This window comes from Rothia sp. P100 (genome assembly GCF_023712425.1).
Taxonomy (GTDB): Bacteria; Actinomycetota; Actinomycetes; order Actinomycetales; family Micrococcaceae; genus Rothia; species Rothia endophytica.
This window is the reverse complement of sequence record NZ_JAMAYG010000001.1, coordinates 114,164-171,834: the sequence shown is the minus strand read 5'-3', so window position 1 is coordinate 171,834 and position 57,671 is coordinate 114,164. Positions and strand designations below refer to the sequence as shown.

Sequence of the window (57,671 nt, the reverse complement as noted above, 5' to 3'; positions counted from 1 at the left end):
CCGCACCATGGCTTCCCGGCGCGGCTCCATCACCGAAATCACCATCACCGACCACCTTGGCGGCGACGAAATCGAGCCTACCCAAGAACCTTCCGTTAGCTTTGCCGTCCAGTATGGGCGCGCCAATACGGACATCCCTAACCCCAACGCCTACCGTGGAGCTGCCGCACCCGCGACGGTAACCGGGCCCTACAGCAACCCCCGCATTACCGGCTCAGCTGGCTACGCAGCTGGTGCCGCCGGCTATGCAGATACTTACGGTGCATCTGCCAGTTACAACCCCGGTGCCGTCTTTGGGGGTTATGCAACTGACAGCTACGCCATGGTGGGCAATCAGCGCACCATGACGCTCTCATTCTTTAATGCCTGGACGGCTGCCCGTGAGATTCATGAAGGCGACCAGGTGATGTTCTCGGGCAAGGTAGGCACCTATCGGGGCGAGCTAACCCTGACGAACCCTCACTATGCGGTGCTCACCGACCGTAGCGCTCCTGAACCGGTGGGGGAGCAGGCCATTGAGCGTGCCCGAGCTAAAGCCGGCGCACCCATCCCCGTCTACCGGGCCAGCCCCAAATGTCCGACTGACCGTGTTGCTGCGGCGGTCGAAACCCTGCTAGATGCAGCGCCGCTTAACGAACTCGAAGACTCAGTGCCCTATACCGTGCGTCGAGCCCGCAAAATACCCTCCCTGCAGTGGACCTACCGCGCTGTCCATACTCCCGATACGGAGGAAACCTGGCGAGCTGCCCAGCACTCCCTGCGCTATCGCGAAGCCTTTGTGCTCCAAAGCGCTCTAGCCCGCATTCGGGCAGCCAGGGCAGCACACCAGACGCTTGCCCGCCCCTTTGTGCCCGGCGCTCACGCTGACCGCCTGCTCACCCTGTTACCCTATAAACTCACCGAAGGGCAGCAGAAGGTCGGCGATGAAATCAAAGCTGATCTGGCATCAACCGTGCCGATGAACCGTTTGCTCCAAGGCGATGTGGGATCAGGCAAAACTGTGGTTGCCCTGCGTGCCATGCTGCAGGTTGCTGATAACTCTGCACAATCCGCACTGCTAGCACCCACCGAAGTGCTGGCAGAACAGCACTATCGCTCGGTCTGCGAGATTCTGGGCGACCTTCTCGATACTTCACCCTTGGACGCGGCGCCCCTCGATACCGTACAGGACAAGTTGGCCCCCGCAGCGGCGTCCTCATCAAAAGCTAGCGGCAAAGTGCGGGTGCTACTTCTGACTGCATCTCTGAAGACTAAAGCCAAGCGAGAGACCCTTCTAGCTATCGCCTCTGGTGCTGCGGATGTCGTCATTGGCACCCACGCCCTGTTAGCCGAGGCTGTGCGGTTCGCTAACCTGGGCCTGGTGGTGGTCGATGAGCAGCACCGTTTTGGTGTGGAACAGCGCGATGCCCTGCGCGGCCCGGGCGGCGAGCTGCCCCACCGACTGGTGATGACGGCAACCCCCATTCCCCGCACCGTTGCCATGACGGTCTTTGGTGACCTCGACACGTCCGTGCTGGATCAGCTCCCGGCTGGCCGCCAGAAAATATCGACCTACGTGGTGCCACTGGCCGAAAAACCCTCCTGGGGCGAGCGTCTGTGGCAACGGGCTCGGGAAGAGATTGACGCGGGCCATCAGGTCTATGTGGTGGTCCCCAAAATTGGGGGGACCGATGCCCCCAAAGACCTTGAAGCGGGGGAGACCCTTTTCGGTTCAGGCGCGCAGGAGAGCGCCCGTGACGCTCTGGCCTCCGTAGAATCTGTACTCGAACAGCTAGAAGATACCCCCGTTCTGGCAGGCACCCGCATCGCTGGCTTGCACGGGCGGATGGACACGGCCGAGAAAAACCGGGTCATGACCGAGTTCAGCGATGGTCAACTTGACCTGCTGGTCTCAACCACCGTGATTGAAGTGGGTGTTAACGTCCCCAACGCCACGCTCATGATTATCATGGACGCCGACCGCTTTGGCATCTCGGGGCTGCACCAGTTGCGTGGGCGTATTGGCCGAGGTTCACTCCCCGGTACCTGCCTGCTGGTGACTAAGCAACCGGCGGAGGGGGTCTCACGTGAGCGTCTCACCGCCGTTGCCAGCACGACCGATGGCTTTGAGCTCTCCCGCATCGACCTGGAGCAGCGGCGCGAAGGCGACATTCTGGGGGCTGCGCAGTCGGGTAAGAAATCCACTCTCAAACTGCTGCGCGCCCTGACCGATGCCAAGCTGATTGAAAGGGCCCGGGAGGACGCCTTTGCCCTCATTGAGACTGACCCCACCCTGGCCGCGCACCCCGACTTGGCGCGCACCATCGACCGGGCGTTGGACGCAGACCGCGAAGCATTTTTGGGCAGGGGCTAGGAGCTCTGCCTAGCCGCTGTCTTCCTAGCTCCTTCTGTCAGTGTGCGGTGTTGCCCGGCTTTGGACTAGGCTAGAGGCACCACCCTTCCCTCACCTTTTGGAGTCATTGTGAGCCGTATTGTCTCAGGTCTTGCCGGCGGTTTGCGCCTGGCCAGTGTGCCCGGTGATAACACCCGCCCCACCACTGACCGGGTGAAAGAAGCCCTTTTTTCTCGACTTGAGGGCTACGGGCTCACCCAGGGGGTGCGAGTACTGGACCTCTTTGGCGGCTCAGGTGCACTGGGGTGCGAGGCTCTCTCTCGCGGAGCCGTGCACGCTGATTTCGTGGATCACCACCCCAAAGCCATTACTGCTATTGAAAAGAACAGCGCAGCCGTGGCAAAAGCTGGTGGCGGTAGCTCCCGCGTGCACAAGATGACCGCCCGCAGCTACCTGAACACCTACCGGGGAGAGCCCTGGGACGTTATCTTTGTAGACCCGCCCTACTCAGTGGATAACGAGGAGCTGGTCGAGCTCCTTACCACTCTTGCCCAACACCTGGCTGATGGTGCGGTGATAGTGGTTGAACGGGCTGCCCGCACTGGCGAGCCCGTTTGGCCCAGCACCCTCGAAAAGTTTGCTGACAAAAAATACGGCGAAACAGTGCTCTACTATGTGGAGTCAGCCACCTAGCCTCTTGCTAGGCTAAGGGCATGAGCAAGAACGATGACACTCCCCAGCTTTTGACCAGTAACACCCTGGTTTTTCAGCAGACCAGTAGCATGCTGAGCAACGACTTCAGAATTGAGGACGCTGCCGGCAACCTGGTCGGTCAGGTGCTTACCACCGGCGGGGTCGGGGCACGCCTGTTTAGAGGAAGTCGAACCTTCGACCTGCTCGATGAACGCGGTAACCTTCTACTCCACATCAAGGACCCCTTCGACATGGGCTTTGACCGCTACGAACTCATCACCCCCGATGGCTCCTTGCTGGCCAACGTGCGGAAACAATTCTCTATGATGCGCAAGCGTTTGAGCATCGAAATGCCTGGTCTGACTCTGGAACTAGCCGGTAGCATCCTCGAATACGACTTCTCCATTCGCACCGGCGAAAGGGTAGCTGCCCAGGTGAGCCGTCAGTGGGGCGGGGTTGTGGCCGGTTTACGCGGGCGTAGCCGCTACTCGACGTCCTTCGATCCCGACGCACCAGAGCCCGTTCGCCTCGCCATGGTGGGTGCACTAATTGCACTTGACCTGATGCGAGCTAAGGACGCCCGTAACTAGTGAGCGGTAAACGCCAGCAGTCTGCTCACCGCTTCACGTAAGACCTCCGGCTTTTTGCAGAAGGCAAAGCGCACGTAGGAAGCAACCTGCGGGCGGAAGCCTTCGGTCACGAAAGCGGTCAGAGGAATGAGTGCTACCCCCGCCAACTGGGGCAGGGCCGCGCAGAGCTCTTGCGCATCAGCAAAGCCCTTGGCCTCTAGAACCTGAGAGACATCGGCTATGGCGAAGAAGGTGCCAGAAGGCTCCATCATCTGCCAGGGTGAACCTGCTAAGCCAGTGACCAGCAGGTCACGCTGAGCAGTGTAGTTATCCCTAAAATCTCGGTAGAAATCGTCACCCAACGCCACACCGGTTGCCGCAGCTACCTGTAGCGGCGCCGCGGCACTGTGGGAGAAATAGCCCTTGACCGGACGTACTGCTTCCAGCAGATGAGCCGGACCGGTGACCCAGCCCACCCGCCAACCGGTCAGGGAATGAGTCTTAGAAATAGCCGATACCGCCAGGGTTCGCTCGGCGGCGCCGGGCACAGTCTGGATGGGAGTAAAGTCCACACCGGGGTAGTAGAGATGCTCATAGACCTGATCAGCCAAAATGAGCGCGTCATACTGCTGCGCCAGGGCCACAATTTTCTCAAGAACCGACCGCGAAAAAACTGTTCCAGTGGGGTTATGCGGGTCATTGACCACAATCAAGCGGGTGCGCTCGCTGAACGCAGCCTCAAGAGCTTCCAGATTTGGCGTAAAAGTGGGAGGCAAAAGCGGTACCGTTGTGACGTGTGCCCCAGTTAGAGCCACTGCCGCAGGGTAGAGGTCGTAGTAAGGCTCAAAGAGGATGACTTCTTCACCCGGTTCCACGAGCGCGCCAATAGAAGACGCCAGAGCCTCTGAGGCGCCAGCCGTCACCAGCACCTGTGTCTCGGGGTTTAGCTCAAGATCGTAAAAGCGCTGCTGGTGCTGGGCGATAGCCTCTCGCAGGGCAGGCAGCCCGGCAATCGTGGCGTACTGGTTGGCCCCTGCGCGCATAGCCTCAGCTGCGGCGTCCAACATCACCGCTGGCCCGTCGGTATCAGGGAAGCCCTGCCCCAGGTTAAGGGCTCCCTGCTGGTTAGCCAGAGCAGAGATTTCCTCAAAAATGGTAGACCGCCAAGAGCCATCAGCGCCCATCAGGCCCGCTGCCTGACCCACCCGTTCATACGCTCGCTGAACCATCAAGAACCTCGCAAAACTCGGTAACAAACTCACTCCACTGTACCCAACACCTAAGCTCCAGCGTCCCCACCCTGTCACATAATGATCAGCCATCTCTCAGACTGCTAGGCTGGGAGGCATGCAATTGGTAGTCTGCCCCGGATCATTTGACCCTATCCATAACGGTCACGTAGAAGTCATCACTCGCGCCGCAAAGCTCTACGGCAGCGTTATTGTGGCGGTCGCGCACAACGCCAAAAAGACTTACCGCTTCACCCTTGAAGAACGCATCGCGATGGCAGAAGAAACCTTCGCCCTTTTCGACGATGTCACCGTAGAAGCCCTGCCAACTGACATGCTCCTGGCCGACTTCGTGCGCTCACGCGGATCAATCCTTATGGTTAAAGGGGTGCGCAACGCCCAAGACTTTGAATATGAAGCACCCATGGCCAGCATGAACCGGCACGTTTCCGGTGTCGAAACAGTATTCTTTGCCGGGGACCCCAAACATAACCACCTTTCCTCCACCATCGTCAAAGAAGTTGCAGGGTACGGCGGGGACGTGCGCGCCTTCGTTCCGCGGGTCGTGCAGCGAGCCTTCGCCGAAGCGCAGTAGATCGATCATAAACACGTTGAGCCAGGAGATAAGGACGAGGGAGTCACTCAAAGCTAGCTGACCCTCTTGCAGGGCATAGGCATACCACCCCACTGTGTCAGGGGAAACAGCGTTAAAACCAAAGCAGGCTTGAATAGTCGCCGCTAGCCACCTAGAATTGGTTCTTGGTTTAAAACATTCTTGAGGGAGTTCGTCATTTCACGAAAAGATTCATCGCCCCTGAAGATCTCCGTGCGAGATCTCAGCAAACGACCGGGCAGCATGGAAACCCTTGAAGAAGTTGTGCCAGCACCAATTGACTTTGGTAACGCTCTAATTGGAGCGGAAGAGGGTGACGACATTGATATCAATGTGCGCCTGGAATCCGTTTCAGATGGTATCTTGGTAACTGGTACTGCATTTGTCACCATGAACGGTGAATGCAGCCTCTGCCTAGACCCGGTTGAATTTGATATAACAGCCGATGTCCAAGAGCTTTTTGTCTTTGAGAAGGCACCTTCAGGTGGCCCCGAAGATGAAGTAGATGAGCAGTACGCCGTAGAGAACGATGAAATTGATCTCGAACCGGCACTGCGGGACGCCGTAATTCTACAATTGCCGTTCCAGCCTGTTTGCAGGGACTCCTGCCAGGGTTTGTGTTCCGAATGTGGAATCCGCCTGGAGGAAGACCCCGAGCATCACCACGAGGTACTAGACCCGCGGTGGAATTCGCTTTCTGCGTTGCTCGATGCAGACGACAAATAAAACTTAAGATAATTCAAGAGAAAAGAGATAGCTGTGGCTGTTCCCAAGCGGAAAATGTCCCGTGCTAACACCCGCGCACGTCGTTCCCAGTGGAAGGCGTCCGCTCCTCAGCTGGTCAAGACCGTTGAAAACGGTCGCGTAACCTACTCCCTGCCTCACCAGGCAAAGCTGGTTACTGACTCTGCAGGCACCGAACTCTTCTACGAGTACAAGGGCCGCAAGGTAGCTGACGCGTAAGTTTAGCGCTAATGAACAACTCTCAATCACAAGAGTTTATGAAACGCCTCGGTGTCGGTCTCGACTCCGAGGCGTTTCGTCTAGCAATGACTCACCGTTCTTACTCCTTTGAGAACGGAAACGTGCCCAACAACGAGCGTCTAGAGTTTCTAGGTGACTCGGTGCTCTCACTGGCGGTCGCCTCCGAACTCTATAAAAGGTTCCCGGACCTAGCTGAAGGTGAGCTGGTGAAGCGCCACCACGTGGTGGTCTCCACCCGAACCCTCGCCGCTCTAGCTCGCAAGCTGGGTCTTGGTCCCTGCATCCTTCTGGGGAAGGGCGAAACCAAGACCGGTGGTGCCGATAAAGATTCAATTCTTGCCGACACCATGGAGGCTGTCTTCGGCGCGGTTTACATGAGCCACGGCCCCGAACGCGCTCACCAGCTGGTGCTGGAACACGTGGGGCAGCTGCTGGATGACCAGAAAACTCTGAATATTGGCCGCGACTGGAAAACCGAGATTCAAGAGTACGCCGCTGCCGCTGGCACCGGTGAGCCTGTTTACCGCGTTGAGGGTACCGGCCCTGACCACGCCCGCCGTTATACCGCAACGGTGCTCCTGGCAGACAGGAAACTGGGGACCGGGCAGGGGACGAGCAAAAAGGAAGCCGAGCGCCTAGCGGCTGAGGCCGCCTACTACGCTATTCACGGCAGCTGATAATGGCTCCGCCATAAAATTTCATCGAAAGAACGTGCCTGGTACGTTCGAATGTACCGCCTCAGTGGTGTATTCGGGCCTAGCAGGCACGTTCTTTCTGTGCTGGCAGTACCTGCCGAGGCACAATAGGGGTGAGCTAAAGAAGGGGAGAGGTATGCCTGAATTACCCGAAGTTGAAGTGGTGCGCCGCGGTCTTGCGGGGCACACCTTGGGTGCCGCCATAGAGCGGGTCACCGTGGTGGACGGACGTTCGGTGCGTCGTCACTTGGCCGGTCCAGTTGATTTTATTCAGCAGCTTGAAGGCGCTATTATCGCTGATATTTGCCGGCGGGGTAAGTACCTTTGGGTCTTGCTCGCCCGTGATACTGAAGCTGCACTCAAGAGTCAGGTGGAGCCGCTTGCCCTGGTCATACACCTGGGGATGAGCGGACAGGTGCTCCTCAAAGAACCCGCGATGACTGCTGAAAAACACCAAAAAATCGTGCTCAATTTGGCTGGCGGGACCGATGAAGCGGGGCAGAGCGGTGACCTCGACATGCGTTTTGTAGACCAGCGTATCTTCGGCGGAATGTTCCTCGATTCTCTGGTTGAAACAACTAACCTCGAGGGAGAGCCGATTCCGGCGGCGTCCTCTAGTGCACTGAATCTGCCGTTGATTCCGGCATCGGTGGCTCACATAGCTCGTGACCCGCTAGACCCTCATTTTGACCTGGCTGAGGTGCGCAGCAAAATGCTGAAAACCTCGACCGGCATTAAAAAACTTCTACTAGATCAGTCCGTTATCTCAGGGGTGGGCAACATTTATGCAGATGAGGCGCTCTGGCGGGCCCGTCTACACTATGCCAAGCCTGCTAAAACGCTTAGCCCCGCCCAAACCCGAGAACTCATCGACGGCGCCACTCGGGTGATGCAGGACGCCCTTGCCCAGGGTGGCACCAGCTTCGACGCTCTCTACGTCAACGTCAACGGAGAGTCAGGTTACTTCGACCGATCCCTCTTCGCTTACGGGCAGGCTGGCAAGCCGTGCGCACGCTGCCTTGAAGCGGGGCGCACCAGCATCATGGTACGCGAACCCTTCGGAGGGCGGAGCTCCTACCGGAGCCCTCACTGTCAGCGTAGACCACGAGGCAGTAAAGTTTAGGAAACAGCGGTTCTTTACCCATGGTTTTGTGCTCTCAGCCAGGTGACCCTCTCGCCCGGTTCGCTAGCGCACACGAGGAGATTCACGCCAGCCGGCGGCTTAAGATCCGCTGCTACTCACCTTGTGCGAGGTGCAGGTTTAGCGGCTGAACCGGTCTCCGTAGAAGATGCCCAGCTGAGTGTAGCCCTCTTCCAGGCTCACTGCGGGCGTCCAGTCCAGCAGTTGCTGGGTGAGGCTCTGATCAAACCAATGGGAGGTCGAGAGCTGCTCGGCTAGAAAACTTGTCATGGGCGGAATCTCATCCGTACCTCGGAGCGACCAGATTCTTTCCAGCGCCAGCCCGAGACCCACCGCCAGGCGGGCAGGGAGCGAACGGGAGGGCGCAGGCACACCGCAGGCGGTGCACATTCCAGCCAGAATCTCCGCTACCGTGCGTGGTTGCCCATTGGTGACCACCAGCGGGGTGCCGTGAATCTGCTCGAGACGCTGGTAGCCGCGCACAAAAGCGTCCGCAGCGTTATCAATATAGAGCGTGTCAATCAGGGCGGTGCCATTATTGAGCAGGGGCAGACGCCCGGCGGCGGCGCGTTCAAGGACACGCTCGACCAGCTGGGTATCACCGGGGCCCCAGACTAGGTGAGGGCGCAAGACGCCCACCCAGAAATCGGCTGAATCGTAGCTCAGCGCTAGTTGCTCAGCTGCTGCCTTAGAACGGGCGTAGTTACCCCGGGCATGCTCGGGGGATGCCGGTGGGTTACCCTCACCTTCAATGGCGCTGCCGGTATGGGCAACCGAGGGTGAGGACGTATTGAGGAACTTACGGATACCGGCTCCCCGCGCGGCGTCCAGCACCGCACGGGTTCCTTCAATATTGACTCGCTCGTAGTCAGCCCAGTCACCGACCACCGATACCTTAGCGGCCATGTGAATGACCCCATCCACACCATCTAAGGCTTGGCTGAGCACAGCTGCGTCATTGACCGAGCCGCGTACCTGCGAAAAACGATCGGTGACTGACTCCGGCAGTAACTCAGCGATGCCAGCATCCCCTCGCTGGAAAGCTCGAACATCGTAGCCAGCTCGCAGCAGAGCAAAGACGGTTTCTCTGCCCAACATGCCTGAAGCGCCAGTGAGTAGTACGCGTTCACCGAGGCGCGGCGCGACATCGGATGCGGTGATGGGGCGCAATGAGACTACCATGCGATTACTCCCTTGCCCACGCGAGCCTTCTTGCCAGCCAATACCTTGCGAGACCAGGTGGCTAGTACCGGGCGATCAATCTTGGAGTTATGGCGCACATCGGTGGGGTGCTCAGCGACCATCAGCACAGCAGAAACTTCGACACCGGTCTGTTCAAGTACTGCCTGGCGCACCCGCCGGGTCAGTTCGACAGGTGCCCGGCCGGCTCGGGTTTTCTTACCCTCAAAGCGAGGGCCAACCTCGGCAACAATCACCGGGGACGCCGCGCCGGTCTGCCCCACGGCAACGGCGGCAGCCCGGCGGACACCGGGTACCAGCTCTGCTGCCTGTTCCAGGGCAACGGGGGTCAGCACTCCCTGGCTGGTGACCAACACGTGAGCTAGACGCCCTTCAACCCAGAGGCGACCAACGGCATCAAAGTGCCCCACATCGCCGGTGCGATGCCACCCGGGGGTTGAGGTAGAGACACCTTCAGTTACCCAGAGGGTGTCGTAACGATCCTTTACGTGGGGTGCAGAGACCAAGATTTCGCCTGTCACACCGGGTTCTTCCGTGACCTCAGCACTGGCAGAGCCATCGGCGAGCAAAGGAGCAATCTGCACTCGTGCACCGAAGACAGGACTGCCCACGCAGACACCCCCGCCAGCGCCCAGCATGCCGTCTGCGGCATCCGCTTCTGCCTGCTGAATCGTCTCAAAGGAGACATCGGTGGTCGGCAGAGCCTCGGTCATGCCATAGGGGGTATGCAGGGCAGCTGCTGGCACAATGTCCTGCAGCTGAGCCAAGAGGGCGGAGGTAATGGGAGCACCAGCTGAGAGCACCGTGCCTACCTTGCCCAGGGCCTCCCGTTGTTGGGTGTTTAGGTCACCTGCGGTAGCAATGACGTTCATAATGGCCGCAGGGGAGACAAAAACAGTAGTGGCGTCGATAGCTGCCGCAGCCGATGCCAGGGCTGAAGCGGTGAGAGTTTTAGGCTTGGTGACATCCATGGTGGGGGTGACGCTGGTGGCACCCAGTGCAGGTCCCAGCAGAGCAAAAGGCGCGAAGCCAGCTACTAGACCGTTACCCGCCGCTAAATCGTAGGTGCCAGCAATGGCATCACGCATGGCAGCCAACTGACGGTGGGTGTAGACCACACCCTTAGCCGGACCAGTAGAGCCCGAGGTGTAAAGAATCGCGGCGTCCGCATCAGGCTGCGGGTAGGTGAGCTCGAAGGTAGAGGGGGTTTCAAAGTCGGCCACTGACCCCACAACTCCCAGAGCACGGGCTACAGCCGGCTTGAGCGCTGTAGCGGCGATACGAGTCCCGGGCCAACCCAGGGAACGGGCCGCAGCGAGGGCAGTGGGGATACCGATGAGCCAGGTGGGGCGGGCTCCCTTAAGCGCGCGCGTCATACCCTTAAGCCCCAGACCGGTATCAGCCACCACAATCACAGCTCCCAGCTTGAGGCAGGCGTACATGAGCGCGGTCAAATCAATACCGGGGGTAACCAGAAGATTTACTCGGTCGCCGCGTTGCACGCCCAGCTTATGCAGACCTGCGGCTATTCGGGTGACCTCGGCGTCCAACTGCTGCCAGGTGAGCTGCCGGGCAACGGAAGTGCCGTCACCGGCGGCGTCCATATCTACTACAGCGAGACTAGTATCTTTTGCACGTGCTTCAACCTCGGCAATCATCGGGCGGTAATCATCGCCTGCTGGGTTCAACTGTTCACGAGCTTGTACATGAAGAGAACGTGCCGTTTGCTGTCTGATGAAGTGCTGGCCCAGCCACTCAAGAATGGGGGTAGCAATATCTTCGTCTTCTGCCACCAAGTGGCTGGCATTCTCAAAACGGTGAATATCAGCTTGAGGCAGACGGGTGGCCACATCAGCCATGTAGCGGCGCTGGAAGACCGGGTCTTTAGTACCCCAAAGCATGAGAGCAGGAACGTCCAGCTCCTTAATACCTTCAGCCACTCGCAACATGGGCCGGTAGGAGGGTGCGGCTTCAGTAGCGGGAATATCCGCCACGAAATTGCGCACACCGGTGCGGTGCTCAGCGGTGGTGTAGGGCAGCTTATAGGTTTTCTTGACCTGTGCTGGCAGGCCGCCAGGTGCCTGGGCTAGCCCCAGCGTCACATCAATGAAGGCGGTGGAACCTCGGGTTGCCCAGGAGTGGAGGGTAGGGGAGAGAGCCGCCTGCAGGGCTACCGGGATTCTCTCGGCTGAATCGTGGAAGACTGCGGTGTTGGTGAGCATGATGCCCGAAAGAATATCGCGGTGACCCAGCGCCCAGCCTAGAGAGATGAGACCGCCCCAGTCATGAGCCAAGGTAACCAGCGGTAAATCGGTAGAGTCAAGGCCCAGCGCGGCGGTGAAGTCGCCCAGGTCGGTAATGCGGTCAGCCAGTGAGCGTGCCAAGCCCGTGCGCTCTGAAAAGCCCATCTCTAACTGATCGACAGCAACTACTCGCCAGGGCTGCTCGCCTTCGCTGGCAGCAGCCACTACAGACCGCCACAGGTAAGACCAGGTCGGGTTGCCGTGAACACAGAGCACGGTGCCCACTGGCTCTTTACCCGCGGATTTTAACGCGGCAAGGTTATCGAGGTAGTGCCAGGTACGCACGCTACCTTCAGCCTCAACCGAAGCAGTTGAGGGAATAGCCAGCGTGTGCGACCACTGTGGGTTAACGCCGGGCCAGTCAGAGGGGTGGGGGGTTAGCTTTTTAATCATTTTCAACCTCTATAGGTAACCAGCCCCGACTTTTCGCCAGGTGCCTTGTTCCAGGTGCCTTGCGCCATGCCAGGGTAGGCGTCCTCACACAATATCTACCAGGTGATTTCCATCAGGGCGGTATTCAAACCAGAACCAACACCCAGGCAGAGAATACGGTCACCCTTGCTGTACTTGACCGAATCTTCAGCCAGCGTCATGGGAAGAGCGGCCGCAGCCACGTTGCCCCATATTGGGAAGGTAAGGGGGAGGCGCTCGCGGTCCAAATCAACAGCCTCAATAATGGCATTGGTATGGGCGTTAGAGATCTGGTGGGTGACGTAAGAGGTCATGTTGGACCAGTCCCAGCCGTTCTGGGAGGCCTCTTCCCAAGCCTCTGCCACCAGCGCTAAACCGTGCTTGAGCAGGCCCGCCGCATCGGTGTTCATTCCGGTATCCGCTTCGCCGCCAACACACAGATCACGGTGTTCAGTGCCAGCACGGGTCACTGACCCCACAATCTTATGGGCATTAGGGTGCTGGTCTGAGCGTCCCAGTACTGCAGCCGCAGCACCAGAACCCAGGGTCAAGGTGGCAAATTGCGCCAGCACATCATCACGGGTGGAATCGGGGCGGCTTAGCTGACGCAGGGCAGTGGCGTGCCACGGTGAAGGATCCTCCCCAGCAACAATCAGGGCGTAGTCAATGGCGCCCGCATCGATCATAGTTGATGCCACCGTCATAGCGTTCACAAAGCCCAAGCAGGCGTTGGTGATATCAAAAGTCAGAGCATGGCGGGGCAACCCCAAGCGGTCGTGAACACCCACAGCAACAGCCGGTTCAAAGTTATCGCGGGTTACCGAAGCATTAATGAGCAGACCCACCTGCTCCTTATCGATACCGGCAGCTGCGAGTGCCTGCTCACCGGCGGCCACCGCGCCGTCCTCAAAGGTCATGCCCTCGCCCCAGGAACGTCGTTCAGTAATACCTGCCAGTCGTTCCAGCAACCCCTTAGGCATTTTGAGACGCTGATAGGTCTGAGCCAACTGCTCATCAAAGTAGGAACTACTCACCGTGTGAGGGGGTAGCACTCGCGTGATGGAAATCAGCGACGCATTGCGGTGACGGATATCTGAGTTGGCAGTCATCTACTCTTCTAGCATGTCAGGTGGGCGAAAATGCACGCCCACCACACGGGCAGGCGCTTAACCAATTTACATTTTACGCCCCAAAATTTTAATATGCTTAATTGAGCTGACGGGTGATTCTCACATCGATGTAGGGCAAATAGAGCTGGGGTACTGTTGATAGCGCAGAAAAACCTGCTACCTGTCACCAACCCGAAAGCTCCTGATGCACCTTAAATCTTTATCCGTGCGCGGCTTCAAATCTTTTGCTTCAGTAACGATGTTTGAGTTCGAACCTGGGCTTAACGCTATTGTTGGGCCCAATGGGTCGGGTAAGTCCAACGTGGTGGACGCCCTGGCCTGGGTGCTGGGCGCGCAAGGCGCATCTGCTCTCAGAGGTGGCTCAATGAAAGATGTCATCTTTGCCGGTGGTTCTGGGCGTCCAGCCCTAGGCCGCGCGCGGGTAGAGTTAGTAATCGATAATACGGATGGCTCGCTCGCTCTGCCCTATACTGAAATCTCTCTTGCCCGCACCATGTTTTCTGCTGGAGGGTCTGACTATGAAATCAACGGCAACCCCGCCCGCTTATCTGATGTGCAAGAGCTTCTTTCGGACGCCGGTTTAGGCAGAGAGCTCCATTCACTGGTAGGTCAGGGGCAGCTCGATAAAATTTTGCACGGTTCAGCCGCTGATCGCCGTGAACTCATCGAGGAGGCTGCTGGCCTCGTAAAATACCGCAAGCGCCAGAGTAAAACTGCTACAAGGTTAGAAGCCATGAAAGGCAACCTAGACCGCCTTGAAGATGTGGCTAGTGAGCTAAGCCAGCAGCTAGAAGGACGACGGGAGCAGGCTAAGGCTGCCCGCTCGGCATCTGCTGTGGCTACCCGCGTCCGCTCGGCTAAAAAAGAATTGCTGGTACTTGATGGTCAGCAACTGGAAAGCAAGCGTGAGGAAGAGACTGTTGCCAGTGAACGAACTGGCGTGCTACAAGAGGAAGCTCATCTCAAACGTGAGTTGCTGACTCAACGTCTGGAAACCTTAGCTGCTCGAGAGAAAGCTAAAACCGCTGAGCGTGACATTTTAAGGGAGCTGCTCATACGTGCTGAATCGGTGCAGCATCGTGCCCAAACGGTTGAGCTGATTGCTAGCGAACGCTTGAAAGCAGAAAAGAGTAGCTCTGCTGCCGACGATGGGGAACGGTTGGAGAAGGCCCAGGCTACGTGGGCGAGTGAAAAGCGGGAAGCTCAGCGTATTGAACAGGAGCTGAATAATGCCCAGGGGGTGGTAGAAGCTGCTCGTGATAATGCGGAGGGTGCTGAACGTACCCTCATCGAAGCTACCGAGAATCTGGAACATACCGAACAGTCTCATACTATCTACCGGGAGGAAGCCGCCCGACTCACCGGTGAATTGGCTTTGGCCCGTGCAGCACATGACCGAGCTGAGGCGGAGTGCGCAAGCCGCCGCGGTGAGCTAGAAGATTTCGCGGATAACGCGGCTGGCTCTGAGAAAGAAATAGCTGCTGCCTGGGACACTGTTACCGAACTTAAGCAAAGGGTCAAAGCCGGCGTAGAGGCTGAAGCCTCAGCACGGACTGAAAGAGTGCGTGCGGCTTCAGCTGAGCAGAACAGCTTACAGCAGTTCCATCAAGCTGAAGTAGAAGTTGAATCACTGTCAGCGAGATGCGAAGCCCTCAAAGCCGCGATGAGTTATGATCTCACCCAGCCCGCTCTGCGCGACGCGATCGCTGCTGCTACATCAGATGGAGCAGAAGAAGTCGCCTCTCTCCTTACCGTCAAGAAGGGGTGGGAAAAGGCAGTGGGGGTTGCCCTGGGGCAACTGGCCTCTGCGCTGGTCGGTAAGGATGGTAAAGAGCCTGAGCAGGCAGTATCTGCACTTTTCAACCCCCACCATGATGGTGAAGCAAAACTTGATGTTCAAGCTGAACTTTATGCTGAGCCGGGGGTATATCGCTTTACTGACCTGGTAGAAGCCCCTGAATCACTCCAACAGCTTTTGCTGATCTCACTGGGCAATCTGGCTTTTTGTGATAGTGATGCTCAAGCTCGCAGGCTCATAATTCGCTACCCTCAGGCAAGGCTGGTGAGCCAAGAGGCTACTGCGCGAACCTCTAGCTCGGTGTTCTACCCGGCAGATGGTGCGGGGGCAGTTGAACTATATAGCCAGCTTGCGGCAGCCACCCAAGAACTCCACGAAGCTCAGATTGCCTATCGAACAGCCCAGCAATCAAATGCTGACGCTCAGAGAGCCCATCAGGAAGCTGCGGCAGAAGAACAGAGCATTGCCCGCACCCTAGGTGCTGACCGAAAGGCCCTTGCTAAAGCCAGCTCTGAATTAGCCGCGCTCCAGGCCAGGGCTGAAACGACCGGCGCCGAAACCTCACGCTTATCAGAGAGAGCGCAACGGGCGATCGATCTTCTTGAGGAAACTGGTACTAAACTGCAGGCTGCAATCGACGCCCTGGATTCTTGCTTTGCCCAGAAACCGCTCGACCAGCGCGAAAAGCTCACCCGGGTTCTGACGCAGGCACGAGCAGATGCCACCGAAACGAGCCGTCGTCTGATCTTGGCTCAGTCTGAGCATGCTCACCTCGTAGAACTTCAAGAGAGTGCCGAAGCTAGAGTAGCCCAGGCGAAAACAGCCCTTGAGGCTGTTCAACGTGCCCAAGAGCGCGCACAGAAAAGAGAAGAAGAAGGGCATCTGAAACGCGCGCGGGCTGTTAGAGCTCAAAAATCAGCAAAAGCACTGTTAGCGGCACTGGCCGATTCCCTAGGGGAGCTAGACCAGCAGCACGAAGCTTGCCAGCAAGCCGTGTTGCGTCTGCGCGAAGAGATAGCCGGTGTACGTCAGGAACTCGATGGCGCCCAAAAGAGTGTTACCGCCGCCTTGACGCTAAAGGCCGAGGCGGCTGCTACTCATGCCCGTTTAGAAGCGCAATGGGAAGCCCTGGAGAGCCGCGCCTTTGATGAGCTAGGGCAGGGTCTAAAAGACGTGCTTGTTGCAGCACATCAGGACACATTGGATGAAGCTGACTCAACTGAGGGGTGTGTCTCCCGTGAACAGCTTGAACAGAATCTGGCGGCTGCTGAGAAAGAACTGAAGCGTCTGGGCGTCGTCAACCCACTGGCATTAGAAGAGTTTGAAGCACTGAAACAGCGGCACGATTATCTGCAGGAGCAGATAAGAGATCTCAAGAACAGCAGGTCAGACCTGCGCGCTGTCATGAAAGACATCTCGAAGCATATCGAGAAATCCTTTGAGCAAACTTTCACCCAGGTGCAAAAACAGTTTGAACAGATTTTTGCCGAGCTTTTCCCTGGCGGTGTGGGACAGCTGGTGTTGGCTGACCCAACCGACCCCCAGAACAGCGGTATTGATTTGCAGGTTCGCCCTGCCGGTAAAAAGGTGAGTCGCCTATCCCTGCTCTCCGGTGGTGAGCGCTCGCTGGCGTCCCTGGCTCTCTTGCTGGCAATTTTTATGACCAAACCAGCGCCCTTCTACGTGCTGGATGAAGTTGAAGCTGCCTTAGATGACCGTAACCTGGGCCGTCTGCTGGGGGTCCTGGAGAGACTCAAGGAAATTTCCCAGCTCATTATGGTGACACATCACCAGCGCACCATGAGTAGCGCTGATACGCTGTACGGTATTTCCATGCGAGAGGGCGTTTCTATGGTGATCTCTCAGCGTGGTGCTGATGTGACAGCTGCGGTAACAGAAGGAGCAGATAAGAATGACGGCTAAGAAAAGGTTATTCGCTGCTGGTGGCGTGCTAGCTGCCGGTCTGAGTGCCACTGGGGCGGGGCTGGCAACCTTGAGCTCCCGCTACCCGCAGACCGATAAGGAACTACTACTGCCCGGTTGGCTGGTAAGCCGCTATACTGGATTTTCCACCGTGTCAGAGCTTGTTGATGCGCCCAGAAGCAAGCCAACTGCCCATGATATTGATGTTCCCACCCACCGGCGGATTGACATTTCCCGCATCATGATTGATGGCCCGGCGGGACCGTTACCTCTCTACATCTACCGCGCCAAGAAGCGGGTGGGTAAGGACGCCGGGCGCGGCTCCACCGCTCTGTTTTGGTTGCACGGGGGTGGGTATGCCCGTGGGAGTGCCTCAGCTGAAGTGCGCAGTATTGCTGATTTTGTGCTGACTACTGACACCGTGGTGATCGCCCCTGAATACCGCACTTCGGTGCAGGCGCCCTATCCGGCTGCCTTTGATGATTCTTACGCCGCGCTCTTGTGGACTCGCGATAACTGGCGAACGTTGGGCACTAACCCGGATCAGTTGTTGATTGGTGGCATGAGTGCTGGTGGCGGTTTGGCGATTGCGCTGGCGCTTAAGGCCCGGGATACGGGGGAGGTGCAGCTTGCCTTCCAGTTGCCGCTATACCCCATGATGAACGACCGCATGGATACACCGTCCATGATGGGCAATGAGGAGTTGGTCTGGGATGAAACCAAGAACCGCCTCGCCTGGGAACTCTACCTGGGTGACCTCTTTGGAAGTAACAGGGCACCAGCCTACGCGGCACCTGCACGGGCAGAGTCCTTTGAAGGGTTGCCCCCTGCCTATACCTTTATTGGTTTGCAGGATCCCTTCCTCGACGAAACTGTGGACTACGTGGAGGCTCTTCAGGGCGCTGGGGTGCCGGTCACTTATGACCTGTATGAGGGTGGCTTCCATGGGTTTGACCATTTCACCTGGACAGCTCTAGCTAGGACGGCGCGAGCCAACTGCTTAGCTGCTTACCAGCAAGCGGTTGAAACGTGCTTCGCACCCCAAAAGTAAGGAAATACCGCTAAAGCTTCAACTCATAGAAAAGGCATGAGATGAGACGGTTTGATGCCCATCTTTAAAGACGGACTATTTACCGGTGTACCCTTCTTCGGCCACATCTGCAGGGAACTTGGGTTTGAAGCCGGGCAACCACCCAAGAGAGGCTACCAACAGCAGACTTGCGCAGAGCACGAAGGCTGGGAAGAAACCGGCGGCGTCAATGATGGCACCTGCTATCAGCGGGCCGATAATGAGGCCAATGTCAGAGACCATCTGATAGTAGGCAAGCGGCTGACCGCCTGAGCGCTTATTACCAATAACATCAGAAAGAGAAGCCTGAAGAGACGGGCCCAGTAGCGCCGAACCAATACCCAGAAGCACAGCGGTTGCCACGAAAGCGGCGGGGTGATTGATAAAACCGAAGACCAACGTAACAGAGCCAGAGAGCAGCAAACCGGCAAAGATCATGGGGCGGCGGCCAATACGGTCACCCATCCTGCCCGAGTAAATCTGCGTCAGAGCGTTACCCGCCGCGTATGCGGCTAGGGTGAAACCAGCGAGAGTAGCGCCGCGCGCGGCAGCGTCGTAGCCGGTCTCGTTGCGGTGAAAGTCAGCGAGCACCGCTACAGCTGCCAGGGGGATGACCGAGCTCTGCAAACCGAAGACCGACCAGCCGACTGCGAAGTTAGTGAAGAGAGCGGAGCGGAAGTTGGTGAACCCCCAAGCCTCTTTAAAGGTCAGAGCTTTTTTGGGTACGGCAATACCTTGGGTGTTGAGGTTAACCTCTTGGAGTTCCTCTTTCAGCTTGGTCAGTACCACTGTGGCTGCTCCGAAGAGTAACAGAGCATAGACAAAGAAAGGCATGCGCATGCCCCAGCCAGCTGCTAGAGCGCCCAGCACCGGGCCAAGAATGTTGCCCAGCAAGAAAGAGGTCGCGTAGTAGCCCGAGACTCTACCGCGAATCGCCGGGGGAGAGTTACGCACCAGGATTCCCATAGCTGCCACCGTGAACATGACAGAGCCGATACCGCCCACAGCGCGAGAGGCAATGAGCATGGGGTAATTGACCGAGAGTCCAGCTCCCAATGAGCCCAAAGCAACAATCAACAGACCTGTGGAATAGATTTTGCGTTCGCCGAAGCGGGTGATGAGTTTACCGCTGGTAGGGGCGAAAAGGAGCCTGGTGAGGGCAAAAGCTGAGACGACGAAGGTGGCTGCCATAGCGCCCACATCAAAACTGCGCGCGAAGCTGGGAAGCACCGGTGCAACCAATCCATACCCCAGGGCAATCAGAAAGGACGCTGCAATCAGCACTTTAATTTGGGTTGGCACCTTGACGGTGGGATGGGGTCGTGGCGGCTGGTCCTTAAGGCTCTCGTTTCGCACCGACTGGGGTATGACGGGTATTGCCCCGGTATCCATTGATGGGGTGGGAATGTGTTTGCTCATAGGTGCGTGTTATCTCTATTCTAGTTCTTTTCTCAGCTCTTATGCGTATTCCTTTAAGCTACCTCAGAGCCCCGTGTTTAGGGTAGAGCCAATAGCCACTACGCCCTTGAGCGGAATTCCTACACCTACTCTTAGCCTGATACGGGAGGATATGGCAAGCTAGAAGATGTGAATGATACTTTGACTCTGATTGTGTACATACTGCTGGGTGTGCTGGTTTTAGGTGGCGTGCTCTTTGTGCTGTTGCGCGGCCCCAAGGCACCGCCCGGTGGTTACGAGACCACCCGCGATGCTGACGATGCTCCAGCGCAGGGGGAGCCGGTCACTACCATTGAAAAGCCGGCCTCTGCCCAGGGACGCTTGGTGCGGTTGCGTGCTCGCCTGTCGCGCTCTAATAACCTTCTGGGTAAAGGCCTGCTGGCTTTGCTATCCAGCGACAAGATTGACCAGGACGTCTGGGACGAGGTTGAAGAAACCCTGCTCCTGGCAGATTTAGGGTCTGGCCCCTCCCAGCGGCTTGTCGAAGCTTTGCAGTCGCGCGTGCGCGTCGAGGGCACCGAAAACCCTGCAGCAGTCAAAGCTATGCTGCGAGAAGAGCTACTAAGGATTGTTGGCGAAGATACCGACCGCTCCCTGAACCTGGACGGTGAGGGAAACAACCCCGGCGTGGTCCTGGTAGTGGGCGTCAACGGCGTGGGTAAGACGACCACCGTCGGTAAGCTGGCACGCGTGATGGTAGCTGAGGACAAAAATCTGTTGCTGGGTGCGGCAGACACCTTCCGTGCCGCTGCCGCCGACCAGCTACAGACCTGGGGCGACCGCGTGGGGGTTGACACCGTCCGTAGCGATAAGGACGGTGCAGACCCCGCTTCTGTCGCCTTTGAAGCAGTTAAGGTGGGCAAAGAACGTGGTGTTGATACCGTCATGATTGATACTGCTGGCCGCCTGCAGAATAAGGCCGGTCTGATGGACCAGTTGGGCAAAATTAAGCGCGTGGTAGAGAAGGAAGCCCCTGTGACTGAGGTGCTGCTGGTGATTGACGCTACCACCGGTCAGAACGGCATGATTCAGGCCAAGGTGTTCTCAGAGGTCGTTCAGATTACCGGCATCGTACTCACTAAGCTAGATGGCTCTGCTAAGGGCGGTATCGTCGTGGCGATCCAGGAAGAGCTAGGCGTGCCCGTCAAGCTCATTGGTCTGGGCGAAGGCCCCGATGACCTGGCGCCCTTTGAACCGGCTGCCTTTGTGGACGCACTGCTGGACTAAAGACCCAGAATATTATCTACTGCCCCCCCGCAGATAAAACTGGGAGCCGCTCATGTGAGTGGCTCCCAGTTTTTTGTGGGGTTTAGGCGGCCACTGCGGCAGATAGGGTCCGCCAGCAGCATTAGAGTTGAAGAATGGATATTGAGGATACTACCGGATGGTAGACCTAGCTGCTCAATTGCTGAAGCCAGCATCAAATCAACAGTAACTCTCAGGAAAGATAACTAACCATGACCACGGACCCTCACACCATTGAAGCAACTGTTACAGCCCTTCACCGTCATTTTGCCACCGGTGCGACCAAGCCGCGTAGCTGGCGGCGCGAGCAACTGCTTGCCTTACGCGCTCTGCTGACCGAGAACAGCGCAGAGATTCAGCAGGCACTTGCCAGAGATTTAGGTAAGTCAGCGCTCGAAGCTCACATGACCGAAATTGGTATCACGGTTTCTGCCATCGATTATGCCCTCAAAAACCTCAAGAAATGGACGGCGCCGCGCCGGCTGAATGTGCCCCTGAACTTGATGCCGGGGCGGGCATCTCTGGTCCGAGAGCCCCTGGGCACGGTGCTCATCATAGCCCCCTGGAACTACCCGGTACAGTTGCTTTTTGCCCCGCTGATTGGTGCGCTAGCTGCCGGTAATACTGTGGTCCTCAAACCCAGTGAGGTTGCTGGGGAAGTCTCCGATCTGTTGGCCCAGTTGGTGCCTCAATATCTGGATCGGCAAGCTATCGCCCTGGTGGAAGGCGGGGTCGAAGAGACCACTGAGTTGCTGGCCCAGCGTTTTGACCATATTTTCTATACCGGTAACGGGCAGGTAGGGCGAATTATCGCTCGCGCTGCTGCCGAAAACCTGACTCCCATCACTTTGGAATTGGGTGGTAAGTCACCGGTGGTGGTGGATGGCACTACCGATCTGGGGGTCGCTGCGCGGCGTATCGCATGGGCAAAATTCTTGAATGCCGGGCAAACCTGTGTTGCCCCGGACTACGTTCTGGTGCTGGACGGTGTGGAGCGGCAGTTGCTCGCGGAACTACAAACGGCTATTACTGAATTTTTTGGTACTGACCCTCAGATTTCACCGGATTATGGGCGCATCATTAATGACCGGCACCACCGGCGCTTGATGTCTTATCTCAGCCAAGGAACCGTGGAGTACGGCGGAAGGACTGACCTGGCGGACCGCTACATCCAGCCGACCCTGCTGAGCCCGGCGTCCCTGGAAAGCCCGGTGATGACGGAGGAAATATTCGGCCCCATTCTGCCCCTGGTACCCATGAAAAGTATGGATCAGGCGCTGAACTTCATCAATGGTCGCGATAAACCGCTGGCGCTCTATGGGTTTGTTTCGGAGGAAAACCAACGGCGTCTGGTTGCTGAAACCTCAAGTGGCGGGCTAGTCTTTGGCGCGGCCCTGGTGCATCTTTCACCTCATGACTGGCCTTTTGGTGGAGTGGGAGAATCAGGTATGGGTGCATATCACGGGCAGAAATCGGTAGAAAATTTCAGCCACGATAAGGTTGTTTTCACCAAGCACCTCTTGCCGGACACCCTGCGGTTGCTCTACCCGCCCTACGTAGGCTTCAAGGAAAATCTCATTAAAAAGCTGCTCGCCTAACAAACCGTTGTTAACAGTGCTCAGATGACTGTGTACACCTGAGACCGAAATACTCCCGTTACTCCCAGTAACCTGGCCGTAACCCCATTTTTCATCGCTGCAACAAAACCCTGACTGGTGTAACCCACAGGAAACTTGAACCCCACACCCGTCGAAACATTGCTCCTGTTGAATAGGACCTGTCAATACAACACTGCGGGGTAACGCCCCGCGCACAGTTTCTCTCAGGAATTGTCTCGAAACGGTTTGAAAGGGGTAAGAGGCATGGAACTCACCGCAACTGACGTGTGGACGATTGTTGCCGCAGCACTGGTTCTGTTCATGACTCCCGGTCTGGCACTGTTCTACAGCGGCATGACACGAGCTAAGTCAGCTCTCAATATGATGATGATGTCCATCATCTCAATGGGGCTGGTCAGTGTTTGCTGGGTGCTTTGGGGGTACGGTATGAGCGGCGGGGACGCCCTCATCCCCAATATTGTAGGCTCCCCCTTCAGCGACTTCGGGCTATCTTCAACTCTTGCAGCCGGTGGCACCGACCTGCTGGCAGTAGCGTTTAGCTCAACCTTCGCCATCATCGCGCTGGCCATTATTTCCGGTTCTATCGCCGATCGCGCTCGTTTTGGGGCATGGTGTATCTTTGTTCCGCTCTGGCTCACCCTGGTCTACTGCCCACTTGCTTTTATGGTCTGGGGCGGCGGTCTTTTCGGTGAAGAGGGCTGGATTGGGTCAATTTTTGGCGAAGCTATCGACTTTGCCGGTGGGCTGGTGATTCACATCAACGCAGGCGTCGCTGGGTTGATTCTCGCTTTGGTTCTGGGCGCTCGCAAGGGCTTTGGTAAGGACCCCGACCAGCGTCCCCACAACCTGCCCCTGGTCATGCTGGGCGCGGCTATCCTCTGGTTCGGCTGGTTTGGTTTCAATGTAGGTGCCGCTTCGGACGGCGCGCAGGCGGGTCTGATTTGGGTCAACACCCTCGCCGCTCCTGCAGCTGCCATGCTGGGCTGGTCCCTCCTGGAACGCATCCGAGACGGCCACGCTACCTCCCTTGGCGCTGCGTCCGGTCTAGTTTCAGGGTTAGTGGCAATCACCCCGGCCTGCGCCAATATCAACCCGGTGGGGGCTATCGCCCTGGGTGTGGTTGCCGGTGTAGCATCGGGCTGGGCTGTCGGCCTCAAGTACCGCTTTGGCTACGATGATTCCCTGGACGTTGTGGGTGTTCACCTGGTGTCAGGCATCATCGGTACGCTGGCACTCGGGTTCATCGCTACCCCAGAGACCGGTACAGCCGGACTCTTCTATGGTGGCGGTCTGGGGCTGCTGATAACGCAGAGTATCGCAACTATCATCTCCGTGATTTTCTGTGCGGTTCTCACCCTAATTATCGTGCTCCCCATCCACCGTTTCATGGGCTTCCGCGTCAGTGAGAAGCAGGAGGTGCAGGGCATCGACCTGGCCCAGCACGCAGAAACCGCATATGCCATGGCACCGGCATCAGGTGCCTTCGCAGAAAAGTAAGAGAGGGGCAGCAACATGAAATTGGTGACGGCACTGATTCAGCCTGAAAAGTTTGAAGACATCAAGATCGCCCTAGAAAACCTGGGCGTAGACGGCATGACGGTCTCCGAGGCCAGCGGCTACGGCAGGCAAGGCGGGCACACCGAGATCTATCGCGGTAAGGAATACAATGTCCGGCTCATTCCCAAGGTCCGTCTAGAGATTCTGGCCGATGACGCACAAGCTGACGATATTGTCGGTATCATTATTGCCACCGCCAACACCGGATCGCCCGGGGACGGCAAAGTCTGGGTAAGCCCCGTAGACGAGGTAGTGCGCGTCAGCACCGGTGAACGCGATCTGGCAGCGATTTAAGAGACATTAGTTAATACCACCGTCAGACTGCTGGGGCACAAGGACGCCGGTGAGCTGGGAAGCAGCTCACCGGCGTCCTTGCGCCCGGTTCATTAGAATGGTGAGCATGAAACTCATTTCTTGGAACGTAGACTCCCTCAACGCCGCCCTCACCAGTGAATCTGCACGCGCCCTACTCTCACGCGATGTCTTTGCCACCCTGGCTGAGCACGCACCCGATGTCCTGGCCATCCAGGAAACCAAACTCTCCGATAAAGGCCCCACCCGAAAGCACCTCGAAGCACTAGAAAGCTACTTCCCGCAGTATGAACTTGCCTGGGTTTCCTCGGTTGAACCGGCTCGCAAGGGCTACGCCGGCACCCTCTTTCTCTACAAGAAGGGCCTGAACCCGGTGGTGACCTACCCCAAGATTCAGGCACCCACCACCATGGACGCTGAGGGCCGCATAATTACCCTCGAATTTGAGCACTGCTTCGTCACCCAGGTCTACACCCCCAACTCCTCCGACGGACTCAAACGTCTGGGCGACCGCCAAATCTGGGATGCCCTCTACGCTACCTACCTGGCTGAGCTTGACGCTATCAAGCCTGTGCTCGCAACTGGCGACTTCAACGTAGCCCACACCGAAATCGACCTGGCTAACCCCAAGAGCAATCGCCGCTCACCCGGCTTCACCGATGAAGAGCGTGAGGGCTTCACCAACCTTCTTGCCAAGGGCTTCACCGACACCTTCCGTCACCTGCACGGGGATGTCACCGGGGCCTACACCTGGTGGGCACAGCGCTCTCGCACCAGTAAAATCAATAACACCGGCTGGCGCATCGATTACTGGCTGGTTTCAGTCCGTGTAGCAGATAAGGTAACCGCCTCAGAGATGATTGATTCCGGTACCCGCCAGGATCACACCCCCATTCTGCTGGAGATTGCCCTCTAGAAGAGGTCCCCCGTGAAAGAAAAGGCGTAGCTACAGTAACGAGGGACAGATAGCTCGTTACAAAGCCCAGCGCTTTACCACCAGAAAATACGTTATTCTAGATAGTTGATAAACATGCTGCTACCTTACCCTCCAATGTGCAGGCAATAGGTGGCGGCGTCCCCAGCGATGAAAGTAGTTCACGGCTCGTGTTCAATTCACTCTCCGATCGTCTAACAGCCACCTTCAAGAATCTGCGCGGTAAGGGCAAACTGACCGAAGCGGATATTGACGCAACCGTACGCGAAATCCGCCGCGCCCTGCTGGACGCCGACGTCGCCGTATCCGTGGTCCGCGAATTCACCGCCCACGTCAAAGAACGTGCCCTGGGTGCTGAGGTTTCGGAGGCGCTAAACCCCGGCCAGCAAATCGTCAAAATTGTTAATGAAGAGCTCGTTAGTATTCTGGGCGGCCAGACCCGCCGCATCAACATGGCAAAAACCGGCCCCACCATCATCATGCTGGCAGGTCTGCAGGGTGCGGGTAAGACCACCCTGGCCGGTAAGCTTTCCCACTGGCTTAAGAAGCAGGGGCACACCCCCATGCTGGTGGCCTCTGATCTTCAGCGCCCCAACGCTGTTACTCAGCTCAAGGTAGTTGGCGACCGTGCCGGTGTGCCCGTCTACGCACCTCACCCCGGTGTAACTTCCGAGTTTGATACCCCCACCGGTGACCCGGTGCAGGTGGCACGCGACGGCGTGGCTGAGGCTCGTGCCAAACTGCACGACGTCGTCATCGTCGATACCGCCGGCCGCTTGGGTGTAGACGCCGAGCTCATGCAGCAGGCACGCAACATCCGCGACGCTATCAAGCCTAACGAAGTTCTCTTCGTCATCGATGCGATGATCGGTCAGGACGCCGTCAACACCGCGAACGCCTTCAACGAAGGCGTAGACTTCACTGGCGTTGTGCTCTCTAAGCTAGATGGCGACGCCCGCGGCGGTGCAGCCCTATCTGTTGCATCGGTAACCGGCAAGCCCATCATGTTCGCTTCTACCGGTGAGAACGTTACTGATTTTGAGCAGTTCCACCCAGACCGCATGGCATCGCGGATCCTGGATATGGGCGATGTTCTCTCGCTCATTGAGCAGGCAGAGCAGACCTGGGACAAGGCCGAAGCTGACCGCATGGCCAAGAAGTTCGTTGATCAAGAAGACTTTACCTTTGAAGACTTCCTTGCTCAGATGCAGCAGATTCGCAAAATGGGTTCCATGAAGAAGATGCTGATGATGATGCCCGGTGCGGCTCAGATTCGCCAGCAGCTTGAGAACTTTGATGAGAAGGAAATCGACCGCGTTGAGGCGATTGTCCGCTCCATGACCCCACATGAGCGTGTTGCTCCCAAGATTATTAATGGCTCCCGCCGTGCCCGTATTGCTAAGGGTTCGGGTGTCACTGTTTCTGAGGTCAATCAGCTGATGGAGCGTTTTGCTCAGGCTCAGAAGATGATGAAGAAGCTGGCATCGGGCAACATGGCTGGCATGCCCGGTGGCATGCAGATGCCGGGTATGGCTGCCGCTGGTGGCGCCGCCCGAAAGAACAAGGGCAAGGCAAACAAGAACAAGAAGGGCCGCTCGGGTAACCCCGCGAAGCGCGCTCAGCAGGAGGCTGCTGCTGCGGCTAAGCCCGCTGCTTCAGGTTCAGCCTTTGGCCAGCAGAACCAGGATTTCAAGATGGATGACATGAACCTGCCCAAGGGCTTCGAGAAGTTCCTCAAGTAGGCAGGTTCTAGGAAGCGCCGCTACTGACTCACTGTGAGATGAGTTAGTAGCGGCATTTGCTTTTTAGCAGGTTTAGTTCTGCTGAGAGAAAGCAGAGGCCATTTCACCTCGCACCGGGCAACCGGCAGTTGTAGATTGGTGGAAAGAAACATGTTCACCACCTTTGAGGGAGACACCGTGGCTGATTCATACTTGCCTGAAGAAGAGCTGAAAGCCTTTATCGCTTCGCTACCTACTCGCCGTCTTGCTTCGGGTGCTCTGATCCGCAACGAAACCGGGCAGATGCTCTGCGTCAAACCCAATTACAAGGATGGCTGGACCATACCCGGCGGTACGGTTGAGGCCGGCGAAGCCCCTCAGCCTGCCTGTTTCCGTGAGGTGCTAGAAGAGGTAGGTCTCGATGTGCCTGCCGGACGTCTGCTAGTTATTTTCCACGGCCTTCAACTAGGGATCTGGGGCGACTCTACCTACTACATCTACGATGGAGGAGTCATCCCCGAGAACAGCGACATCCGTTTGCAGGAGGAAGAGCTGACGGAATACCGCTGGGTGTCACCTGAAGACCTCGATGAATACTACGGCCCCCGCCACGCGGCGCGTCTGCGCCAAGCTTACCGAGCACTGGAAACCGGTGAAGTAGCGGAGTTCAGCTCGGCTGATTTGCCAGCCTAACCCCTCTCCGCCGCTCCGTCCTCTACTGAACCGCTGTCTACTGAACCGCTGTCTACTGAACCGCTGCAGCACTGGTGCTGAGAACCGCGCACCACTGTCTATCAACGCCACCCCTAGGATTGATGTATGTCTGATTTTTCGATTGAAGATCTTGAGCCGTCCGAGCCTCAGATGCTATGGGCCCGTGTGCAACTTGATTTCGGGCCAACGGGTATTGAGCTTGATGATGTTGAGACCCCTGCGACACCTGATGAGAACCCGGATTCGCCGGAGGCGCGTTTGCGCCGCGAACTTGAACAAATGGTGGGGGCTATTCAGCAGGCCAGAGGAGCTACAAACAATGCTCTGGACGAGCAGGATTTAGCAGAACTTGAGAACCTGCTCAAAGAGCCCGGGGCGCTTGAGGACATGTTTGAAAAAGTGCTTACCGAGCACCGGGAGAACGAGGGTGAGACGCCTTCGGAATCTGACCCAGCACCTGCGCAGATTCAGGATAACGAACAGCTTAACGCAACGGCCGATGACCTTGATTTTTTCGAGTTAGAGAAAGCTGAACAGGAGGCCGAGGAACGTCAGCGTTTGGACGATGAAATTGAACAGCGCATTGTTGAAACCACCGCTGATGAGGTCATTAACGCCCTGATGCTGGCTAGCATTGACTCCGCTGAGGTGATGGTTCATGAGACTACCCAAGAAAGCGTTATCCTCTATGTACTGTGCGAGAGCGATGGTCAGAGTCTAACCACCGTGCACATGCAGGAGGATGGGTCGGTAGAACCGGGCCAGCCCTTCGATGTGTTTGTTGATGATCTGCTGGAGCAGCTACCGGTGCGCGGTGCTATTTGCGCTGATCAGTTCTCCTACAGTTTCTCAGCTCCCGTCACGGCCCTGGGCGAGGAGCTTGCGCTGAGTAATGACGGGACTGTAGCGGCCCTGGTTGAGTTGCCCATGACCGAGATTCCCACCTATATAGGTCAGACGCCACTCGCTGGTCCCATTGAGGCCGCTCCGGCTGATAATGGCTGGTCCCTCCTCACCGGTGACCCTGTCTCGCTGCTCAACCTTCTGAGTATGATGCGGGTGCCATCAATTGTTGCTGAAACCTCTGAGGGACTACAGCATCTCGCCTTTGTTTTCCCCGGCTCCTCGCAGCTTCTTGAAGAGGGTTCGGTGGGCGAATGGATGACTAAGGTGGTGGGCTCACCCGATGATTCGGACGTCGGTTCCATCCTTGAGTTCGCTTGGGGTGCCCCCAAGATTTTGACCCGCTATATCCCAAGGAATTCTGCCGTGCTGGATTACCTTTGGCTACTACCCGGTGTGTTGCCTGAGCCTCTGCACGAGATTCGCGCGGCTGAGGAAATTGATAACCTGGCCTGGCTTTACGGTCTTGATGAACAAACATCCAAGCGTTTAGCCAATTACGTGAATGACATGATCAGCGAGACCGGCCTTGAGTCCGTTATTCAGGTCCTGCAGCTACCCGAAGAACTATCTAATGTGGCGGCTTCAGAAGGCTCCATGCAGGATTATGTGGGCTACCGTGAATTCACCCCGGAAATGACGGGTATGGATTTGCTGAAGCAGACCGTCACCGCCTACCCCAATGGCAGTGGTCCGCTCAACGCGGTCGCCCGTGAGCTCATGGCCCGCCCCTGGCTGGTTGCTGCAGATGGCGCCGCATCCCTGGGTGCAGCCGGAGCCTTTGCCCTATGGGCAGCGCGTCGTGCTGCCCGCGGAGATAACCCCAAGGCAGCGCTCATTGCGGCAGTAGCCCTGGGCGCGAGTGGGTCAGCTGAACTGGTAATGGCCAGCATCTACAGCAAGCTAAAGGACGTCAACTTTGTGCAAGACCCTGCCCCGCAGGCTCCGTCACTCATGGAGGAACTCAGAGCACAGGTTGAAAGCACAGATACAGCTAAGATCTCACCGCCTGAACCTAAGGTGGTACGCACGGCAAAACAGGTGGGCCAGCGAGTTAGCGACGCTGCCTGTCAGAGGCTCAAGAAATTCTTTGGTAAAGAGTAACCGCTTACTCTCCCCCTAACGTGGGAGAGTAGAGCATCAGAGCTTCTGCTAGGGTGAAACCCATGACTGTCCACCCCCGCTTGAGCTTTAGAGCTTTGGACCCAGACTGGGAACGCCCCACCCCAAGCGCCCGTGAGTTGCGCTGGGATTACGCTGTCTGGTTGTTCGTGCTTGCTAGCACCCTTTTGATGGTTGCTGCCTACCACAGCGCCGGTGTCTTCGGTTCTGATCCTCACGACATCCTTCATGCCTATATCGCCCAAATTGGCATGACGTTACCCTTAATTTTCCGCCGACGTTTCCCTCTGACCATGCTGTTCTTGGGCACGATCATTTTTTATTTCTTGGGCTTTCTCAATAGCCTCGCAGCAGCCACCCTGGGCTACCAGATCAGCTATTTAGCGGTGGTCTACGCGGCTGTAGCGTGGGGTAAAAATCGGGCCATGGTGTGGATTCTTTATACCCTGGTCTGTCTGAGCGTGGTGGTTTGGCTGGTAAGTCTCTGGACCATCCATGGTTCGTCCTTCTCGATATTTGGAGTAGAGGACTACCAGGGCGGTCTCTTCGACGTGCCGACAGCGTCCTACATCGCTACACTCACTTCCAACGTGATTTTCTTTGGCTTTGGGGCGATTTTGGGCAGGAGCGCCTGGACCGGTGCTTACCAGCGCTCGGTGTTAGAACAGCAACAGGCTCAGCTCCAGCGGCAGAGCGAGCAGCTTGCTGAGGACGCAGTGAACAGGGATCGCCTGCGTATTGCGCGCGAGTTGCACGATTCGGTGGGCCACCATGTCTCTGCCATGGGCATCCAGGCAGCCGCTGCACGTCGGGCGATCACCAAGAAACCAGAGTTAGCTTCTCAGCCTCTTGAAAATGTCGAGAAGCTAGCCCGGTCATCGGTTGAGGAGATGAAAAGTATTATTCGGGTGCTGCGCAACGATCCTAGCGAGCAGACTGGAGCTTCGGCTGAACCCGGTGTGAGAGACATCGTAAAACTGGTGAATCAGCTGGGTGACAGCGGCATCGTAGGTGAGCTTCAGGTAGATGTTCAGTCTGAGGCTAGGCTGGTGAATTTGGCTCAGGGCACTCAGCTCTCCATTTACCGCATGGTGCAAGAAGCCCTGACGAACGTACGTAAGCATTCAACAGCTCGTTCGGTGCTGGTTGTTCTACGTACTGTTGAGTCTACTGTCGGTGGCTGGGTTGAACTCGAAGTGACGGATGATGGCAGGGTTAGTACTGCCGCCTCGGGTGGGGGTTACGGCTTGCATGGTATCCGTGAACGAGCCGAGGCGCTAGGAGGCACCGCTGATCTTGGGCCCCGCCAAGGCACCGATGGGTGGAAGGTTCGGGTGCGATTCCCGGCAGATTTTCAGACAGGACAATAGCAACATGATTCGTGTACTTCTCGCAGATGACCAAGATTTGGTGCGTAGCGGCTTCTCCCTCATCCTTTCCATGGAAGATGATATCGAGGTGGTTGGCGAAGCAAAAAATGGGCAAGAGGCTGTTGAGCTAGCGCAGTCTTTGCAACCGGATGTTGTACTGATGGACGTTCAGATGCCAGTTCTAGATGGCATCACTGCAACCGCCACCGTTGTGTCTGAGCACCCGGCTACCCGCGTCCTGATTCTGACGACTTTTGACCGCGAAGACTATCTTTTTACTGCTCTGCGGGCCGGTGCCAGCGGCTTTTTACTCAAAACAGCGGATGCCGATGAATTGGTGGATGCCGTGCGTAAGGTTGCCGGGGGTCTGGCTTTGCTTTCACCGGAGATGACGGTGCCTCTGATTAGCCGCTTTGCGCAGGGAGATACGGCCGCTACCTTAGATCAGCAGGCTGGGGGAGCGCTGCCCCTGGATGACCGCGATGTTTTTGCTCTTGAGTCATTGACTCCCCGAGAGCGGGAAACCCTACAACTATTAGCCCAGGGATTAACCAACGCTGAGATTGCTAGCCAACTCTTTTTGGGGCCGGCAACTGTCAAAACTCATGTATCTAATATCCTGGCTAAAACTCACAGTCGCGATCGGGTGGGTGCTGTTATTTTTGCCCACAGAGTAGGTTTAGGGCAGTAGGACTACTGTCATATTCATCCTTAAAATTCCCCCTAGTGGGGGAGGTGGGCGCTCGCCATCCTTTCTAAGCTGGTCGATAAGAACACACCAGTGAAAGGGTGAGCGATGAACGCACACACAAACTGTATTGAGGTGGCTGGCCTATCCAAGGTATACGGTGAGAAACCCGCCGTATCCAACGTCAGTTTTACTGTGCAACCAGGGTCAATGACGGGCTTCCTGGGGGCCAACGGAGCCGGTAAAACCACCACCATGCGCATGATGATGGGACTGTTAGAACCTACCGCGGGTCAGGTGCTGTATAGAGGGCGCCCCATGACCGCCGAGGACCGTGCGTCCTTCGGCTATATGCCAGAAGAGCGCGGGCTATACCCCAAGCAACCTATCCTCAACCAGCTAATCTACCTGGGCCAACTGCGCGGGCTCAGCGCTGCTGAGGCACGGGATATCGCCACAGGACACCTGACCGCTTTAGGGCTAGGTGACCGTCTCAAAGATAAGCTTGAATCCCTCTCCCTAGGTAACCAGCAACGCGTGCAGATCGTTGCATCTTTACTGCATAACCCCACCGCCCTCATTCTGGACGAACCTTTCTCTGGCCTGGACCCCAAGGCTGTAGACACCATGGTGTCCATGATGCATGAACTCATGCGCTCCGGTGTGCCAATCCTCTTTTCATCCCACCAACTGGATCTCGTTGACCGGCTTTGCGACCGAATCGTCATTCTGCACGAAGGTCAGGTGAAAGCTTCAGGTTCAGCCCAGGAGTTGCGCGAAAGTGGCGCCCCCCGCTTTCGTTACGCCGCCGGTGCCGACGCCGGGTGGTTACGGGAGGTGCCGGGGGTTCGCGTCTTAGACGTGGAAGGAACCGAAGCCTTGCTCGAAATCGCCCCTGCCGCTGACCTTGAGTCCGTGCGTACAACCATCCTGATTGAGGGCATGCAACGCCAGATGCACGAATTCGCCCGCGTTCTGCCCACCTTGGGCGACATCTACCGAGGAGTGACCCACCAGTGAACACCGCACACAGCACCGTAAAGAACGCCTGGCAGATTGTTGCCACCCGAGAAATCATGACAAAAATCAAAGATAAGTCCTTTATCTTTGGCACCCTTTTCTCGTTGGCTATTATTGTTGCCTCCATCCTAATTTCCTTCTTCCTCAACCAGGGAACCACCACCTACACCGTGGCAACTACGGATGACCGCTCTGTAAGCATGGTCAACTCAGCCGCTACCATCCAGGCAGAGGTCGATGACGAGACGGAGGTTGAGCACCAGAACTTCGCTAGCGCTGCTGATGCAGAAGCGGCAGTGACCGAGGGTGATGCAGATGCCTACCTGCACCCCACCGACGATGGCTGGGCACTGGTTTTTGATTCATCCATCAACCGAGAGCTAGCAACTCTTCTGGAGCAGACCGTTACCTCAACGGTCACCGCTGAGAACGCTGCAGCTCAGGGCGTTGACCTGGCTGCCCTTTCAGCCGGGACCACCCTGCAGTCTTCACTGCTAACGGGCGAAGATAACAGTATGATGATCTACTTTGCTGGTTTTGCCTTCGCCATGATTTTCTATATGACCACCATGCTTTCGGGTACCGCTATTGCCAACTCGGTGGTTGAAGAAAAGCAGAACCGCATCGTTGAAATTATCGCCACCGCCATCCCTCTGCCCCAGCTACTAGCCGGCAAGATTGTTGGCAACATTCTGCTGGCTATCGGTCAGGTAGCACTCTACGCTGTTGCTGCTTTGACGGTGATGAACTTGACTGGCACCGCCGATAACTTCGGTTGGATCCTATCCTCAGCAGGCTGGTTCGTGGCCTTCTACATCGCCGGTTTTGCCGCAATCGCAACCGTCTGGGCGGCAGTTGGTGCAATGAGCGCCCGAACCGAGGACGTCACCAGCCTATCCAGCCCCCTCACCTTCATCCTGGTTGCAGCTCTCTTCGCAGGGGTCTACACCGAGGGACTTATCTTGCAGATCATCTCCTTTATCCCGATCATTTCATCCATCGCAATGCCCGTACGCTTGCTATCCGAAGAGGTGCCCTTCTGGGAGCCCCTGCTGGCACTGGCACTGGTTCTGCTGGCAGCCTGGCTACTCACCGTCCTGGGCGCTCGCATCTACCGCAACAACATCATGCGCGGCGGCAGCTCGGTGAGCTGGAAGCAGGCGCTCAAGCGGTAGGGGCTTGATCGCTCTCATCAATAATTGTGTAAAACACAGCCGTAATCTGTTCGTGAACCTAGCTTTAAGGTGGTGGAGCTGGCATACTTGACGGGTACTCGATTTTCCCGGCCCCTCTCATCCGGGAACAATTGTGTCCGCAGAGGAACTCTGGACGGTTCGCCCCACGAGCGCAGATAGAGCACCTCGACCATTCTTAGAAAACAGGAGAAACCACTACAGTGGCTGTTAAAATTCGTCTCAAGCGTTTCGGTAAAATCCGCGATCCTCGCTACCGTGTGGTAGTAGCTGACTCACGCACCAAGCGTGACGGTAAGGCTATCGAGGAAATCGGTCTTTACCACCCTACCGAGAACCCCTCACGTATCGAGATCAACTCAGAGCGTGCACAGTACTGGCTCTCAGTAGGCGCTCAGCCTACCGAGCAGGTTGCCGTTCTGCTGAAGCTCACCGGTGACCTGGCAGCAGCAAAGGGTGAAAAGGCAGAGAACACTGTCAAGCCCGTTGATGCCAAGCCCGAGTTCGTTGTTCCCGAAAAGGGTTCGGTTGTCCTCCCTGAGGCAATCACTCCCAAGGCTGAGGAAGCTCCCGCAGAAGAGGCTGCTGAAGAAGCAGCTTCAGAGGAAGCAGCTTCAGAGGAAGCAGCTGAGTAATCATGATAGCTGACGCTCTCGAACATATTGTTCGGGGTATCGTCGATAACCCGGACGACGTGAAGGTTCGCTCAAAGAGCGGCCGCCGCGGTGAAACACTTGAGGTTCATGTGAACCCGGAGGACCTGGGCCGAGTCATTGGCCGGTCAGGTCGCACCGCTAAGAGTGTTCGTACCGTGGTCAACGCGATCAATGATGGTGACCACGTCCGCGTGGATGTCATCGATACCGATCGACGACGCTAGACTGACTAAAAAGCCCCGTAGCACGCAAGTGCTGCGGGGCTTTCTGCTACCCCAGGTCTGCGCGTAATGCTGCCAGTACACTAGACTGAGAATCACGTAGACATATCCATTGAAAGGATTACCTGTGCAGGTTCAGGTTGCCCGTATCGGCAAGCCCCACGGCATTCGCGGTGAAGTCACCGTTCAACTTTTCACCGACGCCCCCGAGGAACGCTTCGCACCCGGCGCGACCCTCGACATCGAAGACTTTGACGCGAACTCCCTGGTGGGTGCTATCGCCCCCGCCGGCGTCCTCACCGTTGCAGGTTCCCGCTGGAATAAGAAAATCCTGGTAGTCAGATTCAAAGAGGTCGCTAACCGCAATAATGCTGAGACCATGCGCGACACCCGCCTAACCTTTGACTCTGCCACCGTGGGCAGCGACGATGAGGACGGCTACTACGAACACGACCTTATTGACCTACCTGTCTACCTAGCCCAGGAAATCGGCGAGGATGGTTACCTACCTGAGGAACCTATTGCCCATGTGGTAGGCCTGCAGACCATGCCCACCCAGGATTTGCTGATTTTAGAAAACGTGGCTGACGGTGAAGAAGTCATGATCCCCTTTGTGGAAGAACTCATTCCTGCTATCGACATTGAAGAGGGTTACGTCGTCATTAACCCCCCTGCGGGCCTGCTAGAACTCAACGGCTCAGACGATGAGGACGAAGAGGCTGACGATAGCGAGCGTGACTAGAAACCGATGCGCTACGACGTCATCACGATTTTCCCTGAGTACCTGGCTCCGCTAGAGCTTTCCCTCATGGGTAAGGCCAAAGAAACAGGCAGGGTGAACCTGAACATCACTAACCTGCGCGACTTTGCCTTTGACCGCCACAAAACCGTGGATGATACCCCTTATGGCGGGGGAGCGGGTATGGTTATGAAAGCCGAGCCGTGGGGCCTTGCCCTGGAGCAGGCACTAGAAGCTACCCCAACTCAAGAGCAGCTGCCCCTGCTGATTGTCCCGTCACCAGCTGGCCAGGTCTTCAACCAGCAGCTAGCCTACGACCTTGCTGAAGAAGAGCACATTGTCTTCGCCCCGGCCCGCTATGAGGGTATCGACGAGCGTGTATTGGACTGGGCAGAAACACGCTTCAGGGTGCTGCCGGTCTCTATCGGTGACTACGTGCTCTACGGTGGTGAAGTGGCGGTCATGGTCATGATTGAGGCCATCACCCGCCTGATTCCCGGTGCTATGGGCAACCCTGAGTCCCTAGAAGAAGAGTCTCACACCGGGGGCCTGCTGGAGTACCCGGTCTACACCAAACCAGCCGACTGGCGCGGACACCGGGTGCCCGACATCCTGCTCTCAGGTAACCACGGAGCTATTGCTCGCTGGCGCCGTGACCAACAGATTGAACGTACTTTTGACCGGCGCCCAGATATGTTCAAAGCCTACCCGCCAGAGAACTGGGATAAGAAAGACCGCAAGAAAGTTCAAGAACTCCACACCGCTAAGAAGGCTGCAGAAGCTAACTCGTAGCACTTTTAGTGTGGGGGAACTGGTGGTAGCGCTCAAAGCCAGCTGGTGTGATCACTGCCGATAGTTCCCTCACCTGTCTGCTCAGTAATCGTAGGCTTTGCTCTAGTACTTCTAGAGCGCGGTTAAGCTCACACAAATAACTGGACGCAGCTGCCTGCCAACCCTAGTCATAGCCAGTCAAATATGGGATAATTTTTTCTTGTGTTCACGCTGGGCACGCCCCTGCCGCAGGGGGATGAGCGACCGCTAACAGCATGAACCACCGGCTACCGCCCACGGTAGACGGTGACACAGAATTCTCACGAACAGCATCAGTCTGGCGTTAGCCCTTAGACACTGCTCGTGAAGTACACCGAATATGTTTGACCTGCGGCAGAGATATTCATGGAGAATCTCAATGCAGACTCTTGACTTCATTGATAACAAGTCACTTCGCAATGACATCCCCGACTTCGGTCCCGGCGACACCCTCAACGTTCACGTGAACATTGTTGAAGGTAACCGTAGCCGTGTCCAGGTCTTCAAGGGCTTCGTTGTTGGTCGCCAGGGTGGCGGCGTTCGCGAAACTTTCACCGTCCGCAAGGTTTCCTTCGGCGTTGGTGTTGAGCGTACCTTCCCCGTTCACTCTCCCGTAATCGAGAAGATTGAACTTGTTTCACGTGGCGACGTTCGCCGTGCGAAGCTCTACTACATGCGTGATCGTCGCGGCAAGGCTGCACGTATCCGCGAGAAGCGCGAATCCTAAATCTTTTAGGTTTCACACCTTTTTATGGAAAATGGCCTGATCGCCGATTCCAGTGAGACAAGGCGTCAACCCCGTTTACGGGGCTGGCGCCTTCTTGCTCTTGCTGCGAGCCTTGCTTTTATTGCCCTGTTACTCATTAGAACTTTCCTTTTTGATGTGTTCTTTATTCCCTCGTCCTCGATGGAGCCCACTTTTGAGCCCGGAGACAGAATTATAGTGTCCAAGCTGGATACTGAAGTGCAGCGGGGCGATATCGTGGTGTTTGATGGGACAGGCTCTTTTTCTCCCTATATTTCGGGTAGCCCCTGGGTAAAGAATCCGGTTAAATCTGCTGGTCAATGGCTGGGGCTGATAGGTAGCGACACCGTCTACATTAAGCGTGTCATTGGTGTTGCCGGCGATACCGTGGAATGCTGTTCAGCCAGCGGAGCTCTGACCGTCAACGGGCAGCCGGTCGACGAACCTTATCTTTACCCCGGTGACGCTATCAGTGACGTGGAGTTTTCTGTGAAGATTCCCGAGGGGCGCATGTGGGTGATGGGGGACCACCGTTCAGGATCAATGGACTCCAGGGCTTTGATGGGAGCGCCGGGTGGCGGCATGATAAAGGTTGATACCGTGATCGGTCACCCAACCTTCGTCGCCTGGCCCGCACAGCGGTGGGGTTCCCCACCTGAATAATCCTGCGCACCGGCTCAGCGAAGTAAACTAACCGATAGAACTCCAAGAAGAAGGGTGGGCGCAATGGATAAGGCTCACAATGATAGCCAGCCGTTTGAAGAGGTACCTTCAGAAGCTGACGAAAAAACAGCCGATACCCCGCGCGGTGGCAAGCAGCGCCGCGAAAACAGTGTGCTCAAAGAGTACGGTCTGATCATTCTTTATGCCTTGCTCATTGCCTACCTGCTCAAGACTTTTATCTTACGCGGATTCTACATCCCTTCATCTTCGATGGAAGATACGCTTCAGATTAATGACCGTGTGTTCGTCAACGTTGCCGGTTCTCTTTTCAGCGATGCAGACCGGGGCGATGTGGTGGTCTTTAAAGACACCCAGAACTGGATGCCACCCACAACAGGTAGTAATCCGGTGCGAAATGCACTTTCTTTTGTGGGCATCATGCCAGATATCTCATCAAATTACCTCGTGAAACGAGTTATTGGTGTAGGCGGTGACCACGTTGTAGGTCATGAAGATGGCAGCATCAGCATTAACGGAGTGACTCTCAATGAGACCTATCTTAAAGATGGTGTTAGCCCCACGGAGATTCCTTTTGACGTGATCGTCCCTCAGAACTCCTACTTTGTTATGGGCGATAATCGCAGTAACTCAGCAGATTCCCGCTACCATATCGAGACGCGCACTGAATTTATCAATGAAGCAGACGTTGAAGGTGAAGTGTTCGTAGTCGCGTGGCCGGTGCAACATTTCACGTTTACTGGCGGGGCACCGGAAGTTTTCGCTAACGTCCCTGAAGGCGAGTAGCAGAAATGCCAGTAGCTACGGCTGATCTTAGCGTTGAGGCAAAACTGTTCGAACGCGGTATGGGTCTGATTGCCGGCATGGATGAGGTTGGTCGTGGCCCTATCGCCGGACCGGTCAGTGTGGGTGTCGCGGTGATCGATGCCGATGCTAGCCTGAGTATCGAAGGTCTGATCGATTCTAAAGCGCTCACAGAGAAAAAACGTCACGCTATGGTGCCCTTAATTGAGCAGTGGTGCTCCAGTGCTGTGGGGCATGCAAGCCCAGCTGAAATCGATGCATTGGGCATTACTGTGGCTCTACGGTTGGCTGGTCAGCGGGCATTGGCTCAGGTGGCAGCACGCGGCTTCTACCCTGACGCCGTCCTACTGGATGGAAAGCATGACTGGCTGACTCCGGCTCAAACTGACCTCTTTGCAGAGCTCGATCCTGCCGCTGCTCTCTACAGGGATTTAGCAGCTGAGGCATGGGCTGTTGCCGGAGTTCACTATGAATGCTGGAGTGGCGCCGTGCAGATGGAAATTAAGGGTGACTACCGGTGCGCCTCTATTGCCGCCGCATCGGTTGTAGCAAAGGTCGAGCGTGATGAGCTGATGAAAAAACTTGACGTCGATTACCCCTACTACGGGTGGGCTAAGAATAAGGGCTACGGATCAGCCGCCCATCGGGCAGCTCTTACCGATGAAGGTCCCAGTACCCACCACAGACTTTCCTGGGCTTTACCTGTCAGCGCTGAACAGCTCCAGAAAGCCTACCTAGCACGAGAAAGCCAGTAACCATGAGCAGCGAGAATCTAGAAAATTTCGAATCAGATGCCCAACTAGCCCTTTATGAGGAGTACAAAAATGTATCCGGGCTTTTTACTTACATCGTTGAAACCGAGCGACGTTTTTATCTGGCCAACTCGGTGCAGGTAACCCCGCACCTCAAAGAAGGCACCGTTTTCTTTGAAATTGAGATGCAAGATGTGTGGGTGTGGGATATTTTTCGGTCCTCCCGCTTTGTAAAAAATGTTCGGGTTTATTCGGTACGAGACGTTAATATTGAAGAGCGAACACCTGGCGAGGAATTTATGATCCCACCGATGGATGGTCTTCAGCCACCGGAAGCCTAAGTCTGATCTTTGAATGACGATTCGTCCGTCTCACCCTGTGTGGTGTGGCGGATGTTTGTTTTCTGGCAGGGCGCCTGCCGTGAAGCAATCCTGGTGATAAGCGTGTAAAAAGCTGTCATGCTGGTTCCTTGCTTCACCATTCTGCCCGGAGTTAGGGCCAGCTGACCCTGTTGTCTCTTGAAGCGGACCTTATCCTGCCTCTCCACAGCCTCACATCCTCCTGTCTTTGGTGATGGACAGCTGGCAGGGTAGTGCTCAAAGAACCGAGTCACAGAAATGAGACCGACATGAGCAGGACGCTGACCGCCACTACTCCTACCCAGGTAGGGAGGTGGGGCGAGGATATCGCACTCACCATTTTGCGCTGTAATAGCTATGCGCTGCTAGAACGTAACTGGCGCCCCCATACAGAGCCGGGCAGTGAACCGATTCGTGGGGAAATAGACCTGGTCATGATCGACCCCGAGATGAACCTGGTATTTGTTGAGGTTAAAACCCGGTCAAGTGAGCTTTTCGGGCACCCGCTAGAAGCTATTTCAAGGGATAAGTCCCGGAAATTGAGAGCGCTGGCCTATGCCTGGTCTAGAAGTCACGATACACAGGATTACAGATCTATGCGTATTGATGCAGTATCTATTTGTGGCAATTCCCAGCATTTCACCTTCGAACACCTGACGGGGGTGGCTTGATGGGTTTTGCTCGTACCTATTCTGTAGCGCTAGTGGGTATTACTGGTCACCTCGTAGAGGTTGAGGCTGATATCTCAGCCGCCCTTCCCGGGTTCGTTTTGTTGGGACTACCTGACACCGCGCTCAGTGAATCAAAAGATCGGGTGAGGTCGGGAGCTAAGAATACGGGGTTGCCGTTGCCGCAGCGCAAGCTGACCGTCAACCTCACTCCGGCTACTCTGCCTAAGCGCGGTTCAGGTTTTGACCTTGCGATGGTGGTAGCAGCCCTGCAAGCTGAAGGTGAATTGGAGCCCTCAGGTTCTACAGTCTTCTTGGGTGAGGTGGGTCTTGATGGCGGTTTGAGAGCTATACCTGGGGTACTGCCCGCGGTGAAGGCAGCGGTGGACGCCGGTCACCACCGGGTGGTAGTTCCGGCTGATAATGCAGAAGAAGCTGCTTTGGTCATGGGGGCAGAGGTTTCTAGCTTTGGTTGTCTGGCCGAGGTATTTACGGCCTTTGGGGCTAAAGAAGCAGGTAAGCTGCGTCATCCTGCCCAGTCCCACAGCACAGCCAACTCAAAAGACACTCCTGAACAGACTTTGAGGCCTGATATGGCTGATATAGCCGGGCAGAGCGAGGGGAGGCTAGCTCTTGAAATCGCGGCAGCTGGCGGGCACCATATCCTCTTCAATGGTCCACCGGGGTCAGGGAAAACGATGCTGGCAGAACGGTTAACTAGTATTTTGCCCCAGCTCGATGATGAGGCGGCAATGCAAGTTACCGCTCTTCACTCCTTGTGTTCCACCGGGTCGCCCCGCAAAGAGTTGATTCGCACCCCTCCCTTTGAGGCACCCCACCACACAGCAAGCTCCCCGGCTATTTTGGGCGGTGGTTCGGGGATACCTCGCCCGGGAAGTGTGTCAAAAGCCCACCGGGGGGTCTTATTTTTAGATGAAGCGCCGGAGTTTAGGCGTCAGGTTCTGGACTCGCTCCGTCAGCCTCTTGAGAGTGGGCAGGTGGTGATTGACCGGGCGGTAGCATCAGCGACTTACCCAGCACGGTTTCAGCTGGTCATGGCGTCCAACCCCTGCCCCTGCGGTATGAACGTGGGTAGGGGGCTAAACTGCACCTGCACCAGCCGCGAGCGCCGCTCATATTTTGGCAAACTCTCTGGCCCGTTACTGGACCGTATTGATTTGCAACTAACGGTGCCAAAGGTTACGGCTGCTGAGTTGGCCGGTGCCGGCTCTAACGAATCTTCTGAGTCTATACGGCAGCGAGTGACTGCCGCCCGTTTGGCGCAAGCTGAGCGGCTGCGTGCCTTCGGTTTGCTGACCAATGCTGACACCAATGGCAAGATTCTGCGTGGGCCGCTCAGATTAGATGCACACCTGACGGGGGAGTTGAATTCTGCTATTGACCGGGGAAACTTGACTGCCCGTGGCTTTGACCGAGTGCTACGTACGGCCTGGACCCTAGCAGATTTAGATGGGGTCTCTACCCCAACTAAAGACCATATTGATCTTGCTCTCTACTTCAGGGACCTTGGAAAAGAAAGGTTGGAACACCAATGACCGTATATGAAACTGAACCTCAGAAGCTGGAGCAAGAGCCTCTTGAGCGAGAACAGCTGGAGGCTGTACGCCGTGCACGCGGTGAGATCATGCGCATCGCTGATCCAGAGGACGCCTACGTTACAGCTCTTATCCAGCTCTGCGGGCCGACTGCTACTGCGGATTACCTAACGGGCAGGCGGGAACTCACCGTCTCTGATATGAATGAGTTCTTTGAGGCTGGTAGTGACCTGCCTCAGACAGTGATGCAGGGGCTATATGATGCGGTACAGCACCGGCTAGAGCGTTGGACGACGCGTCGTCAGGGTATAACAGCTGAGCAGGACGCCCGTTTTGCTGCTGCCTATTCCGCTTGGTTGTGTGTGCCTGAGGATCAGGACTGGCCCGCCGCTTTGCACGACCTGGCAGAAAAGGCGCCTTACGGGCTCTGGGGCAGGGGAGACCGCCGTCTTCTCAAGGCACTGAGAGCGGATCAGAGCGTGGCTGTCGTAGGATCACGTGACCTCACCTCCTACGGCACCTCAGCTACATCTCATCTTGCCGGTGACCTAGCGTCAGCCGGGAACACGATTATTTCTGGTGGTGCCTTTGGCGTAGATGCTACCGCTCACCGCACTGCTTTAGCGGTCTCAACTGCCCGCCTACCCACCGTGGCTTTCATGGCGTGCGGAGTTGACCGTTTCTACCCCCGGCAGAATGAGAAACTCCTTGATGAGATTCTGCAGGGCGGTCTGATTTTCAGCGAGGTTCCGCTGGGCCAATCACCGACCCGCTATCGTTTCTTGCAACGTAATCGACTGATAGCAGCTATATCCTCAGCCACCGTTGTGGTCGAGGCACGCTGGCGCAGCGGGGCACTCAATACAGCTAACCATGCTCTTGAACTGGGCCGGCCTGTCTACGCCGTGCCCGGTCCCATCTTCTCACCCAGTTCGGAGGGGTGCCACCGTTTGATCAGGGATGGTCTGGCCCAGCTCCTCACCGATGCTCGGCAGATCGAAAGGGGAGAACTTTTACTGAGCGAAGAACCAGAGGCAAGTTTATTTGGCCCAGCAAGTGCTTCTCAACAACTGACCGACTGCCTTCGCGATGTACAGCGCAGGGTGTGGGATGCCTTGCCGGTACACCGCTATGCTTCAGTTGACAAAATCAATGCTATCTGTGGTCTTCCCCTGAGAGAGCTGTTGGTCAGTTTATCTCAGCTTAAGACTCTGGAGCTTGCTGAAACTAACGGTGCTGGCTGGCGAAAAAAGGAAAAGCGCTGACCCCTCCTGCTCTTTTCTACACGGCATGCTATGTTTTCTAGCCCAGAGTAGAATGAAAAAAGCTAGGCGCAAAAGGGCCGGGTAAACGAGAGAGCAGGGAAGGAAGTTTGGCGTGGAGAACACCTCAGCTAACAGTGCCTCCGACCTACCCACCACCCTGAAAATTGGGGCAGGAACCCTCGATACCGACCGCGAATACACCCGTGCCCTAGAAGCCTACGAACGCTACCTAACCTACGAGCTCCATCGTTCCCCCGAGACCATCAAGGCCTATCTCTCAGACTTGTCTGACTTCTTTGCCTATGCTCTGCGGCACGGAACCACTCACCTCAGTCACCTTGACCTCACCATGATGAGAGGTTGGCTAGCAACGCTCAACTCCAGACAAGCACGAGCCTCACTGGCCCGTAAGACCTCCACCCTGCGTCGTTTCTTCACCTGGGCCGAGGAAGAGGAACTGGTGCAGGGTAACCCAGCCCGCAACCTCAGCACCCCCAAGAAAGCATCAAAGCTGCCGCAGATTCTCAGCAAAGACCACCTCAAGACTCTGACAACCACCCTTGAAACAGCGCTAGCTCAAGAACCGACTAACCCACGCCTCCTGCGTCTCAATGTCGTGGTTGAAATTCTCTATGCCACCGGCATCCGCATATCAGAGCTCACTAATCTAGACCTCACCAGCGTGGACCGCACCAACCGCACCCTGAGGGTTATCGGTAAGGGCGATAAGGAGCGCGTCGTGCCTTTTGGGCTACCAGCGCTCGCTGCTCTCAACTCATGGGTACAAAAGGGGCGGCCGCAATGGTTACCTCAAGCTCCGGCGTCACCGCAGATTGCCCTTTTCATCGGGGCCAGAGGTAAGCGAGCCAACCCACGGCAAATCCGAGAAGACCTCACCAGCTTGCTACTTACCCTAGATGACACACAGGCGACCGGTGCCCACGTTTTTAGGCACACGGCTGCCACCCACATGGTCGATGGCGGTGCAGACATCCGAGCCGTGCAAGAACTCTTAGGGCACAGTTCTCTTGCTACCACGCAGGTTTATACGCACGTTTCGGTGGAACGTTTAGCTCAAACATATTCACGCTCCCACCCCCGCGCTTAGACCACGATAGAAAATCATGACAGCTCTACCCCCTCCTCTGAGTCAGCCTTCACATCAGCATCTGAAGACTGGTGGCCACCTTTTCATCCATGCTGCTCCTTCAACCATAACCCCGCACCTTCGGTGGGCCATCGAGAGCGTAGTAAAAAATGCTGTAAGCCTGAACTGGCAAGAGCAAGCGGCCCGCCCCGGTCACCAGCGAGCGGAGCTCAGCTGGTCAGGTCAGCAGGGAACCGCAGCTCAGCTCGCCTCAGCACTCAGGGTCTTCGATGGTATCTTCTTTGAGGTGACTGAGCGAGCCACCCTCACCACCGATGCCGTGCGCTTCATGTACACCCCATCTTTAGGTATTTGCGCTGTAGGGACCGATGTGCTGGGTAACTTCACGGTCACCGAAGACCGAGTCAAGTACGCCTTTGAACAGGCTGAAGGTAGCTTTGAGGCACTGTATCAGGAATTCTCCCTCATGCTGGGTGAGCCCTGGGACGAGCAGCTGGAGCCGCTGCGCGCCGCTAGTTCCCAAAGTAATATCACCCACATCAACCAAAAAATGTAGGCAACTGGCATAAGCCCGGGAACAGCAAGGGGGCGGCACCACCAGGTGCCGCCCCTAAAGGATTAACTCTAACTAGACTCTAGACGCTGCGGAAGGCCGCTACAGCGTTATGCCCACCAAAACCAAATGAGTTAGAAACAGCTGCAATGTCACCTGCGGGCAGGTCACGAGCATCAGTCACTACATCAAGGTCAATCTGAGGGTCTTTGTCCTCAAGATTAATAGTGCAAGGAGCCTTACGGTGGTGAAGTGCAAGAACAGTTAGTACTGCTTCGAGGGCGCCGGCGCCACCTAGAAGGTGACCGGTCATTGACTTTGTGGCTGATACTGCCACCGAACCGGTATGATCGCCGAAAACCTCACGCAGAGCTAGTGACTCGGGAACATCGCCCACGGGGGTAGATGTTGCGTGCGCATTGACGTGAACGACCTGCTCAGGTGAGATTCCACCGTCTGCCAGAGCCTCTTGAAGTGCGCGGGTAGCACCCAAGGCCGAGGGATCCGGGGCTGTGATGTGGTGGGCGTCAGCAGAGACTCCGGTGCCAGCAAGCTCAGCGTAAATACGTGCGCCACGAGCTTTAGCATGTTCCTCTGATTCAAGAATCAGAGCGGCTCCACCCTCACCCATCACAAAGCCATCGCGACCGCTGTCGTAGGGCCGGGAAGCAGCAGCCGGGTCGTCGTTGCGGGTAGAGAGAGCCTGCATTTTAGCGAAGGCGCCGATAGTCATGGGGTGGATAGCTGCCTCAGAGCCACCGGCGATAACAACGTCAGCCTTGCCAGAACGAATCAGCATGAGAGCTAAATCAAGGGCTTCGGTAGAAGAAGCACAAGCGGAAACCACAGTCTGAGCTGAACCGCGAGCCTTGAGATTCATGGACACTGCAGCCGCATTAGAGTTGGGCATCAGCATGGGCACGGTCATGGGAAGCATACGGCGAGGGCCCTTTTCCCGCAGAGTATCCCAGGCGTCCAGCAGAGTCCAGACTCCACCGATACCGGTGCCAAAAGCAACGGCGGTGCGCAATGGATCGCACTCTTCAGCCTCTTCTGCGTCCTTGCCGCTAAAACCTGCATCCTCCCACGCCTCACGAGCGGCTACCAAAGCCAGCTCACCGGAGGGATCAAGTCTCTTGCTCTCAACTTTAGATAGACGGCCAGATTCAACCGCAGCGACGGCTACCCGGCCTGCAATTGAAACGGGCAGCTCGTACTCCGTCACCCAGGGCTCATCAATGGTGGTGATACCTGAAACCCCGGCGAGGGCGTTTTCCCAGGTAGTAGGAACATCCCCGCCGATGGGGGTGGTTGCACCGAGGCCGGTGACAACGACTTTACGAGACATCTGTGCGTCCTTCGAACTAAGTCTTGAGTGAGGGAGTTGAACCGAGAGATATATAAAAGAGGTTGGGCGCGGAGGAATCCGCACCCAACCCTGCCGGGGGTAAACTTATGCGTTTGCGATGAAGTTTACTGCATCACCCACGGTCTTGAGGTTCTTTACCTCTTCGTCGGGAATGGTGACGCCGAACTTCTCTTCTGCATTAACAACGATGGTCATCATTGAGATGGAATCAATGTCGAGGTCTTCGGTGAAAGACTTCTCGAGCTGAACGTCCTCAACCTCAACGCCGGTTTCTTCGTTGACGATTTCTGCAAGGCCTGCGAGGATTTCGTTCTGATCTGCCATGATGGCTCCTTTGTCTAGGGTGTAGCGGCATCTGCCGCTGAAGGTAGGGTGCTCTAACCCCTCTCAAGAGGTCAAAGCGACATCTAGCAGCTACTGCTACTTTTAGTCTTCACAGTTGAGTGTAGTCTCTCCAACGGGGTTTGACCGGCTTATCAGGCCCACTATTTTTGAAATAAACCTAACATTTTTTTCAAAAAAGGTTTGGATGAGGTGAGTGAGAGTTAGTCAGTTCCCCCTAGGGGTGGAGAGGCTTTAGGGGAGGACGACCACCTGGGCGGCAAAGACGAGACCAGCGCCGAAACCGATCTGCAGGGCAAGCTTGCCTGACAGTTCAGGGTGCTCATCAAGCAGAGCATCTACTGCCAGAGGCACGGAAGCAGCTGATGTGTTGCCTGCACACTCAATATTGCGGCCTACGAGGACGGTGTCGGGGAGTTTGAGTGTTTTGACCATCTGGTCGATGATGCGCATATTGGCCTGGTGGGGCACAAAGGCGCCGAGATCTTCGGCGGTGATACCCGCAGCGTCTAGGGCTTGCTGTGCGACCTTAGCCATTTCCCACACTGCCCAGCGGAAAACTTTCTGACCATCCTGGCGTAGGGTGGGCCAGATTTTCTCTCCCTCTTCAACGGGATGAGTAACAAAATCACGGTTGCGAATCTCAAGGATGGAATGGCTCATGCCTACAGCTTCCCAGTTGGCGCCATCCGATCCCCACACGGTTGGCCCTATGCCGGGGGTCTCTGAGGGACCAACTACGGCTGCACCGGCGCCATCGCCCAGGAGGAAGGAGATGGTGCGCTCGGTGTTATCAATAAAATCTGAAAGCTTTTCAACACCAATCACCAGGACGTTCTGGGCTGTGCCTGCCTTGACGAGGGCATCAGCCTGGGCTACCGCGTAGCAGAAGCCTGCGCAAGCAGCTGAAATGTCGTAGGCAGGTGCCTTGGAACCAACACCGTCGGCAACCAGCGCAGCAAGGGAAGGCGTAGCGTGCGGGTGGGTTACGGTTGCAACGATAACCGCATCCAAATCTTCACCAATGATACCTGAGTTGGCGAGCGCGTCCTTGGCTGCTGCCACAGCAAGATCGGTAATGGAAAGGTTCTCTGATGCGCGGTGGCGGGTTTTGATGCCGGTGCGCTGGACGATCCATTCATCTGATGAATCGATGGGGCCAGCGATGTCATGGTTGGTGACATCAAGGTCACCGCGGGCTGATCCGTAGCCAAGAATGCGTGAGTAGCGGTTGGGTTCCGCCTGCTTGAGGGTAGGCACTTAGATGTCCTTTCAGTGTTAGGCAGAGAGCGCTACGGTGAGCGCGTTAAGGTCGTCGGGGGAGTTAATCGCTGAAGCGGGTGTGCCACGCAGACCTCGCTTTGCCAACCCCACTAGGGTACCGGCCGGGGCTACCTCTACGAGGTGTTCAACACCTGCTTCTGATAGGGACGCCATGCACAGGTCCCAGCGTACAGGGCGGGTCACCTGCGCTACCAGGGAATCTAGTGCAGCGGAACCGCTCCTGACAGCGGCACCGTCAAAGTTTGAGAGAAGGGCTGAAGTGGGGTCCTTAGGCGTCAGGGTGTCCGCAAAATCAGCGAGGGGCCCCTGAGCAGCTTCCATGTAAGAGGTATGGAAAGCGCCAGCTACCTTGAGCGGAATGATACGAGTTTTAGCTGGCGGGTTTTCAGCAAAAGCGGCTAAATTCTCTAGCGAACCAGCAGCAACGATCTGGCCGCCGCCGTTTGAGTTGGCCGCAGTCAGACCGGCAGCAGAAATGGCCTCGCGGATATTGTCCTCAACTCCGCCCAGTACGGCACTCATGCCGGTGGGTGTAGCCGCTGCAGCTTCAGCCATACCGTTTGCTCGCACGCGAATAAATTTCATGGCTTCTTCTTCGGTGAGCACCCCAGCCAAGGCAGCAGCGGTAATTTCACCCACCGAATGTCCTGCAAAAATAACGTCGCGGTCGCCGAGAAATCTCTGTGCTAGCTTGCCCGTTACAAGACCAGCTGCAACAATCAGTGGCTGAGCGATAGCAGTGTCCTTGATGGTCTCCTCGTCAGCTTCAGTGCCGTAGCGGATGAGGTCAAGGTCGGCTGCAGCTGAAAGTTTTTGCAGGTGCTCACTCACACCGTCCAGCTCTAACCAAGGGGTTAGAAAACCGGGCTTTTGAGCTCCCTGACCTGGACATAGAAGGGCAATCACAGGGGTGAACCACCTTAGAAGTAGCGTTGTCTTTTCAAGAAATTTGAAAGTTTCTTGAATCTTTTTCAAATAACTATCCTACTCCTCTTTTGCCCTCCACCTGGTAGAAGATTTGCGTTGTGCAGACCACAAAGATAAAGAATCAGTCGCTTATCCCTCAAAGATGAGCGACACCGAATTTTTAGTAGACGAGAAAGGGCTGCTATTCCCCTACTGGGGGGAATAGCAGCCCTTGAGCTACCTAGTGGTAACCTTACGCGTCGCCACCGGCGTTACCGGAGGTACCAGCGTTGATGTTGTTCAGGTCGTACTTAGCAAAGGCCTGAGCGGGAGTGTCGGCAGCAACTTCACCGCGCTTTGCCAGCATCTGCAGGGTACGGACAACGATGGATGTTGAGTCGATCTTGTAGAAGCGACGAGCACCTGCACGGGTATCTGAGAAGCCGAAGCCGTCAGCGCCCAGGGTTGCAAATTCGTTGGGAACGAACTGGCGCACGCCGTCCATGAGGTCGGTCTGGTAGTCAGATACTGCAACAATCGGGCCGGTTGCGCCCTCGAGCTGAGCCTCTATGAAGGGCTTGCGCGGGGTAGCTGCCGGGTCTTTGAGCAGAACACGCTCTGCATCGAGACCGTCACGGCGTAGGTTGGTCCATGAGGTCACTGACCAAACATCAGCAGAAACGCCCCATTCCTCAGCCAGCATCTGCTGAGCCTCCAGTGCCCAGGGAACGGCCACACCTGAAGCGAGAAGCTGGGCGCGGGGGCCATCGTTCTTGGCTTCTGAGAGGCGGTAAATGCCGCCAATGACCCCGTCAACATCGAGGTTCTCGGGCTGAACAGGGTGCTGGATCGGCTCGTTGTAGACGGTGAGGTAGTACATGACGTTATGGTCTTCATCGCCGGTGCCATACATGTGCTCGATGCCGCGCTTGACGATGTGCGCGATTTCGTAACCGTAGGCGGGGTCATAGTGAATAACCGCGGGGTTGGTGCCGGCCAGGATCGGTGAGTGACCGTCCATGTGCTGCAGACCCTCACCCGTAAGGGTGGTGCGGCCAGCGGTACCGCCGATGATGAAGCCTCGAACCAGCTGATCGGCGGCTGCCCAGAAGGAGTCACCGGTGCGCTGGAAGCCGAACATCGAATAGAAGATGTAGACAGGAATCATGGGTTCGCCGTGGGTATCATAGGACGAGCCAACAGCGGTCATTGCTGCAACACCACCGGCTTCATTGATACCCACGTGAATGATCTTGCCCTCGGGTGATTCCTTGTAGGCAAGCATGAGTTCACGGTCCACAGCCAGGTAATTCTGACCGTTGGGGTTGTAAATCTTAGCGGTGGGGAAGTAGGAGTCCATGCCGAAGGTGCGTGCCTCATCGGGGATGATAGGCACGATGCGGTGGCCGAAGTCCTTTTCACGCATGAGGTCCTTGAGCAGGCGAACGAAGGCCATGGTGGTGGCAGCCATCTGCTTGCCGGTGCCCTTGAGCGCACCCTTGTAGGCCTTCTCGGAGGGCAGGGGGATTTCGGGCTGGATATTCTTACGTCCGGGGATGAAACCACCGAGCTCTGCGCGGCGTTCCATCAGGTACTTGTACTCTTCTGAGTCCTTACCGGGGTGGTAGTAAGGAGGGTTATACAGGTCGTTCTCCAGCTGTTCGTCAGAGATGGGGATGCGCAGATGGTCACGGAAGCGCTTGAGGTCATCCATGGACAGTTTCTTCATCTGGTGGGTCGCGTTGCGAGCCTCGAAGCTAGCACCCAGGCCGTATCCCTTGACGGACTGCGCCAGGATAACGGTGGGCTGACCCTTGTGATCCACTGCTGCCTTGTAGGCGGCGTAGACCTTTTGGTAGTCGTGAGCACCACGCTTCATGGCCCAGATTTCCTCGTCGGTCATGTCGGCGACGAGTTCCTTGGTTTCGGGAGTCTGCCCGAAGAAGTGCTCGCGGATGAAGCCACCGGACTCTGCTTTGTAGGTCTGGTAGTCGCCGTCCAGGGTTTCGTTCATAACGCGGACGAGCTCACCGGAGGTGTCCTTTTCGAGCAGGGAGTCCCACTCCCGACCCCAAAGAACCTTAATAACGTTCCAGCCGGCACCGCGGAAGAAGGCTTCAAGTTCTTGAACGATTTTGCCGTTACCGCGAACGGGGCCGTCCAGACGCTGAAGGTTGCAGTTCACCACGAAGGTGAGGTTATCCAGCTTTTCGTTGGCAGCCAGCTGCAGTGCGCCGCGTGACTCGGGCTCGTCCATTTCGCCGTCGCCCAGGAATGCCCAAACGTTCTGGTCGCTGGTGTCCTTGATGCCGCGGTTGTGCAGGTACTTATTGAAAGATGCCTGGTGAATCGCGTTCAGGGGGCCAAGGCCCATAGATACGGTGGGGAACTGCCAGAAATCGGGCAGGTTACGGGGGTGGGGGTAGGAGGGCAGGTGGGTGCCTTCCTTGGTTTTCTCCTGGCGGAAACCGTCGAGCTGCTCTTCACTGAGACGGCCTTCGAGGAAGGCGCGAGCGTAGTTACCGGGGGATGAATGGCCCTGGAAGAATAGCTGGTCGCCGCCACCGGGGTGGCTACGGCCGCGGAAGAAGTGGTTGTAGCCTACTTCGTAGAGGGTCGCCATACCTGCGTAGGAGGAGATGTGGCCGCCCACGCTGATGGTTGCCTTCTGTGCTCGCTGAACCATAACGGCAGCATTCCAACGCAGAATGGCGCGGTAGCGGCGTTCAACCTGCTCGTCACCGGGGTATTCCGGCTCTTGGTCTACGGGGATGGTGTTAACGTAGTCAGTAGTGGTCACCATGGGGACGGTGATTGACTTCTGGCCTGCGCGCTGCATGAGTGAGCGCACGATGAACTGGGCGCGCTCGGTGCCGTGAGTCTCGACGAGTTCGTCGAAGGATTCAATCCACTCGCCGGTCTCTTCGGGGTCAATGTCGGTGAAGCTGTTTGTCAGCGCACTCAAAACGTGATCGTTCGTTTCTGAGGGTCCCACGAGCCAACCTCTCTATGTTGTAGGTATAGCGCACCATTTGGTGATAAATGTGCGGTGCGCTGGGTGTTGGTGTCTTTAGCAACATTAGGGTCGCTCAGACAACTTATCTACTATGGTGTCACAAAATGGCACTCTGGCGGTCTTCACGCCGGGATTATTAGGTGTGAAATAGCTGTCACTTCACCTATTTTTTCTTATCAGCGAAATTTGATGCCACCCTTTTGGTCGTGTTCTGTTGCTTTGAGCGGTGTTTACGTGTTCAGTGGTAGATGAACTGACGATGCTCCACATCCGGGTGGGGCTCGGTGAGGGCAGTAGTTGCCCGCTAACTTCAAGGAGGACGTTCGTGAGCGAGACTCGTGCCGCTGACAAAGATGCGGTAGTCAAGCTTGGTTTCAAGGATGGGGATCTCATCCAGGAATTTGGGTATGACGATGATGTTGATTTTGATCTTCGAGATGATCTTGAAGATTGCATCGGCTCGGAGATTCTTGACGAGGACGACCAGGAAGTCGTGGATGGCATCCTGCTCTGGTGGCGAGAAGAAGACGGCGACCTGGTAGATGGGTTGATGGATGTTCTTTCTTCTCTCGATGAAGGCGGTGTGGTGTGGCTACTGACCCCTAAGGCTGGCCGTGATGGTTATGTCGCCCCGGGAGAAGTTCAGGAAGCGGCACCGCTGGCCGGCTTGCACGTCACCACGACTGAAGCTGCCTCTAAAGATTGGGCTGCTACCCGTCTGGTGATGAAGCAAAGTAAATAAGATATTCCTACACAAACCCCGCACTGTTGTCTCTAACGTGCGGGGTTTGACGGTCTCAAGAGAGAGCCAGCAGGCAATACTTCTAACATTCACTTAACTCAGCGTAAAGATGTTAGGAAAATTTTTTTCACTGATTTTCCCCTGAATTCTGGGGGCAAACAGTGCTCTAGACGATTTTTTATGGCGAGCGGTGCCTCTTTCGGTTTGCGAGCGGCGAACGGTCTGTGTAAAGTATTTCTTGTTGTCAAGAGCGCAAGCACGCGACACGATGGGTCTTTAGCTCAGCTGGTAGAGCGCCACGTTTACACCGTGGATGTCATCGGTTCGATCCCGGTAGGACCCACGAACAAAACCTCGGTTTTGTCAGTTAGTTACTTGCAGTAACTAATAACTCAATAAGGGTCTTTAGCTCAGCTGGTAGAGCGCCACGTTTACACCGTGGATGTCATCGGTTCGATCCCGGTAGGACCCACCATCTAAAGCCTCGCAGTAATCTGCGAGGCTTTTTGTTTCTGCTGGTTTAACAGTTCTGGCATGATAGTCGGTCTAGTTTTCTTGGCGCTAGACTGGGAAGGTCGCCCCGACGTCCTACCTTCTTCTGACCGCTACCGGAAAGCCACCTGTGAAACGCAACTTTAAGCCCCGCAACTTTACCGCTGTGTTCCTCTCTATTATCTGGTTCCTGGTGTCTGTTTCATTTATTATTCAGGGCATGATGGTTCAGCTGTGGATAGGTTTTGCTGTAGTTGCTCTCATTATTGGCGGGCTGGCTGTGTGGGTTCTTTTCACTGATACATATGACCGGGAGCAGTAGAGGGTTGCCACCTGGCTCCCAGCATGTGAACGTTTTGTTTCTCTCATAGCGCGTACGCCCAAAAATAGGGCAAATCAGCGTAATCTAAAAGGCATGACTGAAACTAATACTGAACGTAAAGCACAGATTGGTGTGACCGGCCTTGCCGTGATGGGCGCTAACCTAGCACGTAACTTAGCACGTAATGGCTACACCGTAGCTCTTCACAACCGCTCGGTTGAAAAAACTGATGCCCTCTTAGCTGCACACAGCGCTGATGGCGATTTCATTCGTACCGAGACCCTTCAGGAGCTCGTAGATTCACTCGAATCACCACGCCGCATTCTGATCATGGTGAAGGCCGGCTCACCGGTTGATGCCGTGATTGATCAGCTGGTACCCCTGCTCGATGAAGACGATGTCATCATTGACGGCGGTAACTCACACTTCCCCGACACCATCCGACGTGAGCGAGCACTGGCTGAGAAGAACCTGCACTTCGTGGGTATTGGCGTTTCAGGCGGCGAAGAAGGCGCGCTCAATGGTCCCTCCATTATGCCTGGTGGATCAGCTAAGGCTTATGAGTCGCTCGGGCCGCTCTTAGAAAAGATTTCGGCTAAGGCTCCTAATGGTGAGCCCTGCTGTGCATGGATTTCAACCGATGGTGCCGGCCACTTTGTCAAAATGGTGCACAACGGTATCGAGTACGCAGATATGCAGGTCATCGGTGAGGCTTATGACCTCTTGCGTTCAATTGCCGGTGTTGAGCCTGCTGCTCAGGCAGAAATCTTCAAGCAGTGGAATACCACTGACCTGAACTCCTACCTCATTGAAATTACTGCTGACGTTCTGGCTCAGGTTGATGCCAAGACTGGCAAGCCCCTGGTCGATGTCATTGTTGATGAGGCTGGCCAAAAGGGTACCGGACGCTGGACGGTGCAGGCAGCTCTTGACCTTGGTGCTCCCGTATCAGGTATCGCAGAATCAGTCTTTGCCCGTGCACTGTCTTCAGGTAATCCTGAGGCACGTCTACAGGCTCAGCAGCAGCTTCCGGAGGGACTGATCGCTACCACCGCTGTAGCCAATGGTGATGAGGAGTTCATTGAGGACGTCCGCAAGGCTCTCTTTGCCTCAAAGCTGGTTTCTTACGCTCAGGGTATGGATATGCTGGCTAAGGCCGGCGCTGAATACCACTGGGATTTGAAGCTTGATGTGATTGCTAGCCTCTGGCGTGCCGGTTGCATCATTCGTGCTGAGCTGCTGGGCGAAATTATGGATGCCTACAAGAGCGAGACCCCCGCTAACATGCTGCTGGCTCCCGCTTTCACCGCCCTGCTCGAGGATCTCGTACCCTCCTGGCGTCGTGTAGTCGCTAAGGCAACTGCTGAAGGTGTGCCAGTGCCGGTTTTCTCTTCGTCCCTGTCTTACTACGACGCCCTGCGCCGTAAGCGTCTTCCCGCAGCCCTGATTCAGGGCCAGCGTGATTTCTTCGGTGCTCACACCTACGGTCGTATTGACTCAGAGGGCATGTGGCACACCGAGTGGAGCGGCGATCGCAGCGAAATCAACGCTGAAGATAGCCACACCCACTAGGAAACTTATCTCTTCTAAGAGTAAAAATGCCCCTGAGCTGTAAGGCTCAGGGGCATTTTGTGGTTCTTAGATCCACATGGTGGGGTCAACATACTCTACAGCGTCCACCAGGGGTAGCTTGGCGTCCTCGGTACGGGGCCGGGAGCGGGCTGGGATGCCCGTGATGATGGAATCTTCTGGGTGATCGTGTACTACCACTGAGTTGCCACCAATAGCTGAATCAGCACCAATCATCACCGGACCTAGCACCTTAGCGCCTGCACCGATAGTAACCCGATCCCCGATGGTGGGGTGACGCTTTCCCTTCTCCAAAGAACGCCCGCCCAGGGTGACACCGTGATAGAGCATCACATCATTACCCACCTCCGCGGTTTCACCGATGACCACGCCCATGCCATGGTCAATAAAGAAGCGGCGACCAATGATAGCGCCCGGGTGGATTTCTATACCGGTCAAGAAGCGGGTGAACTGGCTGAGAGTTCGAGCTATTGACTTGGTGCGCTCTTGCTGCCAGAGCTTGTGAGCTAGACGGTGTGCCCAGATAGCGTGCAGACCGGAGTAATTAATCATAATTTCAGCTGGGCCGCGGGCAGCGGGGTCGTGGGTGCGGACCGTTTCCAGATCCTCACGCAAACGCGCCATAAAACTCATTGTTATCCTTTACCGTGCAAGCATCTCTTCATGTTGAGTATAACCGCTGGTAGGGGCAAACATATTCCTGTTTTACCCAAAAAAGCGCCACCGCCGAAAATTTCGGCGGTGGCGCTCAGCGGGCTTTATTGTTTAACCGCGGATATCTTCGTATAGAAGGGTTGAGATGTAGCGCTCACCGAAGTCACACACGATAGCTACAATCAGCTTGCCAGCGTTCTCGCTCTTTTTAGCTTCTTCCAGTGCGGCCCAGACCGATGCACCGGAGGAAATGCCACCCAAGATGCCTTCATGGGTGCCCAAAGCACGAGCCGTTGAGACAGCGTCCTCAATACTGACATCAGCAACAGCGTCATAAATGTCACGGTTGAGGGTATCGGGAACAAAGTTGGCTCCCAGACCCTGGATTTTGTGGGGACCAGCCTTGCCTTCGGTCAGCAAAGGGGAGTCCTTGGGCTCTACCGCAACAATTTTGATGTTGGGGTTTTTCTCTTTCAGGTACTTTCCAGCACCCGAGATGGTGCCACCGGTGCCGATACCTGCTACAAAAATGTCAATCTTACCCTCGGTTGATTCCCAAATTTCGGGGCCGGTGGTCTTGTAGTGCACGGTGGGGTTAGCTTCGTTGCTGAACTGGGAGGCCAGGACGGCGTTTTCGGTGCTGGCAACGATTTCTTTTGCCTTCTCTACAGCACCACGCATACCCTCAGAACCGGGGGTCAGAACAATCTCGGCTCCGTAGGCGCGGAGCATGACACGACGCTCGTTGCTCATGGTCTCAGGCATCGTCAGAATGACCTTGTAACCGCGAGCTGCGCCCACCATAGCCAGAGCAATACCGGTGTTACCTGAGGTGCCCTCTACGATGGTGCCACCGGGCTTGAGCGCGCCTGCTTTTTCAGCTGCGTCGATGATAGCTACGCCAATACGGTCTTTGACGGAGTTAGCGGGGTTGTAGAACTCGAGCTTGACGGCTACGTTGCCAGGCAGGTTCTCGTCCAAGCGGTTAAGACGGACGATGGGTGTACCGCCGACGACCTCAGTGACATTGTTGTACATTTTTGACACGGGTTAGCCTTTCGGGTTATTGACTAAGAAGGTTCAGTTTTATTCTACGAGAATTGGGTAGCTGGGCTAAGAGAGAAGAAACGTGGCGTAACGTTGGCGCACTTTTGAGAGTTTGGGATTGATGACAGCCATGCAGTACCCCTGGTAGGGGTTGCGAGCATAGTAGTTCTGGTGGTACTCCTCTGCCTCATAGAAAGTGCCCAGGGGCTCAAGTACAGTTACCACCCGGTTATCCCATACCTGGTTGGCTCGTTCAATCGCCCTTTCAAAGATGGCTTTTTGCTCTTCATCAGTGTAGTAAAGGGCCGAGCGGTACTGGCTGCCGACGTCCGCTCCCTGGCGGTCCCAGCTGGTGGGGTCATGGGAGGTGAAGAAAATATCGAGAACCGTGTCAGCATCAATGATTGAGTCGTCGAATTCGACCTTAACTACCTCTACGTGACCGGTGGTTCCGCTGCACACCTGCTGGTAGGTGGGGTTGGGGTCAGCGCCCCCGGTGTAGCCTGAGATGCTGGCAGTGACACCCTTGATATTGCGGTATACGGCGTCGATGCACCAGAAGCAGCCTCCGCCTAAAACAAAATTCTGCATATATCTGTAACCTTCTGGGCGCCCTAAATATTCCGGCGAATAGAACACTGTGCCCGCTGATGCGTTGAACTTCTCAGTAGGCTACCCAAATGAAAGAATAGGGGCATGACTGATACGAAAATACCTACCCTCCATGATGTGGTGACGGCCTTTCACGAGATTTTCCCCCCGGCTTGGGCCGAAAACTGGGACGCTAGCGGTCTTGTGCTGGGCCGAAAGGACGCGCCCGTGCTCACTGTTGGCTTTGCGGTAGATGCCACGGTGAAAACCGCCGCCGAAGCAGCAGAACGCGGGGCCGGTCTGCTCATTACCCACCACCCGCTTCTGCTGCGCGGTGCTTCCTTTCTACCTGATACTGACTACAAGGGCGAAATCACCCACACCCTGATCGAAGCGCGCTGCGGCCTGCTGGCCGCCCACACCAACGTGGACTCAGCCCCCCACGGCACAAAC

At 56.3% G+C, this 57,671-nt stretch carries 53 protein-coding genes and 2 tRNA genes (2 of these 55 running past the window's edge); 42 read left to right on the top strand and 13 right to left on the bottom strand.

Features of this window, described 5'->3' with window-relative positions:
• The 3 genes from M3668_RS00840 to M3668_RS00830 all read left to right on the top strand — a co-directional run.
• On the top strand, positions 1 to 2,353 hold the 3' portion of the coding sequence (locus M3668_RS00840) for an ATP-dependent DNA helicase RecG (protein WP_251378943.1). 485 nt of this gene lie to the left of the window's left edge; only the last 2,353 of its 2,838 coding nucleotides appear in the window; its start codon lies off the left edge, out of view; its stop codon occupies positions 2,351 to 2,353.
• 108 nt (positions 2,354 to 2,461) lie between these two features.
• Positions 2,462 to 3,025: a 16S rRNA (guanine(966)-N(2))-methyltransferase RsmD gene (rsmD, locus tag M3668_RS00835; RefSeq protein WP_251378942.1), complete on the top strand. Its 564-nt coding sequence runs from the start codon at positions 2,462 to 2,464 to the stop codon at positions 3,023 to 3,025.
• 20 nt (positions 3,026 to 3,045) lie between these two features.
• Positions 3,046 to 3,615 (top strand): LURP-one-related/scramblase family protein, encoded by a 570-nt coding sequence (locus M3668_RS00830; protein WP_251378941.1) that lies wholly within the window; start codon positions 3,046 to 3,048, stop codon positions 3,613 to 3,615.
• Here the strand turns inward: M3668_RS00830 and M3668_RS00825 are convergent.
• Positions 3,612 to 4,823, bottom strand: a complete 1,212-nt coding sequence (locus M3668_RS00825) for an aminotransferase class I/II-fold pyridoxal phosphate-dependent enzyme (protein ID WP_251378940.1) — start codon at positions 4,821 to 4,823, stop codon at positions 3,612 to 3,614. The genes M3668_RS00830 and M3668_RS00825 overlap by 4 nt on opposite strands.
• Before the next feature lie 118 nt (positions 4,824 to 4,941).
• Between M3668_RS00825 and coaD the strand changes: the two genes are divergently transcribed.
• The 5 genes from coaD (at position 4,942) to mutM (ending at position 8,238) form a co-directional block, all read left to right on the top strand.
• Complete coding sequence (coaD, locus tag M3668_RS00820) at positions 4,942 to 5,418, top strand: pantetheine-phosphate adenylyltransferase (RefSeq protein ID WP_251378939.1); 477 nt, start codon at positions 4,942 to 4,944, stop codon at positions 5,416 to 5,418.
• A gap of 261 nt (positions 5,419 to 5,679) precedes the next feature.
• Positions 5,680 to 6,162, top strand: coding sequence for a YceD family protein (locus M3668_RS00815; RefSeq protein ID WP_251378938.1), 483 nt, complete (start codon positions 5,680 to 5,682; stop codon positions 6,160 to 6,162).
• Between the two features lie 33 nt (positions 6,163 to 6,195).
• Positions 6,196 to 6,399, top strand: coding sequence for a 50S ribosomal protein L32 (gene rpmF, locus M3668_RS00810; protein WP_237203960.1), 204 nt, complete (start codon positions 6,196 to 6,198; stop codon positions 6,397 to 6,399).
• Positions 6,400 to 6,437: 38 nt separating this feature from the next.
• A complete protein-coding gene (gene rnc, locus M3668_RS00805) occupies positions 6,438 to 7,097 on the top strand; it encodes a ribonuclease III (RefSeq protein ID WP_251378937.1) in 660 nt (219 codons plus the stop codon).
• A gap of 154 nt (positions 7,098 to 7,251) precedes the next feature.
• The gene (gene mutM / locus M3668_RS00800; RefSeq protein ID WP_251378936.1) at positions 7,252 to 8,238 is read left to right on the top strand and encodes a bifunctional DNA-formamidopyrimidine glycosylase/DNA-(apurinic or apyrimidinic site) lyase; all 987 of its coding nucleotides are present in this window, start codon (positions 7,252 to 7,254) and stop codon (positions 8,236 to 8,238) included.
• A gap of 138 nt (positions 8,239 to 8,376) precedes the next feature.
• On the opposite strand, the gene M3668_RS00795 is transcribed toward mutM, so the two are convergent.
• The 3 genes from M3668_RS00795 to M3668_RS00785 form a co-directional block, all read right to left on the bottom strand.
• Positions 8,377 to 9,438, bottom strand: a complete 1,062-nt coding sequence (locus tag M3668_RS00795) for an NAD-dependent epimerase/dehydratase family protein (protein ID WP_251378935.1) — start codon at positions 9,436 to 9,438, stop codon at positions 8,377 to 8,379.
• Positions 9,432 to 12,152 carry an alpha/beta fold hydrolase gene (locus M3668_RS00790; protein ID WP_251378934.1) on the bottom strand — a complete coding sequence of 907 codons (2,721 nt, stop codon included), beginning with the start codon at positions 12,150 to 12,152 and terminating at the stop codon, positions 9,432 to 9,434. Before M3668_RS00790 ends, M3668_RS00795 begins: the two co-directional genes overlap by 7 nt.
• A 95-nt stretch (positions 12,153 to 12,247) precedes the next feature.
• Entirely contained in the window at positions 12,248 to 13,279 is a 1,032-nt protein-coding gene (locus tag M3668_RS00785; protein WP_251378933.1) for a 3-oxoacyl-ACP synthase III, read from the bottom strand.
• 205 nt (positions 13,280 to 13,484) lie between these two features.
• On the opposite strand from M3668_RS00785, the gene smc reads away from it, so the two are divergent.
• Both smc and M3668_RS00775 read left to right on the top strand, forming a co-directional pair.
• The gene (gene smc / locus M3668_RS00780) at positions 13,485 to 17,021 is read left to right on the top strand and encodes a chromosome segregation protein SMC (protein ID WP_251378932.1); all 3,537 of its coding nucleotides are present in this window, start codon (positions 13,485 to 13,487) and stop codon (positions 17,019 to 17,021) included.
• Positions 17,011 to 18,072, top strand: coding sequence for an alpha/beta hydrolase (locus M3668_RS00775; RefSeq protein WP_251378931.1), 1,062 nt, complete (start codon positions 17,011 to 17,013; stop codon positions 18,070 to 18,072). The genes smc and M3668_RS00775 overlap by 11 nt, the downstream gene beginning before the upstream one ends.
• Before the next feature lie 75 nt (positions 18,073 to 18,147).
• Here M3668_RS00775 and M3668_RS00770 read toward each other — a convergent pair whose 3' ends face one another.
• Positions 18,148 to 19,509 (bottom strand): MFS transporter, encoded by a 1,362-nt coding sequence (locus M3668_RS00770; protein ID WP_251378930.1) that lies wholly within the window; start codon positions 19,507 to 19,509, stop codon positions 18,148 to 18,150.
• Between the two features lie 168 nt (positions 19,510 to 19,677).
• Between M3668_RS00770 and ftsY the strand changes: the two genes are divergently transcribed.
• From ftsY to M3668_RS00640, 26 genes are all read left to right on the top strand, one after another.
• On the top strand, positions 19,678 to 20,775 hold the full coding sequence (ftsY, locus tag M3668_RS00765; RefSeq protein ID WP_251378929.1) for a signal recognition particle-docking protein FtsY: 1,098 nt from the start codon (positions 19,678 to 19,680) through the stop codon (positions 20,773 to 20,775).
• Between the two features lie 230 nt (positions 20,776 to 21,005).
• Positions 21,006 to 22,391, top strand: a complete 1,386-nt coding sequence (locus tag M3668_RS00760) for an aldehyde dehydrogenase family protein (protein ID WP_251378928.1) — start codon at positions 21,006 to 21,008, stop codon at positions 22,389 to 22,391.
• 264 nt (positions 22,392 to 22,655) lie between these two features.
• Entirely contained in the window at positions 22,656 to 23,909 is a 1,254-nt protein-coding gene (locus M3668_RS00755; protein ID WP_251378927.1) for an ammonium transporter, read from the top strand.
• Between the two features lie 15 nt (positions 23,910 to 23,924).
• Complete coding sequence (locus M3668_RS00750; RefSeq protein WP_251378926.1) at positions 23,925 to 24,263, top strand: P-II family nitrogen regulator; 339 nt, start codon at positions 23,925 to 23,927, stop codon at positions 24,261 to 24,263.
• Between the two features lie 106 nt (positions 24,264 to 24,369).
• Positions 24,370 to 25,197: an exodeoxyribonuclease III gene (locus M3668_RS00745; RefSeq protein WP_251378925.1), complete on the top strand. Its 828-nt coding sequence runs from the start codon at positions 24,370 to 24,372 to the stop codon at positions 25,195 to 25,197.
• Between the two features lie 188 nt (positions 25,198 to 25,385).
• Positions 25,386 to 26,957, top strand: coding sequence for a signal recognition particle protein (gene ffh, locus M3668_RS00740; protein ID WP_251378924.1), 1,572 nt, complete (start codon positions 25,386 to 25,388; stop codon positions 26,955 to 26,957).
• Between the two features lie 177 nt (positions 26,958 to 27,134).
• A complete protein-coding gene (locus tag M3668_RS00735; RefSeq protein WP_251379675.1) occupies positions 27,135 to 27,629 on the top strand; it encodes an NUDIX domain-containing protein in 495 nt (164 codons plus the stop codon).
• Between the two features lie 126 nt (positions 27,630 to 27,755).
• Positions 27,756 to 29,657, top strand: coding sequence for a hypothetical protein (locus M3668_RS00730; protein ID WP_251378923.1), 1,902 nt, complete (start codon positions 27,756 to 27,758; stop codon positions 29,655 to 29,657).
• 62 nt (positions 29,658 to 29,719) lie between these two features.
• On the top strand, positions 29,720 to 31,045 hold the full coding sequence (locus M3668_RS00725; RefSeq protein WP_251378922.1) for a sensor histidine kinase: 1,326 nt from the start codon (positions 29,720 to 29,722) through the stop codon (positions 31,043 to 31,045).
• Between the two features lie 4 nt (positions 31,046 to 31,049).
• Positions 31,050 to 31,736 (top strand): response regulator transcription factor, encoded by a 687-nt coding sequence (locus M3668_RS00720; RefSeq protein WP_251378921.1) that lies wholly within the window; start codon positions 31,050 to 31,052, stop codon positions 31,734 to 31,736.
• A gap of 105 nt (positions 31,737 to 31,841) precedes the next feature.
• Complete coding sequence (locus M3668_RS00715; RefSeq protein WP_251378920.1) at positions 31,842 to 32,753, top strand: ABC transporter ATP-binding protein; 912 nt, start codon at positions 31,842 to 31,844, stop codon at positions 32,751 to 32,753.
• Complete coding sequence (locus M3668_RS00710; RefSeq protein ID WP_251378919.1) at positions 32,750 to 33,928, top strand: ABC transporter permease; 1,179 nt, start codon at positions 32,750 to 32,752, stop codon at positions 33,926 to 33,928. Before M3668_RS00715 ends, M3668_RS00710 begins: the two co-directional genes overlap by 4 nt.
• A 221-nt stretch (positions 33,929 to 34,149) precedes the next feature.
• Positions 34,150 to 34,581 carry a 30S ribosomal protein S16 gene (rpsP, locus tag M3668_RS00705; RefSeq protein WP_251378918.1) on the top strand — a complete coding sequence of 144 codons (432 nt, stop codon included), beginning with the start codon at positions 34,150 to 34,152 and terminating at the stop codon, positions 34,579 to 34,581.
• Between the two features lie 2 nt (positions 34,582 to 34,583).
• Positions 34,584 to 34,826 (top strand): RNA-binding protein, encoded by a 243-nt coding sequence (locus M3668_RS00700; protein ID WP_237204131.1) that lies wholly within the window; start codon positions 34,584 to 34,586, stop codon positions 34,824 to 34,826.
• A 124-nt stretch (positions 34,827 to 34,950) separates the two neighbouring features.
• Positions 34,951 to 35,565, top strand: coding sequence for a ribosome maturation factor RimM (gene rimM, locus M3668_RS00695; protein ID WP_251378917.1), 615 nt, complete (start codon positions 34,951 to 34,953; stop codon positions 35,563 to 35,565).
• A 6-nt stretch (positions 35,566 to 35,571) separates the two neighbouring features.
• Positions 35,572 to 36,354 carry a tRNA (guanosine(37)-N1)-methyltransferase TrmD gene (gene trmD / locus M3668_RS00690; RefSeq protein WP_251378916.1) on the top strand — a complete coding sequence of 261 codons (783 nt, stop codon included), beginning with the start codon at positions 35,572 to 35,574 and terminating at the stop codon, positions 36,352 to 36,354.
• A gap of 397 nt (positions 36,355 to 36,751) precedes the next feature.
• A complete protein-coding gene (gene rplS / locus M3668_RS00685; RefSeq protein WP_251378915.1) occupies positions 36,752 to 37,099 on the top strand; it encodes a 50S ribosomal protein L19 in 348 nt (115 codons plus the stop codon).
• A 24-nt stretch (positions 37,100 to 37,123) separates the two neighbouring features.
• Positions 37,124 to 37,780 (top strand): signal peptidase I, encoded by a 657-nt coding sequence (gene lepB / locus M3668_RS00680; RefSeq protein ID WP_251378914.1) that lies wholly within the window; start codon positions 37,124 to 37,126, stop codon positions 37,778 to 37,780.
• Between the two features lie 63 nt (positions 37,781 to 37,843).
• On the top strand, positions 37,844 to 38,584 hold the full coding sequence (lepB, locus tag M3668_RS00675; protein ID WP_251378913.1) for a signal peptidase I: 741 nt from the start codon (positions 37,844 to 37,846) through the stop codon (positions 38,582 to 38,584).
• A 5-nt stretch (positions 38,585 to 38,589) separates the two neighbouring features.
• Complete coding sequence (gene rnhB, locus M3668_RS00670) at positions 38,590 to 39,357, top strand: ribonuclease HII (protein ID WP_251378912.1); 768 nt, start codon at positions 38,590 to 38,592, stop codon at positions 39,355 to 39,357.
• Positions 39,358 to 39,359: 2 nt separating this feature from the next.
• On the top strand, positions 39,360 to 39,695 hold the full coding sequence (locus tag M3668_RS00665) for a DUF2469 domain-containing protein (RefSeq protein ID WP_251378911.1): 336 nt from the start codon (positions 39,360 to 39,362) through the stop codon (positions 39,693 to 39,695).
• Between the two features lie 287 nt (positions 39,696 to 39,982).
• A complete protein-coding gene (locus M3668_RS00660) occupies positions 39,983 to 40,384 on the top strand; it encodes a YraN family protein (protein ID WP_251378910.1) in 402 nt (133 codons plus the stop codon).
• The gene (locus M3668_RS00655; RefSeq protein WP_251378909.1) at positions 40,384 to 41,937 is read left to right on the top strand and encodes a YifB family Mg chelatase-like AAA ATPase; all 1,554 of its coding nucleotides are present in this window, start codon (positions 40,384 to 40,386) and stop codon (positions 41,935 to 41,937) included. Before M3668_RS00660 ends, M3668_RS00655 begins: the two co-directional genes overlap by 1 nt.
• Positions 41,934 to 43,202: a DNA-processing protein DprA gene (gene dprA, locus M3668_RS00650; RefSeq protein WP_251378908.1), complete on the top strand. Its 1,269-nt coding sequence runs from the start codon at positions 41,934 to 41,936 to the stop codon at positions 43,200 to 43,202. The genes M3668_RS00655 and dprA overlap by 4 nt, the downstream gene beginning before the upstream one ends.
• Positions 43,203 to 43,314: 112 nt before the next feature.
• Positions 43,315 to 44,310, top strand: coding sequence for a tyrosine recombinase XerC (locus tag M3668_RS00645; protein ID WP_251378907.1), 996 nt, complete (start codon positions 43,315 to 43,317; stop codon positions 44,308 to 44,310).
• Between the two features lie 16 nt (positions 44,311 to 44,326).
• Complete coding sequence (locus tag M3668_RS00640; RefSeq protein WP_251378906.1) at positions 44,327 to 44,866, top strand: DUF3145 family protein; 540 nt, start codon at positions 44,327 to 44,329, stop codon at positions 44,864 to 44,866.
• A gap of 79 nt (positions 44,867 to 44,945) precedes the next feature.
• On the opposite strand, the gene fabF is transcribed toward M3668_RS00640, so the two are convergent.
• The 5 genes from fabF to aceE form a co-directional block, all read right to left on the bottom strand.
• On the bottom strand, positions 44,946 to 46,211 hold the full coding sequence (gene fabF / locus M3668_RS00635; protein WP_251378905.1) for a beta-ketoacyl-ACP synthase II: 1,266 nt from the start codon (positions 46,209 to 46,211) through the stop codon (positions 44,946 to 44,948).
• A gap of 105 nt (positions 46,212 to 46,316) precedes the next feature.
• Positions 46,317 to 46,556 carry an acyl carrier protein gene (locus M3668_RS00630; RefSeq protein ID WP_185174557.1) on the bottom strand — a complete coding sequence of 80 codons (240 nt, stop codon included), beginning with the start codon at positions 46,554 to 46,556 and terminating at the stop codon, positions 46,317 to 46,319.
• A gap of 252 nt (positions 46,557 to 46,808) precedes the next feature.
• Positions 46,809 to 47,834, bottom strand: coding sequence for a beta-ketoacyl-ACP synthase III (locus M3668_RS00625; protein ID WP_251378904.1), 1,026 nt, complete (start codon positions 47,832 to 47,834; stop codon positions 46,809 to 46,811).
• A gap of 18 nt (positions 47,835 to 47,852) precedes the next feature.
• Positions 47,853 to 48,764 (bottom strand): ACP S-malonyltransferase, encoded by a 912-nt coding sequence (locus M3668_RS00620; protein WP_251378903.1) that lies wholly within the window; start codon positions 48,762 to 48,764, stop codon positions 47,853 to 47,855.
• A 253-nt stretch (positions 48,765 to 49,017) separates the two neighbouring features.
• Positions 49,018 to 51,759, bottom strand: coding sequence for a pyruvate dehydrogenase (acetyl-transferring), homodimeric type (aceE, locus tag M3668_RS00615; protein ID WP_251378902.1), 2,742 nt, complete (start codon positions 51,757 to 51,759; stop codon positions 49,018 to 49,020).
• Between the two features lie 346 nt (positions 51,760 to 52,105).
• On the opposite strand from aceE, the gene M3668_RS00610 reads away from it, so the two are divergent.
• The 5 genes from M3668_RS00610 (at position 52,106) to gnd (ending at position 54,908) form a co-directional block, all read left to right on the top strand.
• A complete protein-coding gene (locus tag M3668_RS00610; protein ID WP_251378901.1) occupies positions 52,106 to 52,522 on the top strand; it encodes a DUF3052 domain-containing protein in 417 nt (138 codons plus the stop codon).
• 270 nt (positions 52,523 to 52,792) lie between these two features.
• Positions 52,793 to 52,865, top strand: a tRNA-Val gene (locus tag M3668_RS00605).
• 56 nt (positions 52,866 to 52,921) lie between these two features.
• Positions 52,922 to 52,997: transfer RNA gene (locus M3668_RS00600), tRNA-Val, on the top strand.
• Between the two features lie 147 nt (positions 52,998 to 53,144).
• Positions 53,145 to 53,336: a hypothetical protein gene (locus tag M3668_RS00595; protein ID WP_251378900.1), complete on the top strand. Its 192-nt coding sequence runs from the start codon at positions 53,145 to 53,147 to the stop codon at positions 53,334 to 53,336.
• Between the two features lie 93 nt (positions 53,337 to 53,429).
• On the top strand, positions 53,430 to 54,908 hold the full coding sequence (gene gnd / locus M3668_RS00590) for an NADP-dependent phosphogluconate dehydrogenase (protein ID WP_251378899.1): 1,479 nt from the start codon (positions 53,430 to 53,432) through the stop codon (positions 54,906 to 54,908).
• A 66-nt stretch (positions 54,909 to 54,974) separates the two neighbouring features.
• Here gnd and epsC read toward each other — a convergent pair whose 3' ends face one another.
• The 3 genes from epsC to msrA form a co-directional block, all read right to left on the bottom strand.
• Positions 54,975 to 55,559 carry a serine O-acetyltransferase EpsC gene (gene epsC / locus M3668_RS00585; protein ID WP_251378898.1) on the bottom strand — a complete coding sequence of 195 codons (585 nt, stop codon included), beginning with the start codon at positions 55,557 to 55,559 and terminating at the stop codon, positions 54,975 to 54,977.
• A 132-nt stretch (positions 55,560 to 55,691) separates the two neighbouring features.
• Entirely contained in the window at positions 55,692 to 56,618 is a 927-nt protein-coding gene (cysK, locus tag M3668_RS00580) for a cysteine synthase A (protein ID WP_251379674.1), read from the bottom strand.
• 75 nt (positions 56,619 to 56,693) lie between these two features.
• Positions 56,694 to 57,218 carry a peptide-methionine (S)-S-oxide reductase MsrA gene (gene msrA, locus M3668_RS00575; RefSeq protein WP_251378897.1) on the bottom strand — a complete coding sequence of 175 codons (525 nt, stop codon included), beginning with the start codon at positions 57,216 to 57,218 and terminating at the stop codon, positions 56,694 to 56,696.
• 105 nt (positions 57,219 to 57,323) lie between these two features.
• Between msrA and M3668_RS00570 the strand changes: the two genes are divergently transcribed.
• Positions 57,324 to 57,671, top strand: partial view of a Nif3-like dinuclear metal center hexameric protein gene (locus M3668_RS00570; RefSeq protein ID WP_251378896.1) — the 5' portion only. 546 nt of this gene lie beyond the right edge of the window; 348 of the gene's 894 nt are visible here — the first part of the coding sequence; the start codon lies at positions 57,324 to 57,326; the stop codon falls past the right edge of the window.

Bases quoted from the DNA above. Each gene is read 5' to 3' on its own strand.
- M3668_RS00830 (WP_251378941.1), top strand. From the start codon at position 3,046: ATGAGCAAGAACGATGACACTCCCCAGCTTTTGACCAGTAACACCCTG.
- M3668_RS00825 (WP_251378940.1), bottom strand. From the start codon at position 4,823: ATGGTTCAGCGAGCGTATGAACGGGTGGGTCAGGCAGCGGGCCTGATG.
- coaD (WP_251378939.1), top strand. From the start codon at position 4,942: ATGCAATTGGTAGTCTGCCCCGGATCATTTGACCCTATCCATAACGGT.
- M3668_RS00815 (WP_251378938.1), top strand. From the start codon at position 5,680: ATGGAAACCCTTGAAGAAGTTGTGCCAGCACCAATTGACTTTGGTAAC.
- rnc (WP_251378937.1), top strand. From the start codon at position 6,438: ATGAAACGCCTCGGTGTCGGTCTCGACTCCGAGGCGTTTCGTCTAGCA.
- mutM (WP_251378936.1), top strand. From the start codon at position 7,252: ATGCCTGAATTACCCGAAGTTGAAGTGGTGCGCCGCGGTCTTGCGGGG.
- M3668_RS00795 (WP_251378935.1), bottom strand. From the start codon at position 9,438: ATGGTAGTCTCATTGCGCCCCATCACCGCATCCGATGTCGCGCCGCGC.
- M3668_RS00790 (WP_251378934.1), bottom strand. From the start codon at position 12,152: ATGATTAAAAAGCTAACCCCCCACCCCTCTGACTGGCCCGGCGTTAAC.
- M3668_RS00785 (WP_251378933.1), bottom strand. From the start codon at position 13,279: ATGACTGCCAACTCAGATATCCGTCACCGCAATGCGTCGCTGATTTCC.
- smc (WP_251378932.1), top strand. From the start codon at position 13,485: ATGCACCTTAAATCTTTATCCGTGCGCGGCTTCAAATCTTTTGCTTCA.
- M3668_RS00775 (WP_251378931.1), top strand. From the start codon at position 17,011: ATGACGGCTAAGAAAAGGTTATTCGCTGCTGGTGGCGTGCTAGCTGCC.
- M3668_RS00770 (WP_251378930.1), bottom strand. From the start codon at position 19,509: ATGAGCAAACACATTCCCACCCCATCAATGGATACCGGGGCAATACCC.
- M3668_RS00760 (WP_251378928.1), top strand. From the start codon at position 21,006: ATGACCACGGACCCTCACACCATTGAAGCAACTGTTACAGCCCTTCAC.
- M3668_RS00755 (WP_251378927.1), top strand. From the start codon at position 22,656: ATGGAACTCACCGCAACTGACGTGTGGACGATTGTTGCCGCAGCACTG.
- M3668_RS00750 (WP_251378926.1), top strand. From the start codon at position 23,925: ATGAAATTGGTGACGGCACTGATTCAGCCTGAAAAGTTTGAAGACATC.
- M3668_RS00745 (WP_251378925.1), top strand. From the start codon at position 24,370: ATGAAACTCATTTCTTGGAACGTAGACTCCCTCAACGCCGCCCTCACC.
- M3668_RS00730 (WP_251378923.1), top strand. From the start codon at position 27,756: ATGTCTGATTTTTCGATTGAAGATCTTGAGCCGTCCGAGCCTCAGATG.
- M3668_RS00725 (WP_251378922.1), top strand. From the start codon at position 29,720: ATGACTGTCCACCCCCGCTTGAGCTTTAGAGCTTTGGACCCAGACTGG.
- M3668_RS00720 (WP_251378921.1), top strand. From the start codon at position 31,050: ATGATTCGTGTACTTCTCGCAGATGACCAAGATTTGGTGCGTAGCGGC.
- M3668_RS00715 (WP_251378920.1), top strand. From the start codon at position 31,842: ATGAACGCACACACAAACTGTATTGAGGTGGCTGGCCTATCCAAGGTA.
- M3668_RS00700 (WP_237204131.1), top strand. From the start codon at position 34,584: ATGATAGCTGACGCTCTCGAACATATTGTTCGGGGTATCGTCGATAAC.
- trmD (WP_251378916.1), top strand. From the start codon at position 35,572: ATGCGCTACGACGTCATCACGATTTTCCCTGAGTACCTGGCTCCGCTA.
- rplS (WP_251378915.1), top strand. From the start codon at position 36,752: ATGCAGACTCTTGACTTCATTGATAACAAGTCACTTCGCAATGACATC.
- lepB (WP_251378914.1), top strand. From the start codon at position 37,124: ATGGAAAATGGCCTGATCGCCGATTCCAGTGAGACAAGGCGTCAACCC.
- lepB (WP_251378913.1), top strand. From the start codon at position 37,844: ATGGATAAGGCTCACAATGATAGCCAGCCGTTTGAAGAGGTACCTTCA.
- rnhB (WP_251378912.1), top strand. From the start codon at position 38,590: ATGCCAGTAGCTACGGCTGATCTTAGCGTTGAGGCAAAACTGTTCGAA.
- M3668_RS00665 (WP_251378911.1), top strand. From the start codon at position 39,360: ATGAGCAGCGAGAATCTAGAAAATTTCGAATCAGATGCCCAACTAGCC.
- M3668_RS00660 (WP_251378910.1), top strand. From the start codon at position 39,983: ATGAGCAGGACGCTGACCGCCACTACTCCTACCCAGGTAGGGAGGTGG.
- M3668_RS00655 (WP_251378909.1), top strand. From the start codon at position 40,384: ATGGGTTTTGCTCGTACCTATTCTGTAGCGCTAGTGGGTATTACTGGT.
- dprA (WP_251378908.1), top strand. From the start codon at position 41,934: ATGACCGTATATGAAACTGAACCTCAGAAGCTGGAGCAAGAGCCTCTT.
- M3668_RS00640 (WP_251378906.1), top strand. From the start codon at position 44,327: ATGACAGCTCTACCCCCTCCTCTGAGTCAGCCTTCACATCAGCATCTG.
- fabF (WP_251378905.1), bottom strand. From the start codon at position 46,211: ATGTCTCGTAAAGTCGTTGTCACCGGCCTCGGTGCAACCACCCCCATC.
- M3668_RS00630 (WP_185174557.1), bottom strand. From the start codon at position 46,556: ATGGCAGATCAGAACGAAATCCTCGCAGGCCTTGCAGAAATCGTCAAC.
- gnd (WP_251378899.1), top strand. From the start codon at position 53,430: ATGACTGAAACTAATACTGAACGTAAAGCACAGATTGGTGTGACCGGC.
- epsC (WP_251378898.1), bottom strand. From the start codon at position 55,559: ATGAGTTTTATGGCGCGTTTGCGTGAGGATCTGGAAACGGTCCGCACC.
- cysK (WP_251379674.1), bottom strand. From the start codon at position 56,618: ATGTACAACAATGTCACTGAGGTCGTCGGCGGTACACCCATCGTCCGT.
- msrA (WP_251378897.1), bottom strand. From the start codon at position 57,218: ATGCAGAATTTTGTTTTAGGCGGAGGCTGCTTCTGGTGCATCGACGCC.